This is a genomic window from Nostoc sp. NZL (genome assembly GCF_015714705.1).
GTDB lineage: Bacteria > Cyanobacteriota > Cyanobacteriia > Cyanobacteriales > Nostocaceae > Nostoc > Nostoc foliaceum_A.
This window is the reverse complement of record NZ_WBKL01000116.1, coordinates 1-51,193: the sequence shown is the minus strand read 5'-3', so window position 1 is coordinate 51,193 and position 51,193 is coordinate 1. Positions and strand designations below refer to the sequence as shown.

At 40.0% G+C, this 51,193-nt stretch carries 63 protein-coding genes, 1 pseudogene and 1 CRISPR repeat array; of the genes and pseudogenes, 31 read left to right on the top strand and 33 right to left on the bottom strand.

The genetic code is table 11. From position 1 onward, the window contains the following. Nucleotides 1–23: 23 nt before the first annotated feature. Entirely contained in the window at nucleotides 24–854 is an 831-nt protein-coding gene (locus F8R90_RS16125) for a dienelactone hydrolase family protein (protein WP_196511586.1), read from the bottom strand. A 480-nt stretch (nucleotides 855–1,334) separates the two neighbouring features. After that, nucleotides 1,335–2,166: a CRISPR direct-repeat array (repeat unit 37 nt; unit sequence ATTGCAATTCATCAAAATCCCTATTAGGGATTGAAAC). Nucleotides 2,167–2,275: 109 nt separating this feature from the next. Beyond that, complete coding sequence (locus F8R90_RS16120) at nucleotides 2,276–2,899, bottom strand: class I SAM-dependent methyltransferase (RefSeq protein ID WP_196511582.1); 624 nt, start codon at nucleotides 2,897–2,899, stop codon at nucleotides 2,276–2,278. A gap of 94 nt (nucleotides 2,900–2,993) precedes the next feature. Here F8R90_RS16120 and hemH point away from each other — a divergent pair, with 94 nt between their 5' ends. Beyond that, a complete protein-coding gene (gene hemH, locus F8R90_RS16115; RefSeq protein ID WP_190890490.1) occupies nucleotides 2,994–4,160 on the top strand; it encodes a ferrochelatase in 1,167 nt (388 codons plus the stop codon). A gap of 205 nt (nucleotides 4,161–4,365) precedes the next feature. On the opposite strand, the gene F8R90_RS16110 is transcribed toward hemH, so the two are convergent. The 5 genes and pseudogenes from F8R90_RS16110 to F8R90_RS16090 all read right to left on the bottom strand — a co-directional run. Further along, complete coding sequence (locus F8R90_RS16110; protein ID WP_190890493.1) at nucleotides 4,366–4,905, bottom strand: DUF4126 domain-containing protein; 540 nt, start codon at nucleotides 4,903–4,905, stop codon at nucleotides 4,366–4,368. A 295-nt stretch (nucleotides 4,906–5,200) separates the two neighbouring features. Further along, nucleotides 5,201–6,496, bottom strand: coding sequence for an adenylosuccinate lyase (purB, locus tag F8R90_RS16105; RefSeq protein WP_196511581.1), 1,296 nt, complete (start codon nucleotides 6,494–6,496; stop codon nucleotides 5,201–5,203). Nucleotides 6,497–6,536: 40 nt separating this feature from the next. After that, a complete protein-coding gene (locus F8R90_RS16100; RefSeq protein ID WP_196511580.1) occupies nucleotides 6,537–7,088 on the bottom strand; it encodes a DUF421 domain-containing protein in 552 nt (183 codons plus the stop codon). Between the two features lie 156 nt (nucleotides 7,089–7,244). Beyond that, nucleotides 7,245–8,261, bottom strand: a complete 1,017-nt coding sequence (locus F8R90_RS16095) for a YihY/virulence factor BrkB family protein (protein ID WP_196511579.1) — start codon at nucleotides 8,259–8,261, stop codon at nucleotides 7,245–7,247. Nucleotides 8,262–8,383: 122 nt separating this feature from the next. Continuing rightward, nucleotides 8,384–9,007: pseudogene (locus tag F8R90_RS16090) on the bottom strand (ATP-binding protein); the annotation flags it as partial. A 46-nt stretch (nucleotides 9,008–9,053) separates the two neighbouring features. On the opposite strand from F8R90_RS16090, the gene xisF reads away from it, so the two are divergent. Next, complete coding sequence (gene xisF / locus F8R90_RS16085) at nucleotides 9,054–10,535, top strand: fdxN element excision recombinase XisF (protein ID WP_196511578.1); 1,482 nt, start codon at nucleotides 9,054–9,056, stop codon at nucleotides 10,533–10,535. A gap of 373 nt (nucleotides 10,536–10,908) precedes the next feature. On the opposite strand, the gene F8R90_RS16080 is transcribed toward xisF, so the two are convergent. The 5 genes from F8R90_RS16080 to F8R90_RS16060 are packed head-to-tail and all read right to left on the bottom strand — an operon-like array spanning nucleotide 10,909 to nucleotide 12,940. Beyond that, complete coding sequence (locus F8R90_RS16080) at nucleotides 10,909–11,142, bottom strand: hypothetical protein (protein ID WP_196511577.1); 234 nt, start codon at nucleotides 11,140–11,142, stop codon at nucleotides 10,909–10,911. Further along, nucleotides 11,139–11,336 carry a hypothetical protein gene (locus F8R90_RS16075; RefSeq protein ID WP_196511576.1) on the bottom strand — a complete coding sequence of 66 codons (198 nt, stop codon included), beginning with the start codon at nucleotides 11,334–11,336 and terminating at the stop codon, nucleotides 11,139–11,141. The genes F8R90_RS16080 and F8R90_RS16075 overlap by 4 nt, the downstream gene beginning before the upstream one ends. A gap of 1 nt (nucleotide 11,337) precedes the next feature. Further along, on the bottom strand, nucleotides 11,338–11,613 hold the full coding sequence (locus tag F8R90_RS16070) for a hypothetical protein (protein ID WP_196511575.1): 276 nt from the start codon (nucleotides 11,611–11,613) through the stop codon (nucleotides 11,338–11,340). 17 nt (nucleotides 11,614–11,630) lie between these two features. Then, complete coding sequence (locus F8R90_RS16065; protein WP_196511574.1) at nucleotides 11,631–12,122, bottom strand: hypothetical protein; 492 nt, start codon at nucleotides 12,120–12,122, stop codon at nucleotides 11,631–11,633. Then, nucleotides 12,119–12,940, bottom strand: a complete 822-nt coding sequence (locus F8R90_RS16060) for a hypothetical protein (protein WP_196511573.1) — start codon at nucleotides 12,938–12,940, stop codon at nucleotides 12,119–12,121. The genes F8R90_RS16065 and F8R90_RS16060 overlap by 4 nt, the downstream gene beginning before the upstream one ends. Nucleotides 12,941–13,286: 346 nt before the next feature. Here F8R90_RS16060 and F8R90_RS16055 point away from each other — a divergent pair, with 346 nt between their 5' ends. From F8R90_RS16055 to F8R90_RS15995, 13 genes are all read left to right on the top strand, one after another. Next, nucleotides 13,287–13,541 carry a helix-turn-helix domain-containing protein gene (locus tag F8R90_RS16055; protein ID WP_230966352.1) on the top strand — a complete coding sequence of 85 codons (255 nt, stop codon included), beginning with the start codon at nucleotides 13,287–13,289 and terminating at the stop codon, nucleotides 13,539–13,541. A gap of 184 nt (nucleotides 13,542–13,725) precedes the next feature. Next, entirely contained in the window at nucleotides 13,726–14,790 is a 1,065-nt protein-coding gene (locus F8R90_RS16050) for a hypothetical protein (protein ID WP_196511571.1), read from the top strand. Nucleotides 14,791–15,024: 234 nt separating this feature from the next. After that, nucleotides 15,025–15,411, top strand: a complete 387-nt coding sequence (locus tag F8R90_RS33865; protein WP_196511570.1) for a helix-turn-helix domain-containing protein — start codon at nucleotides 15,025–15,027, stop codon at nucleotides 15,409–15,411. Further along, on the top strand, nucleotides 15,330–15,971 hold the full coding sequence (locus F8R90_RS16040) for an IS630 family transposase (RefSeq protein WP_196511569.1): 642 nt from the start codon (nucleotides 15,330–15,332) through the stop codon (nucleotides 15,969–15,971). The genes F8R90_RS33865 and F8R90_RS16040 overlap by 82 nt, the downstream gene beginning before the upstream one ends. Before the next feature lie 16 nt (nucleotides 15,972–15,987). Then, on the top strand, nucleotides 15,988–17,562 hold the full coding sequence (locus tag F8R90_RS16035; RefSeq protein ID WP_196511568.1) for an AAA family ATPase: 1,575 nt from the start codon (nucleotides 15,988–15,990) through the stop codon (nucleotides 17,560–17,562). After that, a complete protein-coding gene (locus F8R90_RS16030) occupies nucleotides 17,555–17,860 on the top strand; it encodes a hypothetical protein (protein ID WP_196511567.1) in 306 nt (101 codons plus the stop codon). Before F8R90_RS16035 ends, F8R90_RS16030 begins: the two co-directional genes overlap by 8 nt. 42 nt (nucleotides 17,861–17,902) lie before the next feature. Beyond that, nucleotides 17,903–18,304, top strand: a complete 402-nt coding sequence (locus tag F8R90_RS16025) for a DUF6876 family protein (protein WP_196511566.1) — start codon at nucleotides 17,903–17,905, stop codon at nucleotides 18,302–18,304. A gap of 27 nt (nucleotides 18,305–18,331) precedes the next feature. After that, nucleotides 18,332–18,550 (top strand): hypothetical protein, encoded by a 219-nt coding sequence (locus tag F8R90_RS16020; protein ID WP_196511565.1) that lies wholly within the window; start codon nucleotides 18,332–18,334, stop codon nucleotides 18,548–18,550. A 428-nt stretch (nucleotides 18,551–18,978) separates the two neighbouring features. Continuing rightward, the gene (locus F8R90_RS16015) at nucleotides 18,979–19,191 is read left to right on the top strand and encodes a DUF2997 domain-containing protein (RefSeq protein WP_196511564.1); all 213 of its coding nucleotides are present in this window, start codon (nucleotides 18,979–18,981) and stop codon (nucleotides 19,189–19,191) included. Next, nucleotides 19,170–19,505 carry a hypothetical protein gene (locus F8R90_RS16010; RefSeq protein WP_196511563.1) on the top strand — a complete coding sequence of 112 codons (336 nt, stop codon included), beginning with the start codon at nucleotides 19,170–19,172 and terminating at the stop codon, nucleotides 19,503–19,505. The genes F8R90_RS16015 and F8R90_RS16010 overlap by 22 nt, the downstream gene beginning before the upstream one ends. A 144-nt stretch (nucleotides 19,506–19,649) precedes the next feature. Beyond that, complete coding sequence (locus F8R90_RS16005; protein ID WP_196511562.1) at nucleotides 19,650–20,063, top strand: DUF1257 domain-containing protein; 414 nt, start codon at nucleotides 19,650–19,652, stop codon at nucleotides 20,061–20,063. Nucleotides 20,064–20,147: 84 nt separating this feature from the next. Further along, nucleotides 20,148–20,999, top strand: coding sequence for an ATP-dependent DNA ligase (locus tag F8R90_RS16000; RefSeq protein ID WP_196511561.1), 852 nt, complete (start codon nucleotides 20,148–20,150; stop codon nucleotides 20,997–20,999). A 101-nt stretch (nucleotides 21,000–21,100) separates the two neighbouring features. Then, entirely contained in the window at nucleotides 21,101–21,598 is a 498-nt protein-coding gene (locus tag F8R90_RS15995) for a hypothetical protein (RefSeq protein ID WP_196511560.1), read from the top strand. Nucleotides 21,599–21,743: 145 nt separating this feature from the next. Here the strand turns inward: F8R90_RS15995 and F8R90_RS15990 are convergent, their stop codons facing one another. The 5 genes from F8R90_RS15990 to F8R90_RS15970 all read right to left on the bottom strand — a co-directional run bounded on the left by F8R90_RS15990 (nucleotide 21,744) and on the right by F8R90_RS15970 (nucleotide 27,059). Further along, nucleotides 21,744–22,277: an HU family DNA-binding protein gene (locus tag F8R90_RS15990; protein ID WP_196511559.1), complete on the bottom strand. Its 534-nt coding sequence runs from the start codon at nucleotides 22,275–22,277 to the stop codon at nucleotides 21,744–21,746. 48 nt (nucleotides 22,278–22,325) lie between these two features. Continuing rightward, nucleotides 22,326–24,941, bottom strand: coding sequence for a hypothetical protein (locus tag F8R90_RS15985; protein ID WP_196511558.1), 2,616 nt, complete (start codon nucleotides 24,939–24,941; stop codon nucleotides 22,326–22,328). Between the two features lie 5 nt (nucleotides 24,942–24,946). Continuing rightward, nucleotides 24,947–26,512 carry a hypothetical protein gene (locus F8R90_RS15980; protein ID WP_196511557.1) on the bottom strand — a complete coding sequence of 522 codons (1,566 nt, stop codon included), beginning with the start codon at nucleotides 26,510–26,512 and terminating at the stop codon, nucleotides 24,947–24,949. Nucleotides 26,513–26,588: 76 nt separating this feature from the next. Then, complete coding sequence (locus F8R90_RS15975) at nucleotides 26,589–26,753, bottom strand: hypothetical protein (protein ID WP_196511556.1); 165 nt, start codon at nucleotides 26,751–26,753, stop codon at nucleotides 26,589–26,591. A gap of 60 nt (nucleotides 26,754–26,813) precedes the next feature. Continuing rightward, nucleotides 26,814–27,059, bottom strand: a complete 246-nt coding sequence (locus tag F8R90_RS15970) for a hypothetical protein (RefSeq protein WP_196511555.1) — start codon at nucleotides 27,057–27,059, stop codon at nucleotides 26,814–26,816. A gap of 204 nt (nucleotides 27,060–27,263) precedes the next feature. Here F8R90_RS15970 and F8R90_RS15965 point away from each other — a divergent pair, with 204 nt between their 5' ends. The 3 genes from F8R90_RS15965 (at nucleotide 27,264) to F8R90_RS15955 (ending at nucleotide 28,338) form a co-directional block, all read left to right on the top strand. Next, a complete protein-coding gene (locus F8R90_RS15965; protein WP_196511554.1) occupies nucleotides 27,264–27,446 on the top strand; it encodes a hypothetical protein in 183 nt (60 codons plus the stop codon). 89 nt (nucleotides 27,447–27,535) lie between these two features. Then, complete coding sequence (locus F8R90_RS15960) at nucleotides 27,536–28,102, top strand: GIY-YIG nuclease family protein (protein ID WP_196511553.1); 567 nt, start codon at nucleotides 27,536–27,538, stop codon at nucleotides 28,100–28,102. Nucleotides 28,103–28,134: 32 nt separating this feature from the next. After that, on the top strand, nucleotides 28,135–28,338 hold the full coding sequence (locus F8R90_RS15955; RefSeq protein WP_196511552.1) for a hypothetical protein: 204 nt from the start codon (nucleotides 28,135–28,137) through the stop codon (nucleotides 28,336–28,338). Nucleotides 28,339–28,380: 42 nt separating this feature from the next. On the opposite strand, the gene F8R90_RS15950 is transcribed toward F8R90_RS15955, so the two are convergent. The 9 genes from F8R90_RS15950 to F8R90_RS15910 form a co-directional block, all read right to left on the bottom strand. After that, the gene (locus tag F8R90_RS15950; RefSeq protein WP_196511551.1) at nucleotides 28,381–28,896 is read right to left on the bottom strand and encodes a hypothetical protein; all 516 of its coding nucleotides are present in this window, start codon (nucleotides 28,894–28,896) and stop codon (nucleotides 28,381–28,383) included. Then, nucleotides 28,886–29,218: a hypothetical protein gene (locus F8R90_RS15945; RefSeq protein ID WP_196511550.1), complete on the bottom strand. Its 333-nt coding sequence runs from the start codon at nucleotides 29,216–29,218 to the stop codon at nucleotides 28,886–28,888. Before F8R90_RS15945 ends, F8R90_RS15950 begins: the two co-directional genes overlap by 11 nt. Before the next feature lie 98 nt (nucleotides 29,219–29,316). Beyond that, on the bottom strand, nucleotides 29,317–29,613 hold the full coding sequence (locus tag F8R90_RS15940) for a hypothetical protein (RefSeq protein WP_196511549.1): 297 nt from the start codon (nucleotides 29,611–29,613) through the stop codon (nucleotides 29,317–29,319). Between the two features lie 60 nt (nucleotides 29,614–29,673). Then, nucleotides 29,674–29,889 carry a hypothetical protein gene (locus F8R90_RS15935; RefSeq protein WP_196511548.1) on the bottom strand — a complete coding sequence of 72 codons (216 nt, stop codon included), beginning with the start codon at nucleotides 29,887–29,889 and terminating at the stop codon, nucleotides 29,674–29,676. Nucleotides 29,890–29,912: 23 nt separating this feature from the next. Next, nucleotides 29,913–30,383, bottom strand: coding sequence for a hypothetical protein (locus F8R90_RS15930; RefSeq protein ID WP_196511547.1), 471 nt, complete (start codon nucleotides 30,381–30,383; stop codon nucleotides 29,913–29,915). 28 nt (nucleotides 30,384–30,411) lie between these two features. Further along, the gene (locus F8R90_RS15925) at nucleotides 30,412–30,648 is read right to left on the bottom strand and encodes a hypothetical protein (protein WP_196511546.1); all 237 of its coding nucleotides are present in this window, start codon (nucleotides 30,646–30,648) and stop codon (nucleotides 30,412–30,414) included. 97 nt (nucleotides 30,649–30,745) lie between these two features. Then, complete coding sequence (locus F8R90_RS15920; RefSeq protein ID WP_196511545.1) at nucleotides 30,746–30,955, bottom strand: hypothetical protein; 210 nt, start codon at nucleotides 30,953–30,955, stop codon at nucleotides 30,746–30,748. Nucleotides 30,956–31,053: 98 nt separating this feature from the next. Next, on the bottom strand, nucleotides 31,054–31,905 hold the full coding sequence (locus tag F8R90_RS15915; protein WP_196511544.1) for a hypothetical protein: 852 nt from the start codon (nucleotides 31,903–31,905) through the stop codon (nucleotides 31,054–31,056). After that, entirely contained in the window at nucleotides 31,902–32,867 is a 966-nt protein-coding gene (locus tag F8R90_RS15910) for an HNH endonuclease (RefSeq protein WP_196511543.1), read from the bottom strand. Before F8R90_RS15910 ends, F8R90_RS15915 begins: the two co-directional genes overlap by 4 nt. An 8-nt stretch (nucleotides 32,868–32,875) precedes the next feature. On the opposite strand from F8R90_RS15910, the gene F8R90_RS15905 reads away from it, so the two are divergent. Together F8R90_RS15905 and F8R90_RS15900 are read left to right on the top strand one after the other, a co-directional pair. After that, nucleotides 32,876–33,115: a hypothetical protein gene (locus F8R90_RS15905; RefSeq protein WP_196511542.1), complete on the top strand. Its 240-nt coding sequence runs from the start codon at nucleotides 32,876–32,878 to the stop codon at nucleotides 33,113–33,115. Beyond that, a complete protein-coding gene (locus tag F8R90_RS15900; protein WP_230966350.1) occupies nucleotides 33,115–34,296 on the top strand; it encodes an HNH endonuclease domain-containing protein in 1,182 nt (393 codons plus the stop codon). The genes F8R90_RS15905 and F8R90_RS15900 overlap by 1 nt, the downstream gene beginning before the upstream one ends. 12 nt (nucleotides 34,297–34,308) lie before the next feature. On the opposite strand, the gene F8R90_RS15895 is transcribed toward F8R90_RS15900, so the two are convergent. Next, nucleotides 34,309–34,890: a hypothetical protein gene (locus F8R90_RS15895; protein ID WP_230966349.1), complete on the bottom strand. Its 582-nt coding sequence runs from the start codon at nucleotides 34,888–34,890 to the stop codon at nucleotides 34,309–34,311. Between the two features lie 170 nt (nucleotides 34,891–35,060). Between F8R90_RS15895 and F8R90_RS15890 the strand changes: the two genes are divergently transcribed. Genes F8R90_RS15890 through F8R90_RS15880 form a run of 3 tightly spaced genes read left to right on the top strand, consistent with a single transcriptional unit; the run spans nucleotide 35,061 to nucleotide 36,846 of the window. Next, entirely contained in the window at nucleotides 35,061–36,098 is a 1,038-nt protein-coding gene (locus tag F8R90_RS15890) for an AAA family ATPase (RefSeq protein WP_331000664.1), read from the top strand. A gap of 57 nt (nucleotides 36,099–36,155) precedes the next feature. Beyond that, entirely contained in the window at nucleotides 36,156–36,719 is a 564-nt protein-coding gene (locus F8R90_RS15885; protein ID WP_196511540.1) for an HD domain-containing protein, read from the top strand. Continuing rightward, complete coding sequence (locus F8R90_RS15880) at nucleotides 36,691–36,846, top strand: hypothetical protein (protein WP_196511539.1); 156 nt, start codon at nucleotides 36,691–36,693, stop codon at nucleotides 36,844–36,846. The genes F8R90_RS15885 and F8R90_RS15880 overlap by 29 nt, the downstream gene beginning before the upstream one ends. On the opposite strand, the gene F8R90_RS15875 is transcribed toward F8R90_RS15880, so the two are convergent. Continuing rightward, nucleotides 36,826–37,305 (bottom strand): hypothetical protein, encoded by a 480-nt coding sequence (locus tag F8R90_RS15875; protein WP_196511538.1) that lies wholly within the window; start codon nucleotides 37,303–37,305, stop codon nucleotides 36,826–36,828. The genes F8R90_RS15880 and F8R90_RS15875 overlap by 21 nt on opposite strands. A 566-nt stretch (nucleotides 37,306–37,871) precedes the next feature. On the opposite strand from F8R90_RS15875, the gene F8R90_RS15870 reads away from it, so the two are divergent. Next, nucleotides 37,872–39,857: an ATP-binding protein gene (locus F8R90_RS15870; RefSeq protein WP_196511537.1), complete on the top strand. Its 1,986-nt coding sequence runs from the start codon at nucleotides 37,872–37,874 to the stop codon at nucleotides 39,855–39,857. Nucleotides 39,858–40,030: 173 nt separating this feature from the next. On the opposite strand, the gene F8R90_RS15865 is transcribed toward F8R90_RS15870, so the two are convergent. Continuing rightward, nucleotides 40,031–41,905 carry a 3'-5' exonuclease gene (locus F8R90_RS15865; protein WP_196511536.1) on the bottom strand — a complete coding sequence of 625 codons (1,875 nt, stop codon included), beginning with the start codon at nucleotides 41,903–41,905 and terminating at the stop codon, nucleotides 40,031–40,033. A 101-nt stretch (nucleotides 41,906–42,006) separates the two neighbouring features. After that, nucleotides 42,007–43,233: a UvrD-helicase domain-containing protein gene (locus F8R90_RS15860; protein WP_196511535.1), complete on the bottom strand. Its 1,227-nt coding sequence runs from the start codon at nucleotides 43,231–43,233 to the stop codon at nucleotides 42,007–42,009. Nucleotides 43,234–43,684: 451 nt separating this feature from the next. On the opposite strand from F8R90_RS15860, the gene F8R90_RS15855 reads away from it, so the two are divergent. From F8R90_RS15855 to recD2, 4 genes are all read left to right on the top strand, one after another. Then, nucleotides 43,685–43,912, top strand: a complete 228-nt coding sequence (locus tag F8R90_RS15855; RefSeq protein ID WP_196511534.1) for a DUF2188 domain-containing protein — start codon at nucleotides 43,685–43,687, stop codon at nucleotides 43,910–43,912. Between the two features lie 78 nt (nucleotides 43,913–43,990). Then, entirely contained in the window at nucleotides 43,991–44,203 is a 213-nt protein-coding gene (locus F8R90_RS15850; protein WP_196511533.1) for a KTSC domain-containing protein, read from the top strand. 168 nt (nucleotides 44,204–44,371) lie between these two features. Further along, complete coding sequence (locus F8R90_RS15845; RefSeq protein WP_196511532.1) at nucleotides 44,372–45,196, top strand: hypothetical protein; 825 nt, start codon at nucleotides 44,372–44,374, stop codon at nucleotides 45,194–45,196. Between the two features lie 197 nt (nucleotides 45,197–45,393). Further along, on the top strand, nucleotides 45,394–47,631 hold the full coding sequence (gene recD2 / locus F8R90_RS15840) for an SF1B family DNA helicase RecD2 (RefSeq protein WP_196511531.1): 2,238 nt from the start codon (nucleotides 45,394–45,396) through the stop codon (nucleotides 47,629–47,631). A gap of 65 nt (nucleotides 47,632–47,696) precedes the next feature. Here recD2 and F8R90_RS15835 read toward each other — a convergent pair whose 3' ends face one another. Further along, complete coding sequence (locus tag F8R90_RS15835; RefSeq protein ID WP_196511530.1) at nucleotides 47,697–48,119, bottom strand: hypothetical protein; 423 nt, start codon at nucleotides 48,117–48,119, stop codon at nucleotides 47,697–47,699. 72 nt (nucleotides 48,120–48,191) lie between these two features. Between F8R90_RS15835 and F8R90_RS15830 the strand changes: the two genes are divergently transcribed. Both F8R90_RS15830 and F8R90_RS15825 read left to right on the top strand, forming a co-directional pair. Beyond that, nucleotides 48,192–48,548, top strand: coding sequence for a hypothetical protein (locus tag F8R90_RS15830; RefSeq protein ID WP_196511529.1), 357 nt, complete (start codon nucleotides 48,192–48,194; stop codon nucleotides 48,546–48,548). Between the two features lie 105 nt (nucleotides 48,549–48,653). After that, nucleotides 48,654–48,980: a hypothetical protein gene (locus F8R90_RS15825; protein ID WP_196511528.1), complete on the top strand. Its 327-nt coding sequence runs from the start codon at nucleotides 48,654–48,656 to the stop codon at nucleotides 48,978–48,980. 30 nt (nucleotides 48,981–49,010) lie between these two features. Here the strand turns inward: F8R90_RS15825 and F8R90_RS15820 are convergent, their stop codons facing one another. Both F8R90_RS15820 and F8R90_RS15815 read right to left on the bottom strand, forming a co-directional pair. Then, a complete protein-coding gene (locus F8R90_RS15820) occupies nucleotides 49,011–49,838 on the bottom strand; it encodes a hypothetical protein (RefSeq protein WP_196511527.1) in 828 nt (275 codons plus the stop codon). Nucleotides 49,839–49,898: 60 nt separating this feature from the next. Continuing rightward, on the bottom strand, nucleotides 49,899–50,270 hold the full coding sequence (locus F8R90_RS15815) for a transposase (protein WP_196511583.1): 372 nt from the start codon (nucleotides 50,268–50,270) through the stop codon (nucleotides 49,899–49,901). Between the two features lie 525 nt (nucleotides 50,271–50,795). Here F8R90_RS15815 and F8R90_RS15810 point away from each other — a divergent pair. Continuing rightward, nucleotides 50,796–51,193: pentapeptide repeat-containing protein (locus F8R90_RS15810; protein ID WP_196511526.1), on the top strand; the 398-nt coding region annotated here is incomplete at its 3' end.

Genomic DNA, 51,193 nt, shown 5'->3' with positions numbered 1-51,193 from the left:
CCCCCTGCCCCTTTTCCTCTTTTTTACACGCCATTTTCCTTAAACCAAGCCAAAAGACGTTTCCAACCGTCCTTAGCTTCTTTCTCGCGGTAGGAAGGGCGATAATCAGCAAAAAATGCGTGGGGTGCATCGGGGTAGACGATGATTTCAGATTTGCTGCTACTGGACTTTAAGCGATCGCGCATCTGCTCTACTGTATCGAGGGGAATACCCGTATCTTTCCCCCCATAGAGTCCGAGAACGGGGACTGTCAGTTTTGATGCAATATCGACGGGATACTGGGGTTGAAGTTCGGTAGCATCGCCCACGAGTCGCCCGTACCACGCCACACCAGCCTTCACCTTAGGATTATGTGCTGCGTATAGCCACGTTATGCGACCGCCCCAGCAGAAGCCTGTAACCGCCAATTTATCGGCATTACCCTTAGCTGATTTCACAGCCCAATTTACAGTTGCATCAAGATCGGATAAAACTTGGGCATCTGGTACTTTAGCGACAATTGGGCGAATTTCGTCTATACTGCTTAATTTCGAGACATCACCTTGACGCACAAATAATTCCGGTGCGATCGCCAAATACCCCAATTGAGCAAAGCGACGGGTGACATCCTGAATATGCTCATGTACACCAAATATTTCCTGGAGTACCAGAACAATTGGGAAATTTTCACCAGTTGCAGGTACTGCTCTATAGGCAGGAATTTCCCCATCTTTGACAGGAATTTTCACTGCACCAGCTACTAAACCCTTAGCCTCGGTGCTGATGACTTGGGCAGAAATGGGTTGCACAGCCAAGGCAAAACCTGTCGCCAAAGTGGCAGTTGCGATAAATTTGCGGCGTGTTATTTCTTTCATCATCTCTACCTTGAATTGGCGAAAATCTTTATTTATTCTTTGTTATACGTACAGTACTACGACAACAAATACTACAATTTATGAATTAGTTTACCGTAATATTAGCTTCGTTTACCATCCAAGCGTTCTTGCTGTGTGGCTGTTGTCAGCGAAAAGTCAGACGTATTAGCAAAGAAAAGCCACGGGACTAAACAATTTTCTGTGCTAAGTTCCCTTACAGTATGGTCAAATGCGCGGTAGGGTAGGTGTACAAATTCCAAAGCCGAAAAAAAGTGCTTCTATCTCAACCCCAGCAAGCATTTCACCCCACTAATGCCCAATTTTCATTCGAGCAATCTCTGAAATGCTTACAATCAGTAGGTTTTAGCCTTCAACCTTTCCCGACACTCTTTCCAATCCAATTCTCTAATGCTATGATTGCTCTTGAATCGCGCAACCGCACCTTGAAAACTAAATATAGCTTGACCTTTGGCTCCCGCTATTGCAATTCATCAAAATCCCTATTAGGGATTGAAACTTCTACAGGTTCATCAGCCTTCGCTGCGATCGCACATTGCAATTCATCAAAATCCCTATTAGGGATTGAAACGGCAATTCTAAATCCTTGGATTTTCCAGTAGACTTATTGCAATTCATCAAAATCCCTATTAGGGATTGAAACAGTACGGGCGTTGCTTCTGCGGATTTTAAAGCAAATTGCAATTCATCAAAATCCCTATTAGGGATTGAAACCACTCATTTGAATGCAATCATTTAGTTGAGCGATCGCAAATTGCAATTCATCAAAATCCCTATTAGGGATTGAAACAAAATTTTTCCTAACCTAAAATGAACAATGACCAAATTGCAATTCATCAAAATCCCTATTAGGGATTGAAACAAAATATAGGCTTTGATCTGCTGTTCCTTAGACAATTGCAATTCATCAAAATCCCTATTAGGGATTGAAACTTTGATTTTCTTTTTTGTTGCTAACTTTTCTTAATTGCAATTCATCAAAATCCCTATTAGGGATTGAAACGCTACCTATTCTGATACTTGTGAAAATGGAAATTATATTGCAATTCATCAAAATCCCTATTAGGGATTGAAACGTGGAATTTCAACCGTACAACCTGGATGCACTGGTATTGCAATTCATCAAAATCCCTATTAGGGATTGAAACACTTCTGGAAAAGCGATCGCCTTTGCTGAATACAAAATTGCAATTCATCAAAATCCCTATTAGGGATTGAAACCAAACTCGTTTATGTACAAGAGGATCGGGTAATGGCATTGCAATTCATCAAAATCCCTATTAGGGATTGAAACCATACTGATTAAAGGTTGTAGTACACTTCAGTGGACTTACGCTATTAGCCAAGAAATAAATTTCTTGGCCGAATGTTGGTAGGTGCAAGATATAACTAAAGCCTATCCTTTACTTTATTGACTGTATCACTTGCAAACTACCACCAGCATATAAAGTTGGCTCACTCACTTCAAACCCAATCTCAGCCAATAATCCAACCAAATCAGTTTTCAACAATTCCCAAGCTGTCTCTGTTTCAAACAACAGCAAAAACAGTGATACCCCAGGCCAAAATATCGGATTCGTAGGAGCATGAAAATCCACCAGCGTAAACACCCCTCCTGGCTTCAGCACCCGATAAACTTCATTAATAATTTTTCGTAATTGCTGAGGCTGCATCTCGTGTAATGCAACGCTGGTATGCACCACATCAAATAGATTATCTGCAAATGGCATTTCCTCAGCAAAAGCTTCGACATAGGAAGCTAATGGTACATTTTGCCGTGCCCTTAGCAAAGACTTAGGTGAGGCATCCAATCCTGTTACATTTTGTGAAATTTTTACCAAAAGCTGCGTCGTTTGACCACTGCCGCAACATAAATCTAAGACCTGAGTATCTGAGTGAATTGTTAAGCCTTGCAAAGCAAGTTGCCGAAAACGGGCTTCACCACCTACACTTAAGGCTGCTAAACGGGAAATACCATCATATAACCACTGATAGCGGTAACTCCAATCCCTTAAAATTGTTGCCATTATATATTTCCTTGCTATTAAGCTTTATTATTTAATAAAGATATATTGTTAACATTAGTAAAAAACCTGAAAAGATTGGGGGAAAGTAACTGCTATGGGTCGTGTAGGCGTCTTATTACTCAATCTCGGTGGCCCCGATAAGCTAGAGGATGTCGGGCCGTTTTTGTACAACCTATTTTCCGATCCGGAAATTATTCGCCTACCATTTCGCTGGTTGCAAAAGCCCCTAGCCTGGTTTATTGCCACGCGGCGAACCAGAACATCTCAAGAGAATTATAAGCAAATCGGTGGCGGTTCCCCACTGCGGCGGATCACAGAAGCGCAAGGGGAAGCTTTAAAAGAACAGTTGGGTTATTTAGGGCAAGAAGCCGATATATACGTGGGAATGCGTTATTGGCATCCCTATACAGAAGAGGCGATCGCACAAATCACCCAAGATAACATAGAACACCTGGTGATATTACCACTATATCCCCAGTTTTCTATCAGTACCAGTGGTTCCAGCTTCCGGCTGTTAGAAAAGCTTTGGCAAGAAGATCCAAAGCTTCAACCCATTGATTACACCGTCATTCCTTCTTGGTACAAAGAACCGGGCTACCTCCAAGCAATGGCGGCACTCATAGCCCAAGAACTTGAGCAGTTTCCTAACCCAGACGAAGTTCATGTATTCTTTAGTGCTCACGGCGTTCCTAAAAGCTACGTTGAAGAGGCTGGCGACCCTTACCAGCAAGAAATTGAAGAATGTACTGCCTTGATTATGCAGACCCTCAATCGACCTAATGCCCACACCTTAGCTTACCAAAGTCGCGTTGGCCCAGTAGAATGGCTTCAACCTTATACTGAAGATGCCCTCAAAGAACTAGGGGCACAAGGTGTGAAAGATTTGGTTGTCGTGCCTATCAGTTTTGTCTCAGAACATATTGAGACACTGCAAGAAATTGATATTGAGTATCGGGAAGTAGCAGAAGAAGCAGGAATTCATAACTTCCGTCGCGTTCCTGCTCCCAATACCCATCCGGTATTTATTAATGCACTTGCAGACTTGGTGATTGATGCACTGAAAAACCCCAGTTTCAAGCTTTCGCAAGCTGCCCAAATGAAAAAAAGGGTGAAAATGTACCCCCAAGAGCGTTGGGAATGGGGGCTGACAACTAGTGCTGAAGTATGGAATGGTCGGATTGCCATGCTGGGTTTCATCGCCTTAATCATCGAGCTGATTACCGGTCACGGCTTTTTGCATATGATTGGGCTTTTGCAGTAAATGAAAGGTGTTAGGAGTTAGGAGTTCTACCATTTCATACAAACTTTGATACATATAGATTTCTAGTAGGGGTACAGCAATGTTTCCTACTAACAACGTATTTGTATCATTATTAAAATGAAATGATATTAGGAGTTTGAAGTTTTAAATTTTTCTCGCTAACTCTTAACTCCTATCTTGATTCATAACTTCTCACTTTTAACTCCTAATTTTTCTGCCAATACCAGTCATACCACTGCTTCGCGCTACGAACTGCAAACCAGAGCAGTATTAAAGCAATTAAACCTCCTTGCCAGGGAGCATCAAAGGCAAAAAGTACTAAAGCAATGCATAAGGTATCTTGAAGAAAGACTGCCCATAAGGGTAAGCCACGTAACCGATAAAACCAACCAACTTGAACTAGCTGGAGTACCAAAGCTAACAAACCCCCAATAGATGCAATCAGCCAGTGTGGTGCTGCTGTTGCGGTAGCTACTGCTAACCCCATAATTGCCCCCACGAGGGGAGACATGAATAACTGAACCATTTGTAGCAATCTTTGCCCCCAAAGCTTTTTTGAGGCAAATAATTCAACTAAAGACCAACAGCTGAGGCAGCCTAATAAGATTGGTGAAGAAATGTGAGATAAAATCGGGACTTGTGACCACAAGTTATTACCCTGCAACAATCCAATAATTAGCAGAGGTGTACCTATTCTCATTCCTGCTGCCGCAGAGGCAGAAAGTGTGGCTAGGATTTCAATCATTAAGGCACTCGAAGCACTAATAAAGAAGTAAATATCTGTTATTTATACTACCCAGTGCTTGCAAAAATTCCAGCACTAAACTGACTGTCTTCAGCAATGCAATACTAAATGTTGTTGGTATTTTTATATTCTTTTTTAACGTGAGTTCAACGGGTTATATAGTATCCGTCTAATCAGTTTCATAAAAAGACCTCTAAAAGCTTTGCCGAACTCACGTTTTTTAAGAAGTTTTGTGTATTTTTTGAGTAATAAGTTGGTAGTGAGCGTATAAACGCTCACTACAAGCAAATTAATCCTAAATTCCCAACCGTTGATAAACCTCTTCTAAATGCGTTAGATGCTGCTGGGGGTCGAAACAGACCTTTAGTTCTGCTGGGGACAACTTTTCGGTAACACGAGGATCTTTGCTAATCAAATCCTGGAAATTACCTTCGGGCTTGTTCCAAGCGGCGTGAGCGCTTTCTTGAACGATCGCATAAGCTTCCTCTCGGCTGCTTCCCTTGTCTATCAAGGCAAGTAGGACTTTTTGGCTGAACACAACGCCGCCGTAGCAGTTGAGATTTCGTTCCATGTTTTCAGGATAAACCAACAGGTTTTTCACCAAGTCGGTTATTTCTGACAACATAAAGTGCGTCAAAGTACAAGCATCTGGCAAAATCACCCGTTCTACAGAACTATGAGAAATATCCCTCTCATGCCAGAGAGCAATGTTTTCCAAAGCTGCACCTGCATGGCTTCTGACGAGTCGCGCCATTCCCGTCAGCCGTTCCGAACGGATGGGATTGCGCTTGTGTGGCATGGCCGAGGAACCTTTTTGACCTTTGGAGAAGAATTCTTCAACTTCCAGAACGTCTGTTTTTTGCAGATTGCGAATTTCTACAGCAAAACGTTCGATGGATGCTGCTACCAAAGCTAATTGTTGCACATAGTCGGCGTGGCGATCGCGGGAAATAACTTGTGTTGAGGCCGTATCGGGTTTGAGTCCGAGTTTTTCGCAAGCGATCGCTTCTACACGGGGTTCAACGTTCGCGTATGTTCCTACCGCCCCAGAAATCTTACCCACAGCGATCGTTTGGCGGAGAATTCTCAGGCGTTCTTGATGTCGCAACACTTCAGCCAACCAGCCAGCTAGCTTGAAACCAAAAGTGATCGGTTCAGCATGAATACCATGCGATCGGCCAGCCATCACTGTATGGCGATGTTCCCGTGCTTTTTCGCGGATTACCTCAATCAAGTCTTCCAAACGTTGCAACAGTATATCCAGACTGGCAACCAATTGCAGCGCTAAAGCTGTATCCAAAACATCCGAACTAGTTAAACCCAGGTGAATGTAGCGTCCTGCATCACCAACATATTCATTGACATTTGTCAAGAACGCGATGACATCGTGGCGGACTACAGCCTCAATTTCCAACACCCGCTTTGGGTCAAAATCTGCCTTGGCTTTAATTTCCTCAACTGCCTGAGATGGAATGTAACCCAGTTCAGCTTGAGCCTCGCAAACAGCAATTTCGACTTGCAGCCAAGTTTTTAGTTTATAGGCTTCACTCCACAGATTAGCCATTTCGGGCAAAGTATAACGCTCAATCACAGTTCGGCACAGAATACAACCGTCATATTTTACAGTTTAATCAATGTAGATCGCTTTTTAGTGCTGCTTTTTGCTCAGGGGCGGTACTAGTTTTGGAGTCAAAGGTGATGATACTAATCCTGCCATCAGCCTCCATATATGCAAACTTCACATCTGCTAAAAATTCCACACCTTGCTGGCGTAACTTGCTCATCAACTCATCGTCTGTGATTAACTCTCGTTGTAAATGACGCTCAATCATCCGACCATTCTTTACTAGTAGCAGTGGTGGCTGATTCAGAAAACGTTGGAACTGGGGTATTTTGTACCCTAACCAGTTCAGCAAATAGCTCCAAAAAATTACAGTTCCTACCAAGATAGCGCCTTCAGTAATCGATGTATAATTACTTGCCATAGCATTTTGGGCAGCTTCAGCAAATAGCACAACTACGAGTAAATCAGTGATTCCTAGTGTTCCTAGTTGTCGGCTAGGAAGAAAACGTAGCACTGAGAACAGCGCCAAGTATACCAGCGAACCACGGATAATTAACTCAAAGATGCTGATGCTAGGAATAAAGATTGCCTGCCAATCGATAAAAAACCATTTTTCCATTAGCACTGATTTTCTTCCTTTCTCAATAGACTTCTGGAAAAAATCCAGTATCAGGTTATTTATCTGTGGTCTTATTTCATAAGACTAACTTTTATTAGAGGTTAAATAATTCAACATCTATCAGATTTACAAACCTAAATTCCTAACAATCGGGAATTAAAATCGCTGATTTTTTCTTCTCTGTTTTAAACGCTTGGGCTTCTTAAAAGACTGGAATAAACGATTAATAAAATTAGAAGGGGGCTTTTTATTAGTCGATGCTTGTCTTGTTGGAGCCTTGCCATTATATTCTGTATTATCAGATAAAGGTATGGCATGTTTAGATGGGGTTATGCCGCTACCGTACCTTCTGGCATAAACTTGGGTAAACTCCGCACCGAAGAAAAGAATCTGCGCGGCATAGTTAACCCAAGCCAAGATTACTACCAGTGAACCAGCGGCACCATAGGCTGAACCAAAACTGCCATTACCTAAATATTGTCCTAGCAAAAATCTACCGATAGAAAACAAAAAGGAAGTGAGCATAGCTCCAATTAAAACATCACTCCAACCAATTTTGACATCTGGTAGGACTTTAAAAATGAGTCCGAATAGGAACGTAGTAATGGCAAAAGAGAGGATGAAATTGAGAATCTGCCAGAGGAAATCGACACCTGGCAGCAAGTTACTAAAGTATGTTACTAATGCTGTTAATGCCGTACTAATTACCAGAGAAACTAAAAGTAAAAAGCCAATACCTATCACCATTGCAAAGGACAAAACACGTAGGCGAATAATGTTAGTTACGCCGCGTCCGGGCTTTGGTTTTACTTCCCAAATCGTGTTGAGAGAATCTTGCAACTCAGTAAATAAACCAGTAGCACCCAATAACAAAACTACAACACTAATGATCGAAGCAATCGCTCCTGTTTGTGGTTTGTTGGCATTCTGAATGGCTGTTTGGATAAATTCTGCGCCATCTGGGCCGACTAAACCTTGAATTTGCCCAACGATTTGCCCTCTTGCCGCCTCTTCTCCAAATACTGCTCCTGCGATCGCAATTACAATAATTAACAACGGTGCAATGGAAAAAATCGTGTAATAAGCTAGCGCCGCCGCTAACCGTGAGGCTTTATCCTGACTCCATTCTTTGAATGTCTCTTGTAACAACTTCCAAATCGCCTGCACATTCATCCAATCAGTCTCCTTCTAAGAGGATATGGTTTCCTTCCTGATATATTGGATACTGATTTACTGAGTAGCGACATCCTCCCAAGGGACTTTTTTAAGCATTCTTGAGGAGTAATTTCATAGTTTTACTGCATTCTATCAATCGTGCGATACTGAATCGCTTCTGCCACATGATTGGTTTGTAGCTCATCCTCTCCTGCTAAATCTGCAATAGTTCGTCCTACTTTGAGAATGCGATCGCTTGCTCTTGCCGATAAACCTAATTTTCTAATTGCTACCTCTAATAAACTGCGGCTAGCATCATCTAGCTTGCACCATTTTTGAAGATGACGACTTTGCATGTGGGCATTGCAACGCAGATTTGCTTCTCCTTGGAAGCGGGTAATTGCGCGATCGCTTGCTTGTTGCACTCGTTCCCGTACAGATGTTGATGTTTCTCCCGTAGGTTGTTGGGTAATCTCCTCTGGTTTCAAGCGATTCACCGCAACTTGTAAATCAATTCGATCCATCAACGGCCCAGAAAGTTTTGCCCAATATTGCTCGCGTTGACGAGGAGAACAAGTACATTGTTGGATGGTATCGCCATAATAACCGCAAGGACAGGGATTGGTACTCGCTACCAAAGTAAACTGTGCGGGAAACATTACTGATAGTTTGGTACGGGAAATTGTTACATAGCCATCTTCTAGAGGTTGGCGCAGAAATTCCAGCACATCACGTTTAAACTCAGTTAATTCGTCCAGAAATAAGTTACGTTTTTAAGTTTAAAATTGACTCACAATCTACAGTCTTTTCATGAAAATCATTGGTTATGCGAGAGTATCGAGCAGAGAACAAGCAGAAAACTCCCATGCTCTAGAAATGCAATGCGATCGCCTCAAGGCTGCTGGGGCTGAAGAATTATTGATTGACATAGAATCAGGAAGCAGGAATGACCGAAAATCATTTAATAAATTGATGGATTTAGTGAAGCGTGGTCAGGTCAAGGAAATTGTTGTTACTCGTCTTGACCGACTGACGCGATCGCTTCCAACTCTTAGAAGTACTATTGATGACCTGCAAAAACACGACTGTAATCTACGAGCGCTTGATGACAGCATTGATTTGAAGACTGCGGCGGGTAAATTTCACCTGAATATGCTGGGGGCGCTGGCTGAAATGGAAGTTGACCGACTTTCTGAACGGGTTCAGCATGGCTGGCAGCATCTCCGCGATCGCAAGGTGGCGATGAATCCACCCTTTGGTTACACAAAAATAAATGACCAGCATCAGCTAGATTATTCGCCGTTTCTGTGCCTGATTAATGAACGCCGAGAAATATCAAAGGCTGAAATTGCTCGTGAAATCATTGATGCTTTGTTCTCTAGAAAAACCCTGCGGCTGGCACTGAGAGAAATCAATGAACGCTATGGAATTCAGACTTTTGCCCACAATAACAAAGCTGGTGAGAAGAAAAAGGGTGGTCGTGTGGCTCAAGGTGTTTTTAAATTTAGCCCAGGTGGTTTGAGAAACTGGCTTTTGAATCCGGTACTACGCGGGCATCTGCCTTACTTAAGAAGGGATAGCGATCGCTCACAAATCCATTACGATACTCATCCCGATCACCAACTAATCTCGGATGATGAATCTAGAGAAATAGAATCTATTCTTGCTCATAATCAGCAATTTAAGGGATATGGTAGTACTGCCCTTAAATATCCCTGTTCTGGCCTTGTTTTTTGTGCTGAGTGCCGAGCTTCTTGCTATTCGCTTAGTGGAGCAAACAACTATCACAAAGCTAAAAAATTGGGCATTCCGCCAGACATGAACTACTATTTTCAATGCAAAAACTGGCGGCTGAGAAGCTGTAATAACAAGAAAGTTATCAGGATGGAGATTATCGAAGCTGCTGTAGTTGATTCACTTACCAAGAAAGCAGCCCAAATCGCCGCTATTGCTCAAACTGTAACTAAACCCGCCATAGAACCCGAATCCCCGGAGATCCAAAAACTACGGAGCCAACTTTTTCAACTTCAGGAGGTAAACGCGATCGCTCCCAATGATGCAATCAAAACAGCAATCGCCCAAATCGAAAGCCAAATAACGCAACTACGTTATTCGTTATCCAAATCACAGGAAATTAACACTGCTTCTCATGAATTGTTACTGTGGGCATTTTCTGATGCCGAACTTTGGATGAATGCCAGCAATGACGACAAAAAAAGGGTTTACCGGGAATTGATAGAAGCTGTGGTTGTCCAAGATGGTCAGGTAGTTGAGGTCAGGCTGAAAATTTGATGTGTGGGCCATCGCCATTTCTCAACTATTACAATAGTGCAGCATCCTAAAATTCAGTAATTAAACGAATTAATAAGTCTTTTGTGCTTTTTCATCCATGCACTATAACAACTAATTTTCAATTGACCTGAACGGATATCAGGGATTGGGTATTAGAGATTGGGGAGTTGGGGGTTAGTTTGGACTATCCACTTACGCACAGGTAGCATAAAATAAAACCGCAGAGAACACAGAGGACACGGTGAAAAAAGAATTTCAGAGAGTTTTTGCATAAGTCCTATCTATGCAGTGACACAGGCCCGATTCTTGCATCGAAGCGATCGCGTCTCAGGTAGCAAACTAGCTCTAGCTGTAAATTCATATTCCTCATTCTCTATTCCGATTTCTTGCTTTTCGCTTCTTGTTTGTCATTTGTCGTTTTAAACCGACTAACACGATTTGCTTTGTAATCAGCGATTGTCGAGAGTGTTGCTACTGCACATAAAAGCAATTTAATTCCATAGCGATGTCTAAAAATTTTTTCTATCAGTTGATGGCACTCAGTTCTTAGTTGTTCTCGTTTCCGCCAAAGTGCTTCTTCATCAATATAGTGATTGTCTGTTTTCACGCTGCCTCTTTTATTTCTGCCAATTCGACTAGTGCTTCTACAAGTTCATTTCTGCCTATAAAGTTTTCGTCAAATTCCACAGAATGTTTTGCAAGTTCAGCAACAGTTTCTAGCTGTCGGATGTATTGAGCAGTTTTGCGCTCTAAGTGAGCGATCGCCAGCCTATTCAAGAGTTGGGGAAAAGTTTCAGCCACGCTATTCCTCCTTTGGTAAAGCAATTGATAATCCAAGTTGAAGCATTTCTGTGCGGCTTAGAAGGTAGCATCTAGTTATTCTGTAAGAACCAAACAAAATGCTTTTGTCTCTGCCATCAAGTTGTAAATACTGGTGTTCACATCCCCAATAACCAACAATTTGCGCCAAACAACCTTCCGTTCTCACCCAATAACCAAGCGGAAATCTTTTTTCTAGTTGATTGGAAATTTCTGTTTTTGCCTGTGGCTCACAAGCTTCTTTGTTATCATTATCCATCTTTGAAACTCTCAAATTTAGATATCTTCTTGAAAAATCTCTTCTTCTTTTGCTTCAAAATTATCTAATTCAAATTGCACCTGTTCTTTTCTCAGTTGCACTTCACGCTCATCGTTCTCCGTCCGCTTATAAATTTGATTAGGCATTGCCATTTTTTTGGCTAGTTCCTGAATGTTTAAAAATTTTTGCTTTACTGTGTTGTTCCAATCTTCGCGGCTGATTCTATCCAATTCACCACAGATAGCAGCCGTTAATCTCATATCTAAGTTGTCTTTGAGGTGCATCCATTTAGACCCCTCATAGCATTTAAGTCTTTGGCAGACAGGGATGCGATCGCGATCGCAGTCGTACTCTGGAATTACCAAGCGAACTAAGTGTGGATGAATTCTCCCCGTATCTTGACAACAAAAACAGTTCCAACTTGGTTTCCAGATTTCTTTATCAACACCATCACCACTTCTTGCTCGGTTAACTCGGCTAGGAGGTAGCTGTGGAAGCGGATCGCTCATGTTACCTCCGCTTTGTCCAACACGCCGCTACATCTAGCCCAATCGAAAAACTCTTGGCGTTCTGGGTTCTGGTCGCCGCTTTCGTAGATAAATGCCAAAAACCCGCTTTCGATTATTTGGTTCACCCACTCCTGTGTTCTGGGGTCATCTTCCCATCTTCGATTTTCTGCTTGCGAGGTCTTCCCCTGCTTCCTCAAGTTTTTCTCCCATTCCCCACGAATTTCCTCCCAGTGCCGTTTTACCCATGCTTCAGGTAGCTCTGGGGCTTTGGGTAGTTTTTGGGCTTTCTCTAGCCCAAAATTCAAAAAACTCTCTCTCTCACCATCTGAGAGAGAGTTGATAAATATTTGATAAATATCTGAAGAGAAGCTGGAACTATTGCTGGATAAAGATTTCGGCTGGTTAAATTCTACGTTTGGAGAATTGGTTTCTATGTTTGGAGAATCACTTTCTATGTTTGGAGAATCGCTTTCTACATTTAGAGAATTGCTTTCTACGTTTGGAGAAACTTCAATGCCTGACTGGATTTCGACTACATTTGATTCAGGAATCCACAGGTCAAGCCCAGCGATCGCCTCCCAATTCAGCCGCCCCTTGAGCTTCAGCTTGCTGATGGCTTTGTAGAAGGTGCTGACCCCAATGCTCAGTTCAGCACAGAAAGCTTCGATATGTTTGACTCTCAGTTTTTGACCTGGCGCTCGGTAAATTCCCACCGTGTAGTAAACAAGTCCAGTTGCCGTGATAATGCCGTCTTTATAGTCCTGAATGGCTTTACCCAGCGATAAACGGTAATGCTGGTTGGTATTTGGCAGTGTCATGTGTGCCTCTTCAACTACAAATTCCTTGAAAATTGCTTCAAAGAATTTTTAAGTAAACGAAAAAATTACACTTCGGATGTAGACTTTTTTACATCCAAGTGATATCCTTCATTGCCCTTTACAGGGTTGATAAATTTAGACAAAAATATTTGGCTAGAAATACTGAAACTGAAATTCTTATTTAATTTGAGATTCTTTTGGAGGTTAAACGTTGCTTTCTGTTACGCATGATTTGATAGTGGCATCCTGCATTAAGTCTGGAGCATTTATGTAAGGTTAACCTTGCTAAAATATAGCAGGCTGACCTTACACTGCCAAGTGTAAGAGCATGAAGAGATATAAATTTATGTCGCTATTGGAACGTAGAGGGTTAACTCAGGAGCAATTTGCTGAAAAAGTTGAATCTGCTTGGAAAGAAATTTCCGGCAGAAAGTTGTCACGCCAAGCCGTTAGTGCCTGGATTAACGGACGCGCTATGCCAAACTTAAGTCCTGCTGAAACACTTGTAGTTATTGAAATATTGGGTTGTACACTCACTGAATTGGCCATGGCTTTCCCCCATAATCAGGACTTATTAACTAATGGTGTTCGAGAATCCTAAGTACACAATGCTATAAAATAGATACATAATTTACATTCTGAAATGAATTTTGTGTAAGTGCGAGCGCAACTTTCATTTCCAACGCCTTTTTATAGTGATGTCTACTAAGATCCTACTTGATTGACATTGTAACTTTAACCTTACATAATAGTCATATATATTTGTAAGGTTGAGCTTACACATTATGGGAAAGTTACCAACAACATTCACAGCTTTAGACCTAACAGGCTTTGATATAGACAAAACTCAGCGACACAATGCAATTACGCGAGAAATGGTTGATGTTGCTTGTAATGTTTTGCAAAAGAACAGAATCGGTATTGTGGTTCGCAGTGTTCAATCTGCCTTGAAATTCATTTACGGGATTGGTGGAAGTGCCGAGACTATCTGCCAGCTACTTAAGGAGTGGAGAGCGGATAACCTCGCGGCGTTAAAGTCTGGCAAAGGCGAAAAAGACCTAATTACAGCAATTCTGGAAACTTCTGACGATGGTTTGCTAGATGAGTCTGATATTCCAGAAGAATACTTGCAAACACAGCGACAGATGGCGATCGCCGGGTATAGATTGGCTTACCAGAAAGCTGATACGAGTGTAAGCGGCGATCGCATCCAAACTCTAGTTACTGAAAACGATTTATTAAAGACTCAACTCAAAGATTTTCCTCAGCTTCAGATGGAACTTGAATTTTATAAATCTGAAACTGAACGGCAACGGTCTGAGTTGCGTGAAGCTTATTTGAACATTAATAAACAAGAATTAGCTAATTCCGAGACTTTTCGCACCCAGCTAGAATCCTTACAAAATCAGAACAACGATTTGGTTCTTAAAAACAATGAACTGAGCAAGGAGCTAGAAAAATTAGAGGAATTGCGAGATGGCGAACAGGAACGCCAAGGTAAAATCTCTAATCTGACTAGTCAGCTAGATGCCCGCGATCGTGAAGTTTTAAGCTTACATAGTCAGATTCAAAAACTACAAGCTGAGGCGGGTCAGAAGCAAGTGCTAGAATCTCAACTTTCCACCGCCAAAAATCAACTTAAAGAAGCTAATGAGGCTGTTACTAGGCTTCAAACTCAACTACAGGAGAAATCTACATCTGAATTGCAAGTAGATATTGATGTTGATGGGTTAATGACTGAGAGAGACTCTTTAGTTGCTGAAAGAGACTCCTTGAAGCTCCACATACAAGAGCTAGAGTCTCAAGGAAAAAAGGGTAAGCAACAAACCAAAGAACCCATAGTTGCATAACAGAAGTGTTTTTCCCTGTAACAACGTTTTTGTTATGGGGTCACTTTGATTTTGTGAGTTTAATTATGAAGCTACTAATTTTTAACGCTTGATTCTCAACCTTACCTAACTCAATTTAGCAACGGCAAATGTAGCTAGAAAGCATAACAGACTGCGGTACTTAATTAAATCTGCCTAGATACAGCACTTCCGTCTGTTATAAGGTACACTAGATTAAAATATAAATATTTTTAAATGAAGTCATACTCTGTCGATTTTCGAGAAAAAATAGTTGCGGCACATCTTCAGAAAAACATCTCAATCAGGAAAGTAGCTAATATATTTTCCGTCTCAAAGAGTTTAGTCCAAAAGCTTGTAAAACAACAAAAAGTTGAAGGAAACTTACAATGCAAGCCACGAGGAAAGCCACAATTTAGTCATCTAACAAATGCTGACATAGAGTTGAGAGAATTAGTTGAATCACATCCTGATGCAACATTGATAGAGTTATGTGAATTATTCGCAGATAAGACTGGTAATTGGGTAGGTCGAAGTGCAATGTGTCGGGCGTTACAGAAATTAGGATTAAATCGGAAAAAAAAACAAAGCGGAGTACCCAAGCAGGCACGGAGAGAGTCCTGAATTTAAGATTAGATTTTTGGGAAAAGGTCAAACATATAGAGCCAGAAAATTTAGTATTTTTGGACGAAACTGGCGTTTTACTTGGTTTAACAAGGACTCATGCCCGTTCACAAATTGGAACAAGAGCTTACTCTCTTAACCCCTTCTATCGGGGATCAAAAGTTACAGTAATTGGAGCAATTAGTATTAAAAAAGTAGTTGCATTAATGACAATGAATAATTCAATGGATGGCGAAGCTTTTGAATTATTTATTGAGAAGTTTCTAGTGCCAGAGTTATGGTCAGGAGCAGTGGTAGTTATGGATAATTTATCCGCACATAAACTCGATTCAATTGTGCCAATGATTGAAGCTGTCGGCGCTTCAGTTCTTTGTTTATCCCCATATTCTCCCGATTTTAATCCAATTGAATTATGGTGGTCACAACTTAAATCTTTTTTACGCAGTTTTGCTCCAACTACAACAGAAATGGTTGATAAAATAATATCAGTTGCACTCGACTTAATAAATCCTCAACATTTAAGAAATTGGTTTGCTAATTGCTGCTACTGTACCTCATAACAGCCGAAACTGCTGTATGCAAAGCAAAGCAGGGTGTAAAGCTGGTGAAAAATCAGAACTTGAATTGATGCTGGCTGCTAGATTTCCTCTGATTTACGTAGTCACGCCAGAGGAAGAGATAGCAGAGAAAGAATTAATTGCGATCGCCCAATCCCGCAAGGGTCAGATTTATTTCTGGGACTATGCCCGTGGTTGGTCAGACAATTCTGGACAGGACAAGGGCAACCCGATGAATGCCTTGGCGCGTGTGGCAAAATCTCCAACGGATCAGGTGGCGTTATTCGTATTAAAAGACATTTGTACTCTGATTGCCCCTGGCAGCAACGGTCAAATTACCCCAGCACAATTGCCTCTGGTTCGAGAGATTAAGAATTTGGCGCGGGACATTGCACGAGACAGGCGCACACTTGTACTACTTAGCGACCAACTCAGGCTACCTCTGGAACTGCGTGAAGAAACTACGATTGTAGATTTCTCATTGCCTACTGCTACAGAAATTTCCATCCTCATTAATGACTTAGTTGGCAAGAAAACCGCGATTACTGAACCAGACCGTGAGCAATTAATCAAAGCTTGCCAGGGATTGAGCCGCTGCCGCATCAGTCGGGTGCTGGCAAAATGTTTGGCCAAGTCGGGAAAGGTTGATGAAAGTGCGATCGCTGCCGTGATTGAAGAAAAGCGCCAAGCAGTATGCGAGACAGGCATTTTAGAATTTATTCCCGTGCAAGCTGGACTGGAGTCTGTAGGGGGCTTGGAGAATTTGAAAGCTTGGGTAAAAGTTCGTAGTCAAAGTTTCAGTGATAGGGCTAGAAAATATGGTTTACCCGCTCCTAAAGGGGTGTTACTTGCAGGTATTCAAGGCACAGGTAAGTCACTTTCGGCTAAAACCATTGCGGCTGAATGGAAACTGCCACTCCTGCGGCTGGATGTTGGGCGGTTATTTGGGGGGGTTGTTGGTGAAAGTGAATCACGGGTGAGGCAGGTAATTAGACTGGCTGAGGCGATCGCTCCCTGCTGTTTGATGATTGATGAATTGGACAAAGCATTTGGCAATATTACCAACGGTTCTGATGGTGATTCTGGAACTAGCCGCCGTGTATTTGGAACACTACTCACCTGGATGCAGGAGAAAACGGCACCGGTTTTTATCATTGCCACTGCCAATAATGTCGAGCTACTTCCAGCCGAAATGTTACGCAAGGGCAGGTTAGACGAACTATTTTGGCTTGACCTTCCCAATCAACAAGAGCGATCGCAAATTTTCAGAGTTCATCTTTCCAGACTCAGACCGCAGCAGGTTATTGATAACGAGTTTGATTTTGACTTACTCGCCTCTCGTGGTAGGGATTTCTCAGGCGCGGAGATTGAGCAAGTGATTTATGAGGCAATGCAGCAAGGGTTTAGCAGGGGGGAGGAATTTACAGAGGGGGATTTGTTAGATGCGATCGCTGGCTGCGTTCCCTTGTCTCAAATCGCATGGGTTCAAATTCAATCATTAATCAAATGGGCAGAACGCAGTGGTGCTAAAAGTGCCAGTTCTAGAGTCTGTGTGAACAGTGAAGAAACATCACTTTTGGAAGTTGATGAATAATCTAGTTGAAATGAGTAAATGTCAACATCCAGGTTGTGAAAGCACAGACGTTACAGAATGCTTTTACCCAACTGAATCAGGGGTGACAGAAAATCCTGAATATTACTGCACTAAACACGCTCGTGAACATGGTTTTTGTTACCTATGTGGTCAGTTTTGGGGTGGTGTTGAAAGATTTGAATTTGCTGTAATTTATGGTGGTATAGAGGGAGTCTGTGAAAACTGCGAGGCAGAAGTTAGAGAAGATTTAGACGATTTTGAAGAGGATGACGATGATTATTTCATAGAATATTTGTAACTAATGCTGTCGCTTTTTGAATTTGATGATTGAGGATTTATCATGCAAGCTCAAGAAGAACTAGCCCAGAAACTTGAACAGCAGCTACAGCAATTCACGGGAACTGAAAGCTATTACAAACACTTTCTAGGGTTTCATTTTACTGATGGAGTGAAATTTCTTGCAGATGAGGCGCAGGCATACTGGCTAATTGATGCTATTGCCTCTTACCAAAGAAAGCTCCAAAGTTACGATTTTCAACTCTGGTTGTTAGTCGTTGGTAAAGAGCATGAATTTATCAAGCCAAAACCAGGGAAAGATGCTGTTTTAACTTGCTGGGAAGATACTCCAAATGCAGGAATTAAGCCATTAGTTAGGCAGGAAATTATATTGACTGACTTTCCACTGAAAACAATCAAGCTCTATCTAGAGAACAAAGTTTTGCTGTTGCCAAGTGAACGTTAATGCTTCTCAAAAACATCAGGTAAAGCCATGAATAAAACTATAACAGTTGAGCAAATAAAAGCAATTATTCGAGGTAGTGAGGAAAATCTCAAGCTGCTGTCAGCGTTGCCAGAATACCAGAAATTAGAACAAAGTGAATATTTCACTACATCTAATGATTTAGTTTTGGGTGATGCAATTGAAGCATTGTTTGAGATTTACGAGGCGATTATCTCAATTGAATATCAACAAAAATCCAGTGAGTAATGCTTCCCCTAAAACTTGGACAGCATCAATCTAAGTAATTAGCGTGATTGGTGGGTCGCTTCCACCTTTCAACATGAATCAATTTAAACAAAATTTAACCGAACATCAAATAACTTTGACTGAAAGCCTGAAAACTTCCAGAAGAAAAGAATATATGAGGTTTTCTCGACTGGTTTTTGAGAGTTTATCTGGACAAATTCAGATAGATGCAACTGCTATTGTCGAAAATTATCATAAATTTACAGCAGTTAATATTGCAGAAATAGCAATTAAATACAATCTCGGTTTCAAGCCTTGCTGTGAATTTATTGAAAAATTAAAAATTCTACCTCAAGGAACCTACGATAGGCTGAGATTCCAAAAAGACTTTAAAGTTGGCAATATCTTTGCCACAGCCAGAAAGAGAATATCTGAACAGGAGAAAATTAATGCAATATCGACAAATTCAAATAACAATCGCCAAAGACGGTACTATCACCGAGCGCGTGATTAATGGAGTTGGTAATAGTTGTACAGAACTCACTGCCGGGTTAGAGAAGGCATTGGGTGAGGTGCGATCGCAAGAAGTTCTACCTGAATACAATCAGCAACCAATCGAAAATCAGGAGGATGAGAACCTGTGGCAGAACCAGAACATTTAGAGTTTCCTGAACCACTATCAAGCCATGAATACTCTGCGTTTTTAACAGGATTGGTAAACTATCTTGAAAACCCATCAGAACTAGGGCGATTGGAGCAATCCCTAGAAATAATTAACGAGCAACTTAATTCAAATAGTTCTGAAAATTACTATTGCTACCACTGCGGTGCTGATTTCTCTGATTGGTACAGCCTTTCTGACGAGGAGCGAGAACATCAAATAGAGTCTGACCCAGATATAAATCCTGGAAACTTGCCTATTTGTTGCCCTTGTTGTGGGATTGCTTATGAAGATGAGGATGATGAAATATATTAAACACTATTGCTTTTGATGGAAAGCTTTTTTGCCCCCAATGTAATCGCAAGGTAATAGAAGCTGTCCGTTACTTCCAAAAACCAATTTTTGAAATTATAACACCTTTGACCCGCCCAATTTCATCAATTTTACCGGAGCAGAATAATGTCTCACCTAACCCATATCAGAACCACTATCAAAAACCCGCAAGTTCTTGAGAAAGTTCTAATTGAAATGATTGACGATGGACTTAATGGCATTCTCCAAGGAGCAAAACTGGAGCATAACACTGATATTCACGATCCTTTTGGGAATAGCAAGATAGCAGAACTTGTTATTAGACGAGTGCAAAACTATCAAGGAGGTTACGATTTTGGATTTAAACTTAGTGATTCTGGAGAGTTTCAGTTTCTAACCCGTGATGGTTCAAAGCGTGATGCCCAGAAATTTATGGAAACCCTAACTCCTTGGTACGCCAAAGAGAACGCAATCGCTGCCCTAATTGCCCAAGGTTTTGATATTGAATCTCAGACAGAATCAAATGGTGAAATGATAGTCACCGCTAGTAAATGGGCTTAGTTTTGGCAATTGAAAATTTATTCCTCGTTGAAATCAGCGAGGGATTTTTTTAAGTTAGCATAGAACATCTGTACTACAATATTTATGTTTAGTTGTCAGCTTGCAAATACTTATAGCCCGACTAAAAACTATAGCGTTAACAATTGGTTTTCAACCCCAAAACTGGATGGAATTCGAGGGTTATATATTCCCGGTCAAGGATTAATAAGCCGGACGTTAAAAACAAAATATGTTGGCCTTGAACATATCGAGAATGTCTGCGCCCAGATAGCACAAGCTGGTTATGTTATTGACGGAGAGCTTTACATTACTGATGAAAAATTTGATGTCATATCAGGAATAGTCCGCGATCGCAAAGGCTATGACATTACCCAAAAACAGCGTGTTCAGTTCCATGTATTCGGTCTGTGGAAAGACAACACCACCTGGGCGAATACAGAGGCAATGGTTAGCAAAATTCAAGAAATAATTCCTGATGGTCAATCGGCAGTCGTAGCAGTGCCGTATACAGTTATCGAAACTAATCCGGTGATTGTGCAAACTCAAAACCAACTTAATAAAGATTCCGGTGCTTCCGATGAAGGAACGATGCTAAGGCATCCAGACGTAGCCTATTACCAGGGGCGATCGCAACACCTACTGAAAGTCAAAAACTTTGAGAAGGGCACATTTATTGTCACGGAATTTCACAAAGGTACTGGCAAATATTCCAAAAGCCTGGGAAAACTTTCTGTTGAAGGTAAGGCAGGTGAAGTTGCGGTAAAATCCAAAGTTGGCACTGGATTTACTGATGCAGAAAGATTAGATATTTGGGCTAATCAATCCAAATATACTGGAGCTAAGATTGAGGTAATTTATATGGGCATCACTAATAGTTCTAGTAGTTCTATAAAAAGCTTGAGACATCCGGTATTTTCTCGAATCATTCAAGATTAATTCAGGATAAAAGAAATGTTTAAAATATAGTTAATTTGTACTACCTTTGCTAAACTAGGCAGTGTTAAAAGTTAAAGCCTACCTCAAAATCAGGAGACAAAATGGCTTTTGAAACTGCAAGTTTGGTAGTTAAAACATTAAATGCAGTCCTGAAAGATTATAACTTTTGGGGCCAATCGGAAAGTGACTCACCGCTAAAGCCTGGACGAACAAAAGCAGTTATTGACAGTGACAAACTCTTGTCTTTGGATAGAAGTTTACGCATTAAGGCTGGTGCAACTTCTAATAGCATTCCCAAGGATCGCATTATCACTAGTAAGACGTTGGACGAAGTGTTTGTGCCACTTGCCAATAATGCGATCGCAGAACTCAAAAATCAGAGTGATATGGTTGATGCTGGAACTGCAACTTTAGAAAGCCTAGCTAGCGAAGCTGAAGCAGTTGAGTACTACGTGCAATTGTATGAAGTATTCAAGCAACTAACAGATGCAAAGATATGGTACGTTGACAGCCCAAGCGATGCACAAGTTGGTTTGTTTATCACCGGAACAGTAGGTAGCGAAACTGTTTACGCACAGACTCTGTTAATTCAGACCTAATTGCATCTAGTTTGACAGCCCATTTCCATCTATAGCCCTGGACTAATTTGGTTCAGGGTATTTTTTTAATTCTTTTTCTACAAATTAATGCCCAAAATATAACCCTCCTTAATTTGACCGGAGGGTTCATTTTTTCTGCATCAAACTAAGCAGCTTTTTTAAACAAGTAACCTAGTTCAGGGATGTCTTGAGCAAGTTTCCAACCAGTGCGCTCACTCCACAACGGAGTTGTTTCGGTTAACCCCTTGGCAACAAGTTGAGACTCAGGCACTTCAACAGGTTGACCATTGATTTGTATATGCCACAAGTTTTCAGTACCACTTGCTAGTAGCTCTAGTGGAATTGGTGGGGGGACTTTAGAAACTTCGGTTTTATTTTGCTCAACTGGCAATACAGACTGTGAAACAGCAGGGTCAGGTTCAATCGAAAATGTATTAGCAAATTTAAACACTGCCTTTCGTCTGGCAGAAATTTTAATTGCTTCTCCTGTTTTGGGATTTCTGCCGTCACGTTCGGGTAAATCTTTGTGAGAAAAAACCCCAAATTTTTCTAGTTTGACATTTTCTCCTTTACGAAGTGAAACTTGTACAAAATTAATGAAAGACTCAAGAATGCTATCAACAGTTGTCTTGTTGTAACCAGTTGAAGACTGAATGTATTCAGATAAGTGGGAGTTCATAATTAGAAAACAAACGCAAAACCTTCACATGATTATAGCTAATTATAGCTATTTGAAGAAAAGATAGTCTTTGATTTCTTCTTCGGTCATGTTTGGATCAAAAAGTGTAACTTCAGTTGTTTTAGAATCCTTGAATCTAGTTGAGTAAATCTTCATGGTTTTAGTAATTCCTGGGAGCATATAGGGACGATATTTTTCACCAATATTTCCTAAGTGAAACCAGCCGATTTGAGTTTTTGCACCCTCCCATTTCATCTCAAGGGCTAGATATTGCTTGCTAGAAACTTCACGAATGTAAGCACGAACCATTACCTCTTGCCCTTTCCAAGGGTTTTTTTGTGGTGCTGACCAAGAACCGTGCTGAACTGCGTAGCAAATAATAACCTTGGCTTCCTCTGGTTTAGAGTTCTTGAGCTTTTCCACAATTTCGTCAGCGAAGATCATAAACACTAATCCAGCATCGCCAGTTTCCGCCTGATGTGCCACTGTCCAGTAGGCACTAACCCAAGACATCGCTTCGTAGAAAGTGCCGTCAGGTTTGGCAGTTTCCAGAATGTTTTGCTTACTGGCCTTTGTTGCCTCCGCAGTTTCCCGAATTAATCTAGTAGACCCATCATTGCCTTCTTTCCATTCAATAGCTTTTCGCATTGCATCTCGGTAGGTGTCCCGGTGAGAAATAGCGATCGCTAGTTGTTCCGGTGCATAACTTACATCATTGAACAAAACCTTTTCGTAAGTTCTAGGTGAGGAATCAAGCCGGAGGTCTGGTGCTTTCCATTTTGAATTAACTGTTTGAACTATGCGGGATACGGTATCAAGAGCATCTGCTTTTACTGCACAAGGACGGTCACGGTAACAGGCTGGTTCTTTGAAGTCTTTGAGCCAAGGAGACTCAGCGCCTTGTTCATTCAGAAACGCTTTAACAGCATCTAAGCCATTGATGTTATTGGGGTAAGCACTCTTGAGAGAGTCAACCGCGATTTGCACCTGCTGAGAGAGAAAATCGATAATCCGCATTTCCTCATCTTGTTTCTGTTCACCCCCAGCAGGAATGTTTAAAACGATTTGCTCACAACCGCCAGAACGCGCCCTTGCCAACAGCGAGGCAACAATCCCCGTTAAGTCATTCATTGAGTTGATGGCAATTTGTTGTAAGTTACCAGTCAGTGCCATTTTAGGAAATTTCTTCGTTGCTGGAGGTTCATCAAAGTTAGCGATCGCCTCCCTCATATTTGGGTACGCACTGCTCTTGATAAGTTGAATAAAATCCCCATCGGTATCGCGCCCCAGGTTTAGAAGAAGTAAACGGGGTGCAGCCATAATACCAGTGCTGTTGATGTAAGTTCCTTCATGAAGGTTCTCCCACAGCTGACAATCGCCCCAGTGCCGCATGGGGTTACAGAAAACTATGTACTCGCCCTCTTCAAAGTCAGGAGCGCAAAATACCTTTCGTCCTTTAATTCGTCCATCAGGTAGAACAATATGGTAGTGAGCTAGCAATTCGTCAGGTTGTGCCATAAGTGAATAGAACCGCACACCTGCGGCCTTAGCTAAATTCAACCAGACAGCTTGCATACGCTCTTTCACCCGCCGCACAACATAGGGGTGCAGCAGCAATATTCCTTGTTTGTCTGCCTGGATGATGCGGATCATTGTGTTCTCATACTCAGCTTCCGATTGAAGCTTGTCAGACCCTTCTTCAAGTTCGGCTTCAGCTTCAGACTGGTCGATTCTCAGGATTTCGGCTAGGTCAGTGATGCTGTTGTAGGCTTTGGATAGGCGATCGCACTTTTCTTCTAGCCGACTGATAATCTTATCTTTTTGTAAAGTTTCAAAATCAAACCACTGAAACAACATCCATCCTGGTTTTGCGCGGCGTTCTTCTGCTTCAAACACCAAACCCATGAGAATCTTGCCTTCATGGTTGCCCAGTGTCGGTTTATTGCCCTTGAGTGAGGATAGTGGAATTACTAAATCAGCACCAAAACTATCAAGCTTGGGGTTGTAGGCAACTGTACCCTTGCCAATCCACTCACCCCACAAAGCAGCGCGAAACTGTAGGGGTCTACCTTCATCTACATAGTTGTTATCACCATCTGGGTCAGCAGGTAAGCCCAAAAGTTGCATCAGACGTTTACTAGCTTTGGCATGAGAATCACCACTTTCCCAGTGAATATTGTTTACTTGGTCATCCAAGAAATTGCCATCATCATCTTTAGCTTCATCATCAACGACGATGAATCTCATTTGTTGATAGACCATTTTCTTACAGCCAGTGTGCAGAATTGATCCATAGATAATGCGTTTCCATTGGTCTTTGGCTGCCTCGCCGTAATATTTCTTACCTACAGTCTGTTTATTAGTAAACGTAAATCTCCCGTGATTCCTAGAACCACTTGCCATATCCAAAAAGAAAGCAGCCTCATATCCCTTTGGCTTGAATGAGTCTAGCGATCGCGGGTTAGTTTCGGTTTTCTCAATTTCCCCAATACAAAATTCTAATTTAGGGTGAAGTCCTGCAAGTAATATATTGCGGCTAACAACAACAGGTGCTTCTGACCAGTTTTTATTCTTGCAACTCCACACCTGCCACTCAGAAACAGTCTCGATTCTACCCTGAGAGGCATCTGGTAAATATCTCGTGTTTTTAAATTGAATACTCATACTCTTTACTCTTTACTCAAAAAATCAAAATTTGTAGAAAACTCAGTCCATAATGTATTAGCTATTTCATCTTTCATAGGAATTGGTACAGCCAAACTCATATCAATACATAGTTTCCTCGCATCTCCATCAAATGAAAATGCGTAGATATTGGCATACTGTTTCCCTGTTTCTTGAATCAAATCTTCTTTAATTTTGCCCAAGTCCTTAAGCTTTTCTTGAGCATCACCAAGGAGTCTAGCAAATACTGTATCAGGTTCCTGATTGTTATTACCTACTGCTAATACTGTTATCCAGTTACCGATATCAGCCTTTTGACTCAACTTAATCGTAATGATAATAATCACTGCTGCGGCAATTATGTAGGGAGCGCATGAAGTTAGAAAACTCCAAGCTCCTGCAAACATTCCAGTATTATTAAATACTGCGGGAAGTAAGTCTTTTGCACCTCTTAGTACTCCTCCGGCGATGTAGCGAACTGCTTCAGCCCCAGATGCGTTTAATCCCTTCAGAACAAGACTAGTCACTGTTTTAGTTACTGCTTCTGCTAACTGTGCGGGGATAGCTACGCCTTTGAGGATGAATGTTTGCAGCAATCCAGAAGCGATCGCATTTACCACGCCAATCACATCAATAACACTCGGCGAAGCAACAGGAACAATCGCGCTGGGTGAGAAACTTGAAGAAATTGTATAGCCGCCAACCGAATCATTTTTGTATTTTTCGTCTTTTATTATTGCCAATAATTTGTTAAGTTTGTTTATAAGTTTGCGAAAATCTTTAATTGCCGGATTTAGTACTTTTTTCCTTAACTCTCTCATGTCAGCCAGAAAAGGGTCTAGAGCTTTTTTCTTCAATGCTCTAATGCCCTCAGCAAAATCATTCTTTATCTTTAATAAACTTTTCTCTAAATCAATATAGAATTTTGCAAATTCGTCTAATACCTTTTCCCTGACAATCTGAATACCTCTAATTACTTCTTCTGGAATAGAATCTTTCCGTTCTTGTAACTGGTCAAGCAGAGGTTCTAAAATCTGAACTGCTTTCTCTTGAATTTTCTCTGCTAGACTGTGCAACCAATCTTTATTGTTAATTTCTGCTGCTTTAACTTTCTGATAAATTGAAACCTCTCCCATTTGTCCGTCATAACTGCTAGAACTAACTTGCTTGTTCAACAAACCCACATTCAAGAATAAATTGTTTGCTTGAATAGCGGCTTGATAAATCTGAAGGTCACGAGTTTTTAATTTTAAACTAGCTGCAAGCTGGTCGCCTTTTGCAGCCAAATTACTGTACACCTTGGAATTAAAACACTTGTTGATACCGTAGGAAGTTCGTAACATTTCAATGGACGAACTTTTTACGATATTACTTATCTCGCTCTCAGAAAAGTAGCTAAGTATATTTTCTATGGTGGGTAAATTTCCTCTGGAAAAGCTGATAGGTTTTAACTCGTCGAACCAATCAAACGGACTCTCTAAGGCGCTAAAAATATCGTCGGGAACATCCAAACCACCTTTTTTTATCCAATCTTCGCCAGATATTTGACCTAAAATGTCTTCTTTGCTCATCGCTCATAGCTACTTTTAGTACAAAAATACTAAATATTTTAGCTCATGATTAATGTCAAGTCCGAACAATCATTTATTATTCTCCCTTTCGCATCAGAGCATCCCCGCTTCCCTCTTTGAAAAAGGGCGGTACATTCCGATATCTGGCTTGGGGGCTTTCTCTAAGAATGAAGGGATAAAGGGCGATCGCTCCCTTTCCACAGAACTGGAGGTCAAGCGATCGCACTTTTGACCTTCTCAAATTACCGCCAAAAAATAACTCCCGCTTGGAGGCATCTATTACTTAGATTTGGCGTGACGACTATTTCACCACAATAGGTCTATTCAAAATGCTCATGACTTCACCAGGATTAGGACTGGGTAGTAAAGGACTCCAATCTCCAACATCTGCATAGCCAATCACCTGCAAGTAGTGAATTGTGCTAGTTACAGCTTTAGAAGAACCAATCAACAGATGTTTGAGCGGTTCTTTAAGAGGGGTTGCTTCAGAGGATGTTTGATTGGTGGTGGGGTTGTTAGCACCTGACAAAAAGTTTTGTGTCATCATTTATTAGTCTCCCAATATGGGGGTAAACATCCGCGATCGCTCTGTTTGGTGCCCAGCCGAGGGGCGATCGCTTCGCCGTTGCGCGTTGCAACACTCACAATCATATCGCCGAAATAGGACAATCGGATAATAGGATAAACCGCTAAATCAAAATATCCTAAAAAGCTGTGCAAAAATTAAGCCGTTGTACGCTGTGCAAGGTTGATGAGCGAGAAGAAGGAATTACGGGGCTATGTTTCTCCAGAGTTAAACCGATTGTTTCGGGCAGTAGTAGCCCTCAAAGATAAAAACCTAAGCGATACGATCGCTGAGGCTCTAGAAGATTGGCTCAATAAACCTGAGAACCAGGAAATAATCAAAAAGCACAATTTGAAGTCCGAAGAATAACCGATCGCTCACTTTCCAAGAGAACTACAGCTGTTAACAGGTTTACTCGATTCAGTTCTGAGAGATAATCTGCTTTGTAACTCCCAGTGATGACTTTGGAACCCAACCAGCTAAACCTATTTCCAGAAGTGAAACCCACACCAGCACCTAGAACAGAGGCGCTGGTGATGAGCGAGGCAGTACTGCTGAAGTGGAAAGCGCAAATCTTTGACTATCAGCAGGTAGTAAGGGAAATTCAGCCACCACAACAGACGGCATTATTTGATCTAGCCCCGGCGCACTGCGGCCCAGACAGGATTGATCCGTTGCAGTTGTCAGTGCGATCGCTCTCTTTTTGGAGAATGCCAGCAGATAGCCCCGGCGATGTGTGTCTCTACTTCATCGTTGACTCTGCGGCTGGCCTGATTTTATATGTAGGGGAAACTTGCAGAAGTAACAAGCGCTGGAAAGGGATTCACGCCTGCAAGGATTACATAGCCAGCTACCAGGATTTGCATTATCGCTATGGAATAAAGACAGCAGTTAACATCGCGTTTTGGTGGGACACTCCGGTTGACCGACGCGCACGGCAGGAGTTGGAATTGAGTTTAATTTTGAAGTGGCGATCGCCATTTAACAAGGAAATGTGGGAGCAGTGGGGGCAACCGTTTGGGTAAAATTTTTTTGTAACAATAAGAGGCTTACGAGAATGTCTGATAATTTTCCTTTTCAAAATCCAGACCAACTACAACAATGGCATCAGGGTATAAAAGATGCAAACCGTAATAATATTTTTTGTCATTGTCGTGCTTGCGGTTATGAGTGGATGGATTCAGCATTTGATGTTACTTGTATTCAATGCAGTAGCAAAGATGTAGAAAGTATTTCATCTTGGCAATTTCCAGATGACTAAATCAGAATAATTTTGCATAATACGATCGCACCCAGAACTGTTTTATTCAGGCACACTTACAGAAGAATGAAATACGGGATGAAGGGCGTGAGGTGGAAAACCTTCTTGTTTAAGTTGGTGTTCATTCATATAGTCACTATCAAGGATTCCATAACTTTTAGTAATTTCTACCATCTCCATCACAAATTCTCTATTAAAAACTACTCCAAAATAAGTACTGCCTTTAAACTTATTTCCAATCCATGTAGGGTCAATTACTTCCATTGCGTTATTAACTAACCAAGCATGAGATACTGCAAAATCTAACTCATCATCAATAGCAAACCCTTCACAGTAACTTAGTTGCGAATAGTCCCATAATGCCTTGTAGCAGTTTTCAAAACAAGCTTTACGTTCACCTTTAAATGGTGATTTAACCTGAGTTACAAAAGGTTTACCATAATCCAAAACTAGCCTTTGTGTACTTTTGTATTGAAAGTCAGAACGTGTGTTAAGTTTATCAATCAAGTCTGCTTGTTCTTTTAATATTGCCAACAGACGGTCTAAGTTACTGCTCATTATTTAAATACTTATTTGCTAGTTCTTTTTCAAGTTGTGGATTTCGGTGTTCGATGATTTGTATGAGGCTGACTAGCCGATTGAACCAGTATTCACGAATCGCATCAATTTCTAAACAGGCATAGTTTATTGACAATTTTTCATCTGAGTTAGTTGATGTAGCTCCAGATGCTGCTGCTTTTTTAGCTTTTTTCATTTCCCCAGCACAAAGCGCATACTCAGCCTCTATCGTCTTCTGAAATTCCTGAGCAATATTTAGCTGTTCTGGGGTCATGTATCTCTGATTTTTAAATACTTCATTTATCGCTTCTTTATTACTCATAAAATTAATTTTTTTGTATCTACAAAACTATGAAACTTATAAAGTATAGATTAAATAATACATCATAACTAATGTCCAAGATTTTATATTTTTATTATCTAAATATTAAACCACCAATACTTATGTAATCCTCTCAGTTTTGAATTTGCATTACTATGTTCATCCGCCCATGTTAGTGTACTATCATCACCACAAACATAACCAGAGCCACCAAATTTACTCTGACCCTCATCTATTATTTCCATCATTACTTTAATAATTGTTCTTTCACTTACAGAAATTTCGTAATGCTCTAAAAGCAAGTTTTTAATATCCTTAGCGCAAACACCATCAAAAAATCTTGGCTTTTCGTCAAGAATATTAATAATTATAGTTTTTAATTCTTCTGCTTTCATTGTTTTACATAGATATTTTCATATTTTTATTTTATATATAAATCGTTGTATTAAAACAAATCATTCTATAGGTTTTAGCCAACCAACACATTTTTCATAATGAAATTCTTCATCTTCACAGTTAGCAACTCTAGCAATCTCTTCTTGATGATGAGGATAAGGAAAAGATCCGAAATATCCTTGTTTTATAGAACCATCCTCTAATAATAAGAAATAAGTTCCATATTCTTCTGGTAGTCCTTCAATTAATTCAAAATTTAATATTTTATTTGACATTTTAATTATCCTTAAATAAATCGCTAAAATCCTTTTTGTTCTAATTTCTTAAGTTTTTCTAATTTACGATTTAGAAGTGAAGCATCAGTTTCTGGTTCAGCATTATCATCCACTGTGCGTTCCTCTTCCAGCCATTCCAACAGTTCGGCTTTTGGACGAAATGACATTACAGGACGCTTTTGGTTGTAATTTTCTTGGGCTTGGTAAAGTGCATCACGATTGGCTTCATTCCATCGCTGCTGATTAGACTTAGCAGAAGACTTATGTTCAGAAAACTCTGGCATAACTTCAATTTTGAGATAACCTCCTTGACTTTTGAACTGCCAACGTGTGTTGCAATGATCAAAATGTTTCTTTGCACCCCGTTCAGTTTTCCAACGCTTGCACAAACGTAAATCTTTATTAGTCCAAGCATATTCAGTATTACTATCAAATGTGTAGAGCCAACCCAAAGGCTTATTTTCTTTGGTATAACAACGATAACCGTAGTACATTTTATAAAAACAAAACTAATTAATTTTATTAACTAATAGAATCGATACCTGCTTTCTTTTGAAGAGAGTATGCAAATTTTATTGCTTCATCAATATTGTCAAATTCTTGCTCACCGATGAAAGTTTTCCAGTCCAGCATAAAGTTAATAACTCCACCTTTCATGCCGGGATTGAAAGTTACACTGACCGAATGCTCTCCTTGAGTTTTGTTTAGCGGTTCAAGAAGCTTAAAAAGCTCATCAATTTGGGATTGTGCATTAGTCATTGAAATTCATGATGGTTTTGGGGATAGTCAGAATGTGCGATCGCCTACGGTATAGCTTATCGTTTACTCTTAATATTCTACATAGTTTACTATGTATTTACAAGCTGACAAAATTGTATTCATAGCAATCGCGGTTGAGTTGGTAGACCCAACTGCCTGTTACTTCTTGAATTGTTACTGCACCAATGTAGTGGCGAATGTGCATTGCAGTGTCGATATTGCCCCAGATGGGGTTTAGCATCGTTGCATCGGTTTGCAGGTATGCACCGCTATCATTTTTGATTACATAGGGATAAGCCGTGTACATAACTTTTTTATTAACTTTTTATTTCTTGTTTGCTAGGCAAGATGGTGCGATGTATTGACCAGATTTATATTTGGCATTGATTTTATCGTCAGATATCATTATGATTCTTTCCCACCCATTACTAAAACTGGCTCAATCCAAACTAGTTTTCTTTGCTGTCTGCCTTCACCGTAAGGCTGATTGCGTAAGAAGCCTCTGCGCCAATGGACGCTCTTAGTACCATGTGTACCGCTACTGCCTTCACTACTTTGCGTCCCTTCACGTTTGAGTCGATATCCAAGTCCTAGCCAAAGTGGTTGATAAAAATCTTGCGCTTGCGCTTTGCCAAAACCTCTATTCACCCTGACTAGTTCGCTTGTTGTATCTACAAGTTCAGGGCGGCATTCCATTATCAAAATTAATCGCAGTAAAATTGAGTGCAAATATTCATTAAATCCTTTGACTACCTTAGGATCAATATCTTGTGAATCAGTATAAGTAAGTTTTTGTGCATCAAGTTTAAATCTGCGGCAAAAGAAACTAGATCCATCGGTTGCTGTCCAATAAAGGATACCAGCTTCACTATCATAATGCCAAAAAATAGCATCAACGCTCTTATTTTCAGGAGAAAGAATTACTCCTTTGGGCAGCATAAACATTCCCGTTTTCATTGCCCAATTTAAACTGTCTACGTCAACGGTTAAAACCGATTGCAGCAATGCTTCAACTAAATCTTTGTTCACCCAATAAGCAGGACATTTAGCAAGACCTACTTTAAACAAGGTGTATAGGGTGATGTACATCGATTCTGCGGGATTAGTCCTTAATTGACGCAGTAGCTTTTGTTCCTCCGCAGAGTAGTAAATGTCTGCAACAATACCGCACATCTTTTCATAGCTTTCGTAACCGTCTACAGGTAAGGTAGGACGAATAACAATTTCATTAAACCAACCTTTAGGTTTTTTGCTCATGCGCTGCGCTTTAAGAACTCCTGGCGATGCCATCTCATTGCATCAACTCTAGGATAATACTGTTGTTGACTTGGTAAGATAATGCGATCGCCCCTAAATTCTCGCATTGGTCTAGCGTTGGGTGAATCTTCTCGCAGGTTCTCAGCAACGATGATGGTGTAATCGTCGTTGATAGTAAACCAAAAGCGGTCAAATGCCCAGTGATGATTTTTGCATAGTGAAAGCCCGTTATTGATACGGTCGTCGTAGAACTGGGAGAATGGTTTGATGTGTGACCCGTCCACAATGTTTTGACCAAGTGAATCGAGTATCTGTAACCCGCAAAACGCGCAGCGTTGGTTGTAAGTTGAAACTACAATTTTGCGAAAAGCACCATCTCGCACAATTACAGCTTGCTCATCTTCTAATTCCTCTGGTTTGTAGACCTTGCCGCCGGAGCGTTGCAACTGGTCTTGTAGTTCAGCAAAGGCGTTGACCTGAAGTAACTGTTCAATATCCTGTGTTTTATCACTAAACCAGGAATCAATTAGCACATGGGTTAAAAAACTTCTAGATTCAGAATTTTGCAGAAGTGTCCACAGTTCAACATCAAGGTAGGCATACTCTACAGTTTCCCTAATGGTGCTAGGAGTCCTGATTTTTATTTTGGCAGCAATCAGTGATTCAAAACCCAGTTTCATTTGGTAATGCCAAAAGCGATCGCTAGTGAGGTGATAGAAAGGTAAACCTATATCCGGCTTGCGTACTGGTTCTAGGTGGCTCCAAAGTTTAAGAAACGTGACGATAAGTTCGGCATTGAAGGGGAGTTGGTTTTTGGCTATCTGTCCGGTTGCTATCATTTCAATTACCGACAGCAGCAGTATGGGCTTATTTGGTGCGCCGGGGCTAACGTTTAAACCAATTTTGTTGGATGCAGATTTGGGAGAAAACTTCTTAACGTAGTAAGCTAAATCTTTATTCATTTGCAGCTATGCGCGAATATCGATGTACACGTAACGCATTATACTCACACGACTGCATAGGTCGTGATGATATCACCGCACGCCAAGGTCGTTACATCTGGGCTGAAAGCGAAGAAGAAGCTTGGCAAAAAATGGCAACCAAGTTTCCAGAAGAAACCGAAGCTGGGTTTACTATCCAGGAATGGGAAGGGTTTAATGTCACAGTTGTAGAAATAAAACGGGATGAAAACGGGAACACTATAGAGTAATGTTTTTAACTCCTGTTATGTCATCGGGAAGCAAAATTATCAGCACAATTCTCAAGCACGATACGAAAGTCACAAGTTACAAAATAGCCTTGCTGCGTGCGATTAATGATGTCGTCCTCAGCTTCCCCGATTTGCGGAACCCAAGAGCAGACGTAGCAGTTCCTTTGCGTTTACTAGCACAGTTTTGGGTGGCTTACTATTGGCCATTTGTCAAACCCAGCGAACCCATTTTGCAAGGGCAACGAACAACACTGAACGCTCAATTGCGAAATGATATGTCGTTTCGCCCTGAGTTAGAGAGACTACGGTGTGAATGGGAATCAATTGTTGGTGGAACCTCAAGCCCTAGCGATGGCTTTTTCCTCATAAACGAGCTGAGAGTCCCGCGAAAATATCTTGCATACTCCAAACCGTTACTTCAAGTCTACCAAACTGCCCTCACTGCCATTAGCAAGGCAATTGAAATGCCAGTTAAATATGCAGGGTTTGGTCACTGGAGTGTGTTTGATAAACCCTTAAAGTATACAGAACTTAGCACTCCAGTTATAGCAATTCCAGGTACTAAACCAGAAGACAAATGCTTAGTAATTCAAGCCGAACTCTGGCAAACTTTTGGAGAGATGTCATTGTGGATTGAAGCGCTTTGTATTCATGAATGGTGCTTGTTTACAGAGAAAGTTCAACAGGAAAATCAGCAAAAAGCGCATCGAGGTTTTATTTATCAGCTGCTAACAGATAGACCAGACAACCGCAGACCTTTGAGTTGGGAGCGCAACCATGTTGATGTACTCTTGATGGAAGGAACAGAGTTTGTTTGCCCCTGGACACAAAAGCACATTTCTTATGGTATCAGATACGATTTAGACCACCTTTTACCTGTATCTCTCTATCCGATCAACGAACTTTGGAACTTAGTACCTGCTGATCCTAATTTCAATTCACACACCAAGCGCGATCGCCTTCCTTCCCAGGAAAAATTACAGATGGCTCAACCTTATTTAGAGTTAGCTTACAGAAACTACAGTAAATCTGGTTCGCTCTCGCTAGCACTTAAAGAGGATGTGGCTGTCAGATTTTATACTGTTTTTGATGATACCGCTTCTTTCCCTGGTGTACTATCAACTGCTGTTGTTGACCTCATTAATATCTTTGCTGAGTCTCGCAATCTAGCTCGGTTTTGACGGCGGCGATCGCTATTTAATTTTCTTAGCTAAATCTATCCAAGCCTCAATACCTTTTGTAGTAGGTGTCCCGCTTGTAGTAAACGTGCAGATACTACGGCTATGCTCGTCACCATAGCTAATGTGAATCGGTCGCTCGATGCCATAGTAGTACAGCCTATCAAATGGCAAGCGTGTATCTAAAATCCAGTCAACAACCTTATTGCTCGATATATTCGCAATCCGAAAATCGCAGGCGGCTCCCAAGCGATCGCAGTAGTATTTTCCATTGCGGTTGACTTCATGTGCCATGTGTTGGTCAAGATTTGGGGCAACCCGTCCATTTTTTAAGCCTGTTACAGGATCTTTCTGCTCCAAAAAACGTTTCAAGTCTTTGGAGCAGAAACCATAAGTAAGTTGAAATTGCTCTTGACCAAAATGGTGAATAATAGGATCAACAATATGATTGCAGAGATTTTGCAAAGCATCTATACTATCGGAGTTTGTAGGAAACGGATTAATCTGCTTGGTGTACTTTTGATAAGTGTTAGTGCAAGTGCAAAAATCGATAAGGCTTAAATACTGTCCCAACAAAAGATTTTGAGATTCCATCATCAACCGCCAATACTACTAAAATATCAGTTATTTATTAAAAAGATAAATTTCCTAAAATAGCTTTAACTACATAACAAAATTAGAATAAAATTGAATTAACAATAATATATATTTTAAATTTAATGATTAGCTCATTACGGCTGCTAAATTTTAAAGCATTTGAGAATCAATTGGTTGAATTCAAATCACTTACCCTGCTCTCTGGTTATAATAGCACTGCTAAATCCTCTGTGTTGCAAGCACTATCACTGCTGCATCAATCTTACCAGCAAAATTTACTACAAAGCACTGGTTTATTGCTCAATGGAAACTTGGTAAATATTGGCACAGCTAATGATGCTTTGTATGAAAATGCCAAACAAGACTACGTAGGATTTGAGCTTAGTTTAAAAAACGGAACTAAAGGAACATGGCACTTTAAATACAACTCATTAGAGAGAGAAGCAAATTTTTTAGAGAGTGGATTCAACTCTGTTGATGCCGATGTTTATCAGTCAAGCATTTTCAACGGGCAACTTTATCACCTTCAATCAGAACGTGCAAAAGTTGTATCAGGAATCTTAAATTACCAAGTGCAAGAACTTAAACAAATTGGTGCGCTTGGCGAATATACAGCACATTTTCTTTATACCTACGGTAGTCAACCAATCCCTATCGCCGAACTCGCTCACCCGCAAGGAAAATCAATAAATTTGCTAGACCAAGTTGAGGCATGGATGGGAGAAATAAGTTCTGGTCTACGCATCCAAGTTAATGCACATCTAGATATGGATTTGGTTAACTTAAAATTTAGTGACCCTATTGGATACGGCATTGCTTACGTTTTACCAATTATCGTTGCAATCCTCGCTTCCAGTCCAGGTGTGTTAATTCTTATTGAACACCCAGAAACCGGACTTCACAACCAAGCACAAACAATGTTGGGTAAGCTGTTAGCACTGGCTGCTAACTGTGGCGTTCAAGTTGTGGTAGAAACTCATAGTGAGCAGATTTTAAACGGTATTCGTCTTGCGGTACATAGTGGTAAAATTGAGCCGGAAGATGTGCAATTACATTACTTTCAACGTCACCACAACCAAGATCAAGCTTTTATTAAAGTTGTGTCACCCCGCATTAATAAAGACGGCAGAATTGACCGATGGCCTGATGGGTTCTTCGATGAGTGGGAAAACAGTTTGGAGGTTTTGTTAGAGCCTGCGAAATTATAACTCGCTTCTATTGCAAGCGTTACGCTCGTCGCTACATCCTATGACCAAAATTGACAAATGGAAACATATCAACTCAGCTTACAAAACTGGTCACAAGAAAGTTACATCAAAGCCTATAAGTTTGCTGCACACGCACATCAAGGTCAAAAAGTGCCAGGGTCAAATATACCTTACATCATGCACTTGAGTTTTGTAAGTATGGAAGTCATTGCAGCCTTAAGTGTAGAAAAAGAACATGATGGCGACCTTGCTATTCAATGTGCTATCTTACATGACACAATCGAAGATACTGATACCACTTTTGAGGAAATAAAAACTGAATTTGGTGAATCAGTAGCTAATGGTGTACTTGCATTGACTAAAGATGAAAGTTTAGCAAAACATCTCCAAATGTCAGATAGTTTACGAAGGATAAAAGAGCAACCGCCAGAAATATGGATGGTAAAATTAGCAGATAGAATCAGCAACCTCCAAGCACCTCCACATTATTGGAATCAAGACAAAATTATTCGATATCGAGAAGAAGGTATTCAGATTTATGAAGCTTTGCACGATGCCAGCCCGTTTCTAGCATCTCGCTTGGCTACTAAAATTGAAGATTACAAGGCGTTTATTAAATAGTAGCGATCGCCTTCAGTTACCCTCAGAAGCAATAAACTGGTTAACAAGTTTTGGGTGCGATCGCGCTTTGCGGGCGCTTTGCGCGATCGCTCATCCGGCAGTTCTATTACACTTCCAACTCACGTAGCAATGCCTCATTTATTCTTTGTGCCTCTTCCCCACTAGTTTCTACCACATCAAAAGCTTCTCTAACTGCTGCTTGCACTCTAGGCGGCAGCGCTTCAAATTTATCGTTATTGAGTATGGAAATGCGGCAACCAATGTAGGGCATAAAATCAACGAATGGCTGCATTCCAGATTTAATCAAAAGTTTTGATAACAAGGTAATGGGATGGTAGGGTTTATCGTTGTCTGAAGTGCTGTTAATTTCCGATGCAAAGTAACCACACAGCCAACTGAGACAATCAATGTCTTTTTTTAAAGCTGCTACTGTACCATCTAACACTTGCTGGTTAAGCTTAACAGGCAGATTGTCAAAAATTTGGTCTAATGCTTCTGGCTGTCGCTGTTGGCAATAACGCACCGCAGATTCAACAAGTTTATCGATTTTTGTAGGTTGGCGTTGTCCAAATCCTTTGCCAGACATGGTAGTTAGTGTACTGAATACAGGGATTTTAGCAGGGTTTGCGGTTGTGAGGTGGCGATGTCTACTTTAAGGGGCTGCGCCTACGCTTTCCTCTTAAAAAAAATTGAAGTTACACCGCCATGTTTCAAGGTTCTGGCAATTTGGCATAACTTATCTCTGAATTGCGGTTTAAATGAGATATCAACACAACAGAACAGCCACAAATCGCCAGTTGTTGACCCAACGCTGTAGAAAAACTCAGCAGCCAACTCACAGCACTCGGTCATCGCTTCGCCACAACTGGCTAGTAATGTACTAGAAAACACATAGTAAAGGTAGTATGGCGTACCCGGCCACTTTATAGCGATCGCTCATAATTTTTCGTCTAAGAACGAGAGGCGATGTTTTGTAGACGTTTAATGTCACTTACGTTATGATACATTGTTGATTATGTACTTTTCTGTTTTATTAGTAATGTTGTCGCTTTTTGTCGACTTAATTAAGTATTAAGTAAAATATTTTTTTCATTTTACTTGTTTTCAAAATTGTTCCAACATATAGCAGTATCAATTCTAAAGTAGAAATATATGAAAAATATTCAAATTACTTCATTAGGCATTCTAAAAGCACTTAAACATCATAGTTATTTGTCATCTATTGCAGAATATATATGGAACGGCTTTGATGCAAAAGCTACTGAAGTTAAGATATTGATTAAATCTGATGATTATGGAAGGATATCGGAATTCAAAATTATAGATAACGGATGTGGTATTGCTGATTCAAGTAGATTTACGCTTTTTTATGAATCTAATAAACAACTTACTCTTGGTACTTCAAAAAACTTATCATCTATTCACGGTACTAATGGTATAGGTAGGTTAACTTTTTTTACTTTTTGTTCTTCAGCAAAATGGAACACTGTTTATGAAAAAGAAGGTAAAAAGTACAAGTACAGCATAACTATAAATGCAAATCAATTAGACAACTATGATATATCAGAAGAAAGAGAAACTGATGAAAAAACAGGAACAATAGTTTCTTTCTATGATATTCATACAATTAGCCCTGATGATTTTGATAATGAAATTAAGAGTTATTTATATAGAGAGTTTAGTTGGTTTATTGAACTAAATTCAATGAGAAATTTTTCAATTAAAATAAATGACTCAGATTTAAATTATCAAGAAAATTTTATTAGTGATTCTATTGAATTAGAACATAAAATTGGTGAATATTTATTTAAAGTAAAATTTATTCGCTGGCTTCAAAGCCTAAATAAAGAATATTCAAGATACTACTTTATCAACTCAAAAGGCGAAGGAATATATAGCAATACGACTACTCTCAATAATAAAGGTGATAATTTTTCTCATAGTATTTTTGTTAAAAGTTCTTTTTTTAATCAAGAACATTTTTTCCCTTATGAAATTTCTGTATTAAGAAATACGCCAGATGGACAGATTTATCATTCTCTAATTCATTTTATTAATCAGCAGCTTCAAAATCGCAGAAAACTTTTTCTTAAGACTAAATCAGACCAGATTATAGAAGAATTTAAAAGAAATAATGCTTTTCCAAAATTTGGCAATAATACTTGGGATCAACACAGAAAAAATGAGCTAGAAGATTTTCTCAAAGAATTATATCAGGTAGAGCCAAAAATTTTCAGTTCTCTAAACATTGAACAAAAAAAAGTATTTGTTCATTTTTTAAATTTAATACTTGATTCAGATGAGAGAAATAAGTTAATTGATGTACTGGGAGAAATTATAAAATTAGACTCCTCTGAATTAGAACACTTATCCGAATCTTTAAAAATTACAAAACTTGCAAATATTATTAAAACTGTAAGATTGATAGAAGATAGGTACAGAGCTATTAATCAATTAAATAATTTAGTTTTCAAACCGGATTTGGAAGCTAATGAGCGAGATCATATTCAAAAATTTGTTGAAAATCACTACTGGATTTTTGGTGAGGAATATCATCTTGTAACTGCTGCTGAACCAAAATTTGAAGAAGCATTACGTAGATATATTTATCTATTAAGGGGCGAAAAGCCCGTAGTTTCTATCGATCATTCTGATAAGAATAGAGAGATGGATATATTTATGGTACGGCAGCTTCTAAATAATTCTTCTATTAATAATGTAGTTGTAGAGTTAAAACATCCTAAAATTAAGCTTGGCTCAAAAGAACTTGAACAGGTAAAAAGATATATGGGAGTAATTTTACAACAAGATGAATTCAATGCCTCTAATATGTCTTGGGAATTCTATTTAATTGGTAATGATTTTGATCAATCTAAATATATTGAAAGAGAAATACAAAATGCTAAGTCTCATGGTGAAAAATCACTAGTTTACTTTGTTGATAATTATAAAATATACGTAAAAAAATGGAGTGAATTATTTACTGAGTTCGATTTAAAACACAAGTTTTTGAATGATAAGCTCGAATTAGAAAAGATAAAGCTTAATGCAGATGTTACAAGTGCAAGCGAAGTAATTAGTCATATCCATAGCAATAGTGCTGTGCAAGCTCCTCAACGTGTTATTCCAGAAAATTAAAATTTTTTTAATTTATAGAATGTAATAAAACTATTAGTAAACATTACCTTAATGTTCACCTCAATATTGAAAATAAAAAATAAATTGCAAGAAATTAATAAAGTGCGATTGCTCCTATTGTCCTACAACTAAACTTGTTAACAAGTTCTTTTGTCTGTGGGCAAGCTTTACGATTAAATTATTTTTGTTGCTACTTTACCTAATACTGTCTCCAAACGGCTGGTAAATTCTGAAGGGCGATCGCAACTCATAATCAACTGCTCCATTGCTCGTGTCATCGCCACGTAAAGTAACCGCGCCTCTTCTTCTGGTGTACCGTGTCCGTACTGGTCAGGCATAAAACCAATACCAGGAATAAGCACCACTGGGAACTCTAGCCCTTTGCTGGAGTACATGGTTATGAGTTTGATACTTAACTCGTCCGGGTGATAGTTGCGGCTGTCACTGTTGGCATTTACCCACTCTATTGGTATTTGGGCTTGTTGGAAACTGTTGTAAATGTTTTCGCCCATAAAGTTGGAGCGATAGATAATTGCTATTTCGTTCCAAGGGATATCTCGCTCGTGTAATTGTTGCACTCGCTCTGCAAGGTAATCTACCTCGTGTTTAAAACTGGGTAAACGGATGAGGTCTGGTTTGGGCCCTTGCCGTCCTGCACTAGTCGGTTCTACCAATACTACTTGGTCATCATCCCCGGTGGTAGGAGTCATCACTTCTTTAGCAAATTCATAGGCTACCCCTAACACCTGCTCTGTGTTGCGGTAGTTGAGTTTAAAAATGGTCGTGCGTCCCTGTGCCTGGATGCCTACACTCTTAAAGCTAAATTTCTTAGTGCGTTTTTCTCCGTAGAGGTTTTGGGCATCGTCGTAGAGGATAAGCAAAGAATTGGTTTCGGGGTTGACCATTTGAGCAATCAACTTTAACCACTCTGGTTTAAAGTCGTGACCCTCGTCTAGCATGACAGCGCCATAAGTGCCAGCCGGTATTAACTTGGCATCAACGGCTGTAATTACTCTTTGAACCAGTTCTTCTATATAAGCTTCACCTTGATACTCTCTAGAGTCGGGTCTGGGGATGTCATACTTTTTGAGTAAATCCATGCACCACCCATGAAAATGTCGTACTTTGATGCGACTAACTTTGTTTTGGTCTTGGATAGTTTGCCGGAGTTTGGCAGCAAGAGAGACGTTGAAACACAGTACCAAAATTGGTTTATTACTGACTTGTGCAAGGTGCTGGCAACGGTAGGCTAAAATCATGGTTTTTCCTGAACCCGCTACACCATGAATTACCCGATGCCCATCACCTAGACTCCTGGCTAACTGTTCCTGTTGCAAATCCATAATTTTGAGAATGTCGGGGATTTGCAACTGTGGTGATTCTTCGGTGGTATTTACATCAAATAAAGATAACTGCTTGGCACTAATGCGTAATTCTGGGAAGATATGCCAACGGATTCTATCTATTTGGCTACTGGTGAGGGTCTTGCCAAATTGATATGCCGATAAATCCCAAAGTCGTTGCTGAAATTCGCCTGCATCGATGTTTTCATACATCTCATCTTTGCAGATAACCAAGTGTTCCTCAAACACTGCTGGTAGTTCACTTTCATTGAACCCTTTGCGGGTGATGTTGGTAAATACCACGCCGTAACCATAGGGAATGACCAGCTTACCCTGATATTTACCTTCTTGCTGCACCAGGGCGGGGTCTTTTTCTAGCATTTTGTTGACTGCTAGGGCATAATCTCTGGCCTGTTGTAGTGGGTGTTTGACTTCTTTTATCCCATTCTCTGTAATGATGGTGACTGTGGAGGGGTTAATACTTTGAATAGTGTCGAGTTTCCAGTCTTTCACCTCCAGAATAAATAAGCCCCGGCTGGGGTGCAGTACTATAAAATCTGGGTGCAGCTGCTTTTTACCTACTGGCACGTCATACCAAAGTAAATAGTCATCCTCTAATTTGTCCTCCAAGCGCTGCGCTAATCTCCTCTCGCCAGGGGTCATCCGCATTGAGCAACTATTAAATGAGGGAATTAGAGTAGCCATAAATGGTAGATGTTTATATGGGTTTTTAAGGGGGACGATGTATGCCTGGGGTTTCCTCTAAGAATTTGGCGGGGGCGATCGCAATCAACGAAATGACTGTTTTAGTCTTCACTCTCTAATTGATCAGGGGAGTTTAAAGCACTTTCCATCAGGTCAACAATGGAGTTTTTTGTGTTATACAGTACAACTAAATGATCTCTTGCCCTAGTCATGGCAGTGTAAATGCCAGCTTTTTCTTGAAAATCCTTATCTAGATCATCTGGGTCTTCATCCGCTTTATCCAGTCCAGCAATGATAACCGCATCAAATTCAACACCTTTTAAGGCATTCCAAGAGTCAACAATTACAAAAGGTCTATCCACTACATTCATATTTCTGTCTGTGGATTTTTTTGGGGCATGATGCTGAATACCTAAGCTTGATAACTCTCTGCCAATAGCTTCTTTTAATCGCCAGTTTTGTGGATGTACCAAAACGCCGATTGAAGATTCTTTATAGCTTTCTAACGCATATTTAACTTGCTGTGCAATCTTAGCGGGCATTGCCTGATCTGAAATTTGCAATAAAAGTGGTTGAATATTTGAACTTCTAGATGTTTTCTTTTTAGGCTGAATAATATCACCAATTCTGTTTCCAGCTTGTCCTTTTTTGGAAACTTTCATATTGGCTTCAGATAAAGAACAGAGTATAAATTCCCAAGCCAACTCTAGTATTTCAGGAGAGTTTCTATAATTAACATCAAATATTTGAGAACGTCCTACAATATCAATTCCTAAACTTTTCCATGTCCATTCTGGCTTTCTTCTATGCGGCTGGCCATATACTGATTGAGTGTTATCATACACAAAAAATAGGGAATTAGTCTCATCTAAAATTTCTAAAAGAGCTAAAAACCACTCATCATAAAAATCTTGTGCTTCATCTACTAATATTGCTTGATATTTAAATTTTGAATTTTTAGCAAAGCTTATAATTTGCTTTCTGGATTCGTCATTGTTATCAAATTTATAATCATAGCCTAACTTATTATAAGCCCAACTGTGGAATGTATTACAGGTAATTTTTCTGTTAATACTATTCTCTTGTAATTTTGAGTTGAGCCATCCACTCATAAAACGGTTATAGCTCAAAATCAAAATATTATCAAATTCCTCAATTATTGTCTCTACTCTATTTCTTAATACTAAGGATTTCCCAGAGCCAGCAATACCCCGGACAAGAGAGTGTCCCTTGATATTCATGTTTTTGACTTTGGTTTGTTCTTTATCTAGGTCTTCTCTCACCAGTCTTTGATTAACAGTTTGTTGAAAATCAATCCATTGACCCATGATTTTTACTCCAAATAACAAACTTGATAAGTTGATATATCATTTGACACATCTTAACTACATCTAGGCTTGTGCGCTCTCCGTAAAAACAATGAAAAGGCATGGAGTGCAATTGTATTTCGCCCAGAACGAGGAGTGATCGCACCCTGTACCAACAAAATAAAATACCCGCACTTGAGGCGGGGACTGTGGCTTTCTCTAAGGAATTTTTTAAATACAAATGTACTATAAAGAGTGGCAATAGACTAGCGATTGCCTCAGCTTCTCCCATAGCTGAAAGGCGATCGCACAATTGCATATTGTGCATTTGACTTGTAATCGTCAGGTTAGAGCTTTAGATTTAAGTAGGTGTAAATTATATAACTCAATTTATGAACGAAAGGTCTAGTGAAGTCAATTAGTAAACCTTGTGCTAGCGTGTATATGTCATACTACATAAGTGATACTTCTTATGACAAAAAGCAAAAATCAGCACATTGTCCCCCATGCTGAAGGATGGGCAGTCCAGTCTGAAGGTGCTACTAAAGTAACTCAGGTATTCACTACTCAGCAAGAAGCGATTGCGCGTGGACGCGAGATTGCTATTAATCAGCAGTCAGAACTGTTGATCCATAATCGAGAAGGACAAATTCGAGAGCGGAACAGCTATGGCAATGATCCACACCCACCCAAGGGGTAAAAACTGGTGAGTTAAATCAAACCATACGTTCAGGTGAGGACAGCCCACCTGACGTTTACTTTACTATAAGAAAAAATAATGCTACGAACGCCAGTTAACTCACGCAATTTGCACAGTGTTGGTTACGATGCTACGACTCGCACACTTGAAGTTGAGTTTAATAACGGAAGTGTATACCAATATTCGGGAGTTCCAGAGTCCACTTATAGGGGACTAATAAGTGCCTCATCGCACGGGAAATATTTTCACGCTAACATTAAAGACTCTTATCCTTATATACAAGTGTATTGAAACAAAGCACATTACTAAACCATTACTACTTATCTTAGCTGTCACACTGATATCATTACCGCAGGCATTGACCAAGCAAAATGCAATCGCCCAATTTATTGCAGAACTAAAAACTGTTAACAAGTTAGTTCTCGCAGAACTATATTTTCCCACGATTTAGTTGGTGTTATGAAAAATAGCAAACAATCAATCATTGAAAAGTTTAAGAAAAAGGATAATATTTGTAATATTTGCCAGCAAGAGAAAGAATTATCAGATGATCATGTGCCCCCTAAAATATGTCCTCCAGCTAAAAATATAGTCATCTCTAGGCTTTTGTATGAGATGACAGGAGAGCGCTCATTTCGTCCAAGAATTTCTCAAAATGGAATAACTTATAGAACAATATGCAGCGATTGTAATAATGGATTGGGTACAAGATATGATTGGGCTTTGGGTGAATTTAGTCAGAAAATCGAAAATTTCATTAATAGCAAATTGATTCTACCAGACTCCTTTGAAATTGAATGTCACCCAAATGCAATCATGCGTTCTGTCTTAGGTCATCTTCTGGCAGCCAAAACAGAGACAGATGAAGTAGTTATAGACAATCTCATAAGACCTTGTATTCTAGAGCCTTCATTGCCTATTCCTGATGATATTCATATTTTATATTGGGTTTATCCTTATGAAAAAACTATTATATTGAGAGATTTTGTAATGCCAGCCATGAGAGGACATCTCCAAACAAGCGGCTTTTTCAATATGATTAAGTTTTATCCGATTGCTTTTTTAATCACTCACCAACTTAATAGCTATGAAAGGCTACTAAGCCTACATCGATTTAATAAGCTTACCCCAAGTGACAAGGCTAATATACCAATTAATTTACGTTCTATAAAAAGCTCTACATGGCCTGAAGAGTGTCTTGGAACGGAAAACTTTCTTTTCCTTAGTCGATCTGCCAATGATTCTGTTTATGCAGTTCCCAAAGCTCAAAAAATAAAGATTTGATTTTTAAGACTTGCGATCGCTTGGGTGAACTGAATAAACTGGTGCTATACCGAAAATTCCAAACTAGATAGACTTCTTGAACCGTAGGCATCGCTATTCTCTATAATCTTATAGTACATAAATACTATAAAAGCTCACTCTATGACTTTTCCAACAGTGAGTATCGAGTATAATAGCTGCGCCGTTTCCTGAAAGTGATGTCCACTACACCCCTACCAAGCCAGCAGCAAGTCAATGCGACTCCTAAACATGAATCAATTACCGGAGTAGTAGAACGCCTGACCTATTACAGTCAAGAGTCAGGTTATACTGTGGCACGTTTGCAACGCTCTGGTGCTAAGGAACTAACTACGATTACTGGTAGCTTTGCAGATATCCAGCCAGGACAAACGCTGCAATTAACTGGTTTTTGGCGCGAACATCCCCAATATGGTTTGCAGTTTCAAGTTGTTAATTATAAAGAAACCAAACCTGCAACTCTCACAGGAATTGAGAAGTATTTAGGTAGTGGTCTAATTAAAGGTGTGGGGCCTGTTACTGCGAAACGGATTGTTGCCTATTTTGGGATAGAGACTCTAGATATTATTGAAAACCAAATTGAGCGCTTGAGCGAAGTCAACGGCATCGCCAAAAAGCGTATTGCCATGATTCAAAGAGCCTGGAATGAGCAAAAAGCCATTAAAGAAGTGATGGTATTTCTGCAAGGTCACGGCGTTAGCACCACTTACGCAGTCAAAATTTACAAGCAATACGGCGATAAATCCATAGATACAGTTACTCATAATCCTTATCAGCTTGCGACTGATATCTATGGCATTGGTTTTTTAACTGCTGATAAAATTGCCCGTAATTTGGGGGTTCCCGCAGATTCCGAGTTTCGCTACTTTGCTGGACTTGTTCATGTTTTAAGTGAAGCAGCAGAAGACGGACATTGCTACTTACCTCAAACAGAATTAATTGAATCGGTGACTAAACTGCTTACGACTGCTGACCATCAACCAACAGAAGATGCGATCGCTCAAACTATCAAAGATATGGCTTTGAAAGATGAGCTAATTAGAGAACGTGATGCCGATAAAACGCTCAATTGTTACAAGCCTACTTACTTTTACACTGAACAAAATTTAGCTCTATTGGTACGCGATCGCCTCACCTACCCCATCAGTTCTGATATTCCTCGCGTCCGTGCTTGGTTGGAGCGTTTTAGCAGTAGCCGCCAAGTTTCACTATCACCCGAACAGCAACAAGCAGTAGAGACGGCTGCTTACTCTAGATTCACAGTCATTACAGGTGGCCCTGGTGTCGGTAAGACATTCTGCACTAGCACCATAGTCAGTTTATGGAAGGCAATGGGTAAATCAATTGCCCTGGCTGCACCAACTGGACGGGCAGCGCAAAGGTTAGGCGAGATGACGGGACTGGAAGCTAAAACCATTCACCGTCTGCTGGAATTTGACCCCAGAACTCGCAGTTTTAAACGCGATCGCACTAACCCGTTACCCCATAGTGCAATTATTGTAGACGAAGCCAGTATGCTGGATTTATTTCTAGCGTATTCTTTAGTTCAAGCTGTGGCAGACAATGCCCAACTCCTGCTGGTGGGAGATATTGACCAATTGCCATCGGTAGGTGCGGGTAACGTGCTGGCTGATTTTATTAATTCGGGAAGAGTGCCTGTAGTCAGGCTCACTCAAGTATTTCGCCAAGCTGCCAGTAGTAAAATCATTACTGCATCGCATCTAATTAACCGGGGGCAATATCCCAATATTGAATCAATTTCTGACACACCTCAATCTGATTGTCTTTGGCACGGTGGAGGATTACAACCAGAACATGGGGTACAGGCAATTAGCGAGTTGATTACTGATTTGGTTCCTCGGCTTGGTTTTAACCCTGCTACTGATGTACAAGTGCTTGCACCAATGTCACGGGGATTAGTCGGTACACGCAATCTCAATAATGTACTCCAACAGTTAATTAATCCACCTAGCCCTGAAAAAATTGAAATTACCAGGGGTGGAACAGTTTTTAGAGCTGGTGACAGGGTAATTCAATTAACCAACGATTACCAACGCGAAGTTTTTAACGGCGATGTGGGATTTATCACCACAATAGATACCGAAGAACAGGAAGTAATTGTCCAGTATCAAGAGCGCGAAGTTACTTATGATTATGCTGACATGAATGAGCTTGCTTTAGCCTGGAGCGTTAGCATACATAAATCGCAGGGTTCTGAATACCCAGTAGTGATTTTGCCTTTGTATACCCAACATTACATGATGCTGACTCGCAATTTACTTTATACAGGGTTAACCCGTGCCAAGAAACTGGCGATTATTATAGGCAACAAGAAGGCAATCAGTATGTGCGTTCGTTCTACAAAGTCCCAAGAGCGATATACCCGATTGCAGCAGAGGTTACAAGCATTACAATGATTGCGCTCCCACTCTTGACAAACTGTAACTATAGAAACATAAAACCAAGAACCAATGTGAATCAATTAATTCAGCCAAAATCCACCTATTTTTCCATCTTTGAGGCTAAGTCTAGCTAAAACATCATCACTGCCATCCTTAAATGTCAGTTTCCATAAATAAACTTGATACCCTTGCTGATTCAGATTTCCCAAGAAAACTGCCGAATACCCTTTTTTGATGCGAGGAGCCAACTGTCCACTAACTTGTGTAAATGTTTGCTTTGTAATGCCTTCTTTGAAAGCAGCATTTCCTTGAGATATAAACTGAGTGTAGTTGTTTTGTTCAACAGCATTTATCAAGCTTGTAAAAGTTCTTTGCACAGACTGTTCTGGTTGATTACTATGAGTTGGTTTTACTTGCTCGTTCACAGCTTGCACGTTTTTTACAGCTAAGGTCAAAGGTGACATGATAACAACTGCTGCAACTACCAATCCAATCTTATTCATTTATTTTGTTTACCTCCTTGAAAACTTATTTAGTTAAATATATTCGTAAAAGCAGGGTATTAAACTGGTATTATGCCAAAAATCCCAGAGTGCGATCGCTGTCTCCTTTACGCCCAGAACCCCCACATCATCTGTGTCGTACATCCGACGGGGGTAGATGGTAGCAGTTGCCTAGACTTTCGAGAAGACCCTAACGCCGAATCAGTAGAACTGTGGGAGCCAGAAGGGGCAACCTACTATAATGGCGAGTTGATTTTGCAACCCAATCAGCGATGGACTAGAGAGGAACAGCTAGAACTAATTGACTGGCATCCAATGTTTACAGGTAAATGTCCTCGGTGCGGTGCAGAATTTGACCGGGACTGGTCAGCGCGTGTTCACTGGGATTGCCCAAACCCAGAGTGTGGTTGGATGGATGATACTGTGTAGAGTAAAACTTGTTAACAGCTTTTGTGACTGAAATTATAAATAATCTTGATTTATTATGTGCTACTTATACATCTGTCCAAGATTGCGGTATAGACATCCTAATAAATGCCAAATATGATTTCGATTGCACACTTTTACTGGGAAAAGCAATCAATGCATAATTCTGAGCAATGGCCTAGATTGAAGCAGATACTAAGGCAAGCAGTTGTAATTTTAGACGCAATTGAAAAAGCTATGCCCGGAACTCCACATATAAACGTAGTTACGAGAAATAAGATTGCACAAGCCAAGAAAAATATTTCAGAAAACTTAGATACAGGAAATTTTGATCAAGTATCTAGCCTACTTGAATATGAAGAACTTGTTAAAAAATTAAAAGCCTCAGAAATGCCTATAACATTGGAACAACTAGAGGAAGCAGATAAATTATAAAAGTCTATTAGACTTTTGCAGGTAGAGCTATCACGGTTCTTTTTTTATCCTTTCAATAAGTCGATTCAGGTAGAACTTGATAATTTCTCTAGCCTCATGTTTATACTTTTCTTGAAAATACTGGGCTACAGTGTCCCTTTCCATTAGGTTATCTTTGATGTATCTGAGAGCCTTTAAATAATCTTGTTTCTTTGGTGATTCTTCGCTAGGATGGCTCTGCTTAATCAATTCAGATTGCATTTCTCTATCATATTTTATGCTAATAACTAACCAAGCTTTTAGGTATATAAAAATATCTTGTCTAAAGATTTCTAGTTCATGTAGATCAATATCTTTCAACTGCTCTTCATGAGTTAATTTTTCTTTATTTAAAGTATATCTAGAAGCCTTTGTAGCAATACTTGTTAGTAGATTATCTTGATTTTTCGTCAATACATTGACAATTTCATCACGAATAAGAGCCTTTGTTTTGATTATTTCAAGCTCATTATCATTTTGTAAAAGTGAATTTCTACCTTTTATATTTTTGCTTGTAACCCATGCCATAAATTCTAAATCTTGCTTCTTATGAGATTCTTCTGGGGTTTTGGCCTTCAAATTATCAATATTTTGCTGGTTGGCTGATTCAACTGCTTGGTCAATTGCTCCTCCAACCATTGCATTAACCATATCCCATGAAAATAGTACAAAAAAACCATTAATAATGAATTCTAAGTACTTTGCTTCTTGAGGAATTAATAAAGGTAATAAACGGGCTATTACAAAAGCAATAAAAATGAGAAATAATGCTGTAAAAATGGCCCAGTTTTTGTCTGTTTTTATGGTAATTCTTGAAAGAATCATTTTTGAAATAATCATAGATGACACATCCAAAAGTATTTAAAGTATTTGAGTTCCTGCTAATTCTTGAGTTTTATGTTAATCTAGTGCATTCATAATCTGATGTAATAGTTCTGGCTCATCATTTATAGCTTTCTGAATACGGGTAATCATATACGATGCTGTGTTTTTACTAACTCCAATCTCCTTGGCAAGCTGACGTACACTAATTCTTCTTGATTGGTTTAGCACAAGCCAGATTGCTTGGAACCACTTATGTAAATCTACATGAGTTTGGTGAAAAAGTGTACCAACCGTAACACTATATGATGTAAAGCAAGTATTACAGTGATACCGCCGTTCTTTCCTAAGAGCCGCAGCATTTGTTGATTTACAGTAAGGGCATCTTGGTTGTTCGTCCCAACGAATCTTTTCTAGGAAGAGCAGGCATTCCTCATGAGTTGACAACATAAAGCAAAGAGTTAAAATCTTGAGCTTAAGAAAAATCAAAAGCTCAAATCGAGCTTTGCAGCTTAAAGACTGGAATTATGTTGCAAAACAGAAGATGCTTTGGTGTTAGGGCTGAAAGAAGATTATTGATATGAGATAAAAGCTGCTACACGTCTACGTCCTTTTCAGTTAAACATTGCGTCGCTTCTAACCACAGTCACGCAAGAAGCACAACACTACCATCAAAACTCAAAAACCCAGCCATTATGACTGGGTTCGAGTTGGGGTATGTCCCTGTGGTTGAATTATATAAGTTCGTTATAGTTGCTTGTCTGATAATTACTACAGCAGTGCATTAGGCCATTTCGGACTTATGTGCGATCGCAAGATTACAGACGCTCTGTGTCATTAGGCTCAAAGTACAGACGAAGCCTATTTCATTTCTAGCCATATTTAACAGCAATAACATTTTTTTCCCCAAAATCTGGAATATCTTACACCAAATCTGTATAACAATGTAAATCAAGACATCTTGCTTTAAAAACTATGCCCAAGGACTTCTCAGGTCAAAATCTCCGTGGGCGCTCTTTCAAAGGACAAAACCTTGAGGGGGCAAACTTTAGCTATGCGGACATTCGAGGAGCAAACTTTAGCGGTGTTAACCTGACAGGTGCAAACTTTAGCCATGCCAAAGCGGGACTACAACGACGTTGGGCAATTGGTTTAGTTATTATCTCATTCTTATTGTCGGCACTGTCAGGATTGTTCTCAGCTTTTAAGGGTTACATAGTGTCGCTGATATTTAGCCCATCCATAGAAAACCAAACTGGGGGCTGGGTTGCTTTAATTATCTTGATTACCTTCTACTTCATCACAATTCGTCAAGGATTAACAGCTGGTGTAGGAGCCGTCGCCGTTGCCGTCGCCGTCGCCGTCGCCGGAAC

What these genes read in the sequence shown, in the direction of transcription:
- F8R90_RS16125 (WP_196511586.1), bottom strand. Translation starts at nt 854, where the DNA reads ATGAAAGAAATAACACGCCGCAAATTTATCGCAACTGCCACTTTGGCG.
- F8R90_RS16120 (WP_196511582.1), bottom strand. Translation starts at nt 2,899, where the DNA reads ATGGCAACAATTTTAAGGGATTGGAGTTACCGCTATCAGTGGTTATAT.
- hemH (WP_190890490.1), top strand. Translation starts at nt 2,994, where the DNA reads ATGGGTCGTGTAGGCGTCTTATTACTCAATCTCGGTGGCCCCGATAAG.
- F8R90_RS16110 (WP_190890493.1), bottom strand. Translation starts at nt 4,905, where the DNA reads ATGATTGAAATCCTAGCCACACTTTCTGCCTCTGCGGCAGCAGGAATG.
- F8R90_RS16100 (WP_196511580.1), bottom strand. Translation starts at nt 7,088, where the DNA reads ATGGAAAAATGGTTTTTTATCGATTGGCAGGCAATCTTTATTCCTAGC.
- F8R90_RS16095 (WP_196511579.1), bottom strand. Translation starts at nt 8,261, where the DNA reads ATGAATGTGCAGGCGATTTGGAAGTTGTTACAAGAGACATTCAAAGAA.
- xisF (WP_196511578.1), top strand. Translation starts at nt 9,054, where the DNA reads ATGAAAATCATTGGTTATGCGAGAGTATCGAGCAGAGAACAAGCAGAA.
- F8R90_RS16070 (WP_196511575.1), bottom strand. Translation starts at nt 11,613, where the DNA reads ATGGATAATGATAACAAAGAAGCTTGTGAGCCACAGGCAAAAACAGAA.
- F8R90_RS16065 (WP_196511574.1), bottom strand. Translation starts at nt 12,122, where the DNA reads ATGAGCGATCCGCTTCCACAGCTACCTCCTAGCCGAGTTAACCGAGCA.
- F8R90_RS16060 (WP_196511573.1), bottom strand. Translation starts at nt 12,940, where the DNA reads ATGACACTGCCAAATACCAACCAGCATTACCGTTTATCGCTGGGTAAA.
- F8R90_RS16055 (WP_230966352.1), top strand. Translation starts at nt 13,287, where the DNA reads ATGTCGCTATTGGAACGTAGAGGGTTAACTCAGGAGCAATTTGCTGAA.
- F8R90_RS16050 (WP_196511571.1), top strand. Translation starts at nt 13,726, where the DNA reads ATGGGAAAGTTACCAACAACATTCACAGCTTTAGACCTAACAGGCTTT.
- F8R90_RS33865 (WP_196511570.1), top strand. Translation starts at nt 15,025, where the DNA reads ATGAAGTCATACTCTGTCGATTTTCGAGAAAAAATAGTTGCGGCACAT.
- F8R90_RS16035 (WP_196511568.1), top strand. Translation starts at nt 15,988, where the DNA reads ATGCAAAGCAAAGCAGGGTGTAAAGCTGGTGAAAAATCAGAACTTGAA.
- F8R90_RS16030 (WP_196511567.1), top strand. Translation starts at nt 17,555, where the DNA reads ATGAATAATCTAGTTGAAATGAGTAAATGTCAACATCCAGGTTGTGAA.
- F8R90_RS16025 (WP_196511566.1), top strand. Translation starts at nt 17,903, where the DNA reads ATGCAAGCTCAAGAAGAACTAGCCCAGAAACTTGAACAGCAGCTACAG.
- F8R90_RS16020 (WP_196511565.1), top strand. Translation starts at nt 18,332, where the DNA reads ATGAATAAAACTATAACAGTTGAGCAAATAAAAGCAATTATTCGAGGT.
- F8R90_RS16015 (WP_196511564.1), top strand. Translation starts at nt 18,979, where the DNA reads ATGCAATATCGACAAATTCAAATAACAATCGCCAAAGACGGTACTATC.
- F8R90_RS16005 (WP_196511562.1), top strand. Translation starts at nt 19,650, where the DNA reads ATGTCTCACCTAACCCATATCAGAACCACTATCAAAAACCCGCAAGTT.
- F8R90_RS16000 (WP_196511561.1), top strand. Translation starts at nt 20,148, where the DNA reads ATGTTTAGTTGTCAGCTTGCAAATACTTATAGCCCGACTAAAAACTAT.
- F8R90_RS15995 (WP_196511560.1), top strand. Translation starts at nt 21,101, where the DNA reads ATGGCTTTTGAAACTGCAAGTTTGGTAGTTAAAACATTAAATGCAGTC.
- F8R90_RS15990 (WP_196511559.1), bottom strand. Translation starts at nt 22,277, where the DNA reads ATGAACTCCCACTTATCTGAATACATTCAGTCTTCAACTGGTTACAAC.
- F8R90_RS15985 (WP_196511558.1), bottom strand. Translation starts at nt 24,941, where the DNA reads ATGAGTATTCAATTTAAAAACACGAGATATTTACCAGATGCCTCTCAG.
- F8R90_RS15980 (WP_196511557.1), bottom strand. Translation starts at nt 26,512, where the DNA reads ATGAGCAAAGAAGACATTTTAGGTCAAATATCTGGCGAAGATTGGATA.
- F8R90_RS15970 (WP_196511555.1), bottom strand. Translation starts at nt 27,059, where the DNA reads ATGATGACACAAAACTTTTTGTCAGGTGCTAACAACCCCACCACCAAT.
- F8R90_RS15965 (WP_196511554.1), top strand. Translation starts at nt 27,264, where the DNA reads ATGAGCGAGAAGAAGGAATTACGGGGCTATGTTTCTCCAGAGTTAAAC.
- F8R90_RS15960 (WP_196511553.1), top strand. Translation starts at nt 27,536, where the DNA reads ATGACTTTGGAACCCAACCAGCTAAACCTATTTCCAGAAGTGAAACCC.
- F8R90_RS15955 (WP_196511552.1), top strand. Translation starts at nt 28,135, where the DNA reads ATGTCTGATAATTTTCCTTTTCAAAATCCAGACCAACTACAACAATGG.
- F8R90_RS15950 (WP_196511551.1), bottom strand. Translation starts at nt 28,896, where the DNA reads ATGAGCAGTAACTTAGACCGTCTGTTGGCAATATTAAAAGAACAAGCA.
- F8R90_RS15945 (WP_196511550.1), bottom strand. Translation starts at nt 29,218, where the DNA reads ATGAGTAATAAAGAAGCGATAAATGAAGTATTTAAAAATCAGAGATAC.
- F8R90_RS15940 (WP_196511549.1), bottom strand. Translation starts at nt 29,613, where the DNA reads ATGAAAGCAGAAGAATTAAAAACTATAATTATTAATATTCTTGACGAA.
- F8R90_RS15935 (WP_196511548.1), bottom strand. Translation starts at nt 29,889, where the DNA reads ATGTCAAATAAAATATTAAATTTTGAATTAATTGAAGGACTACCAGAA.
- F8R90_RS15930 (WP_196511547.1), bottom strand. Translation starts at nt 30,383, where the DNA reads ATGTACTACGGTTATCGTTGTTATACCAAAGAAAATAAGCCTTTGGGT.
- F8R90_RS15925 (WP_196511546.1), bottom strand. Translation starts at nt 30,648, where the DNA reads ATGACTAATGCACAATCCCAAATTGATGAGCTTTTTAAGCTTCTTGAA.
- F8R90_RS15920 (WP_196511545.1), bottom strand. Translation starts at nt 30,955, where the DNA reads ATGTACACGGCTTATCCCTATGTAATCAAAAATGATAGCGGTGCATAC.
- F8R90_RS15915 (WP_196511544.1), bottom strand. Translation starts at nt 31,905, where the DNA reads ATGAGCAAAAAACCTAAAGGTTGGTTTAATGAAATTGTTATTCGTCCT.
- F8R90_RS15910 (WP_196511543.1), bottom strand. Translation starts at nt 32,867, where the DNA reads ATGAATAAAGATTTAGCTTACTACGTTAAGAAGTTTTCTCCCAAATCT.
- F8R90_RS15905 (WP_196511542.1), top strand. Translation starts at nt 32,876, where the DNA reads ATGCGCGAATATCGATGTACACGTAACGCATTATACTCACACGACTGC.
- F8R90_RS15900 (WP_230966350.1), top strand. Translation starts at nt 33,115, where the DNA reads ATGTTTTTAACTCCTGTTATGTCATCGGGAAGCAAAATTATCAGCACA.
- F8R90_RS15895 (WP_230966349.1), bottom strand. Translation starts at nt 34,890, where the DNA reads ATGATGGAATCTCAAAATCTTTTGTTGGGACAGTATTTAAGCCTTATC.
- F8R90_RS15885 (WP_196511540.1), top strand. Translation starts at nt 36,156, where the DNA reads ATGGAAACATATCAACTCAGCTTACAAAACTGGTCACAAGAAAGTTAC.
- F8R90_RS15875 (WP_196511538.1), bottom strand. Translation starts at nt 37,305, where the DNA reads ATGTCTGGCAAAGGATTTGGACAACGCCAACCTACAAAAATCGATAAA.
- F8R90_RS15870 (WP_196511537.1), top strand. Translation starts at nt 37,872, where the DNA reads ATGAAAAATATTCAAATTACTTCATTAGGCATTCTAAAAGCACTTAAA.
- F8R90_RS15865 (WP_196511536.1), bottom strand. Translation starts at nt 41,905, where the DNA reads ATGGCTACTCTAATTCCCTCATTTAATAGTTGCTCAATGCGGATGACC.
- F8R90_RS15860 (WP_196511535.1), bottom strand. Translation starts at nt 43,233, where the DNA reads ATGGGTCAATGGATTGATTTTCAACAAACTGTTAATCAAAGACTGGTG.
- F8R90_RS15855 (WP_196511534.1), top strand. Translation starts at nt 43,685, where the DNA reads ATGACAAAAAGCAAAAATCAGCACATTGTCCCCCATGCTGAAGGATGG.
- F8R90_RS15850 (WP_196511533.1), top strand. Translation starts at nt 43,991, where the DNA reads ATGCTACGAACGCCAGTTAACTCACGCAATTTGCACAGTGTTGGTTAC.
- F8R90_RS15845 (WP_196511532.1), top strand. Translation starts at nt 44,372, where the DNA reads ATGAAAAATAGCAAACAATCAATCATTGAAAAGTTTAAGAAAAAGGAT.
- recD2 (WP_196511531.1), top strand. Translation starts at nt 45,394, where the DNA reads ATGTCCACTACACCCCTACCAAGCCAGCAGCAAGTCAATGCGACTCCT.
- F8R90_RS15835 (WP_196511530.1), bottom strand. Translation starts at nt 48,119, where the DNA reads ATGAATAAGATTGGATTGGTAGTTGCAGCAGTTGTTATCATGTCACCT.
- F8R90_RS15830 (WP_196511529.1), top strand. Translation starts at nt 48,192, where the DNA reads ATGCCAAAAATCCCAGAGTGCGATCGCTGTCTCCTTTACGCCCAGAAC.
- F8R90_RS15825 (WP_196511528.1), top strand. Translation starts at nt 48,654, where the DNA reads ATGCCAAATATGATTTCGATTGCACACTTTTACTGGGAAAAGCAATCA.
- F8R90_RS15820 (WP_196511527.1), bottom strand. Translation starts at nt 49,838, where the DNA reads ATGATTATTTCAAAAATGATTCTTTCAAGAATTACCATAAAAACAGAC.
- F8R90_RS15815 (WP_196511583.1), bottom strand. Translation starts at nt 50,270, where the DNA reads ATGTTGTCAACTCATGAGGAATGCCTGCTCTTCCTAGAAAAGATTCGT.